Source organism: Curtobacterium guangdongense (assembly GCF_049341845.1).
Classification (GTDB): Bacteria; Actinomycetota; Actinomycetes; order Actinomycetales; family Microbacteriaceae; genus Curtobacterium; species Curtobacterium guangdongense.
This window is the reverse complement of the sequence record NZ_JBMPIT010000002.1, coordinates 112,910-170,580: the sequence shown is the minus strand read 5'-3', so window position 1 is coordinate 170,580 and position 57,671 is coordinate 112,910. Positions and strand designations below refer to the sequence as shown.

Sequence of the window (57,671 nt, the reverse complement as noted above, 5' to 3'; positions counted from 1 at the left end):
CTCGCGACGCTGACGCTCGTGGTGCCGGACACCGCTGCCGTCGAGCCGTTCGTGGACATCCTCCGCGACGAGCTCAACGTCAAGCGGGTCGTCCTCGAGCCGCAGGCGGAGGAGTCCCTCGCGCAGTACGGCATCGAACGGAAGCTCACCGTCAACGCCCGCGCCGCCGGTCCCCGCATCGGCAAGCAGGTGCAGCAGGTCATCCCGGCCGCCAAGAAGGGCGACTGGGTCGCGACCGAGTCCGGCGTCACCGTCGGCGGGATCGACCTGGTCGAGGGCGAGTACACGCTCGACCTCACCGTGGCCGACGAGTCGACCGCGGTGGCGTTCCTCGACGGGGGCGGCTTCGTGGTGCTCGACACCGTGACCACCCCGGAGCTCGAGGCCGAGGGACTGGCCCGCGACGTCGTCCGTGCCGTCCAGCAGGCCCGCCGCGAGGCCGACCTCGACGTCAGTGACCGCATCGTCCTGACGCTCGGTGTCGACGGCGTGGCTGCCGACGCCGTGCGGACCCACCAGGACCTCATCGCGGGGGAGACCCTCGCGACGACGGTCGACCTCGCCGAGACCGCGTTCGCCGAGGGCGAGGGCACCGAGGTCGGCGACGGTGCGAAGGTGTCCGTGGAGGTGGCACGCGCATGAGCGACTACGACGACTTCGAACCAGGCGGCCCCACACCGGACGGCATCGAGATCCCGGTGGGGCCGGCCGGCGACGCCGATCCCACCGAGGTGGTGCCGTACGGGGGTGACGACGACGAGGTCAAGCGCGTCGAGGCCGCCCTGTACGCCCGGATCGGCGAGCAGTCGCCCGAGCACCGACTCACCGCGACCCGTCGTGCCGTCGAGCTCCTCGGTGACCCGCACCTCGCGTACCCGGTCATCCACATCACGGGCACGAACGGCAAGACGTCGACGGCTCGGATGACGGAGAGCATCGTCCGCGCGCACGGACTCCGCACCGGGCTCATGACGAGCCCGCACCTGGTGTCGATCCGGGAGCGCATCGTCATCGACGGCGCCCCGATCGCCGCCGACCGGTTCGTGGAGAACTGGGACGACATCGTGCCCATCCTCGAGATGACCGACAAGGAGCTCACCGACAAGGGCGAACTCCCGCTGACGTTCTTCGAGGCGCTGACCGTGCTCGCGCTGGCGTGCTTCGCCGAGGCGCCGGTCGACGTCGCCGTGATCGAGGTCGGCATGGGCGGCGAGTGGGACTCCACGAACGTCGTGCAGAGCCAGGTCGCGGTGTTCACCCCGATCGCGATCGACCACGCCAAGCAGCTCGGCAACACCGTTGCCGAGATCGCCCGCACGAAGTCGGGGATCGTCAAGCCGTCCTCCGCCGTCGTGTCGAGCGCGCAGGTGCCGGAGGCGCTCGCCGAGCTCGAGCGGGCAGCCGAGCTCACCGAGTCCACGCTCGCCGTCGAAGGAACCGGGTTCAGCGTCGTCGACGTGACCCCGGCGGTCGGCGGCCAGCTCATCACGGTGCAGGGCATCGCCGGGCGCTACGACGACCTGTTCGTCCCGCTCTTCGGCGGGTACCAGGCGCACAACGCCGCCGTGGCGATCGCCGCGGTCGAGTCGTTCATCGGCCGCGGTTCGCAGCCGCTCGACGAGGACGTCCTCTCCGAGGGGCTCGCCGGCGCCACGAGCCCGGGCCGACTCCAGCCGATCGCCCAGGACCCGACCGTCGTCGTCGACGCGGCGCACAACCCGCACGGCGCCAAGGCGCTGGCCGAGGCGCTGCCCGTCGCGTTCCCGTCCGGGCACGTCGTCGGCGTCGTCGGCATCCTCGCCGACAAGGACGCCCGCGGCTTCGTCCGGGCGCTCAAGGACACGATCCAGGCCTTCGTCGTCACGCAGCCGCCGGGGGAGCGGGCGCTCGACGCCGACGAGTTCGCCCGGGTCGTCGTGGACGAGGTCGGCAACGACCGCGTGGTCGTCGAGCCCGCCCTCGCCCAGGCCCTGCAGGAAGCGCGCAACCTGGCGGACGAGGCGGAGGCCGAGGACGCCATGGTGCTCGTCGCCGGCTCCATCGTGATGGTGGGTGCGGTCATGGACCTGGTGCACCAGGAAAGCGAGGCGAAGTGACGGACGCGCCCCGAGCCTCCCGGCCGGCCAGGCGACCGCGTCGCGAACGCGGCGCGCAGGAGAGCCTCACCTCGATCGCATTGATCCTCGAGGCGATCATGTTCTTCTTCCCGATGCTCGTCGTCTTCGGCAAGCACACCCTGCCCGCCGGATGGGCCTTCGGCGGCGGCATCGGCGCGATGATCATCCTGGCGCTCGCGTCGCGGATGACGGGCACCCGTGCCGGTGTATGGTTCGGATGGCTGCTCCAGGCGGCCATCCTCGCCACCGGCTTCATCGAACCGTTCATGTTCGTCGTGGGCCTGGTGTTCCTGGTCCTGTGGGTGTTCTGCTTCGTCAAGGGCGGACAGCTCGACCGGATGAACGCCGCCCGGCGCGCCGCGGCCGAGGACTGACCACATCCACCCCCGAACCCCAGGGAGTACTGCGTGTCCGACTTCGAAGAGACCCTCGTCCTCGTCAAGCCCGACGGCGTCGCCCGCCAGCTCACCGGTGAGATCCTCCGCCGGATCGAGGCCAAGGGCTACGAGATCGTCGACCTGAAGATGCTGACGGCGCCGCGTGACCTGCTCGACGCGCACTACGAGGAGCACCAGGGCAAGCCGTTCTTCGAGCCGCTCGTGGAGTTCATGCAGTCCGGGCCCGTCGTCGCCGTGCGCGTCGCCGGCAACGGTGCGATCGCGGGCTTCCGCTCGCTCGCCGGCACCACCGACCCGACCTCGGCTGCGCCGGGCACCATCCGTGGCGACCTCGGTCGTGACTGGGGACTCAAGGTGCAGCAGAACCTCGTGCACGGCTCGGACAGCCCCGAGTCCGCCGCGCGCGAGCTCGGCCTCTGGTTCGCCTGAGCCTTCCGCGCATGCGCGCGCCCTCCTTCGAGGGAACAGAAAACGTCGGGTTGCCCCTGGGCACCCGACGTTTTCTGTTCCCTCGATCGCCCCATGAGCGGGCAGCCGGAGCCCCGCACATGCAGAACGGCCCCGCACTCCGGGAGTGCGGGGCCGTTCTGCATGGTGCCGCCTAGTTCTTGACGGCGCCGCCGTTCTGCTCGACGAACGCGGCGAAGGCGTCGGCGTCGGTCCAGGCGTTCGTACCGGTCGCGTTGTACTGCTTGCCGTTGACGATCACCGTCGGGGTGCCGGTGAGCTTGTCGAGGCTCGAGTTCGCGAGCGGCTGGGTCAGGGCACGGTTGGTGGCGTCGGCGACCCACCCGGCGAACTTCTGGTCGGTGATGCAGGAGGCGACGTTCTTGTTCGTCGCGCCGGCCTTCTTCGCGATGTCGGCGAGCTTGGCGTTCGTCAGGCCGCGGGTGCCCTCGGACGGCTGGTTCTCGTAGAACGCGGTGTTCACGTCGAGGAAGGCGTCGGGGTCGTAGTTCGCGACACACGCCGCCGCTGCAGCCGAGCGCGTGGAGTACTTGGAGCCGAGCGAGGACCGGTCGAGCAGGTTGAACGGGTGCACCTCGAGGGTGGCGGAACCGCTCTTCACCCACTGCTTGATCTGGCTCATGTTGCCGGTCTCGAACTGGTTGCAGATCGGGCACATGTAGTCCTCGTACACGGTGATGTTCGCGACCGAGTCGTCCTGCTTGGTGGCCGTCGGCTTGCCGCCCTCGGGGATGCCCTTGGTGGTGACCGGGACGATCTTGCCGTTCTGCCCCTGCAGCACGATGCCGTCGCTCGCCATGTTCTTGGGCCCGGGGCCCGCCGGCTGGATCGAGTTGGCGATGACCAGCACGACGACGGCGATGACGGCGAGGGAGCCGACGATGATGCCGCTGATCGTCAGCGTCTTGTTGCGGCGCTTGCGGGCCTTCTCCTTCGCGCGCTGGGCGGCGGCGCGCTCCCGGGCCGCGTTCCTGCGAGCCTTCTTGCTCTCGTTGTCGCTCATCGAGAACGAGCGTAACGGCTGCCGACGCGCCCGAGGGTCGCCCTGGCTGAGAAGAGTCCAGGAATCAGGTGACGTGTCACCGAGTGCGATGGGATCAGAAGATCGACAGCACCGTCGGGAACTTGATGATGATCACGACGACGATGAGCAGGTAGTTCGCCAGTGGGAACGCCCAGCAGAAGGGCAGCAGCGCCTTGCCGACGCGGCGTGCTCCGGGACCGAACGTGCCGCGGGACATGTTCCAGATCGTGAAGACCCAGAACATCGGGATGGTCATCGACCACACGAGCATGCACCACGGGCAGAGCGCGCCGATGAACCACACCGTCTGCGTGAAGAGCCAGGTGACGAAGACCCAGGCCAGGAACACCCCGGCGTTGAACGCGACCCAGAACCACCGCGAGCCGCGGAACCCGGCGAGCATCACCACGGCCACCGCGATCGGTGCGACGAAGCCCATCAGCCCGAGCAGGGGGTTCGGGAACCCGAGGAGGTGCCCCTGCCAGCTCGCCATCACGTCGGAGCAGCTGATGAACGGGTTCACGTCACACGACAGGACCGTGTCCGGGTTCGCGTACTTCTTGAACTCGTCGATCGTGAGCGCGAAGGCCCCGTACAGCCCCACCGCCCCCGTGACGAGCAGCAGGATCGCCATCGCGACCGGACGACGGGTGGTGGGTGCAGTCGTGCTCACGCCGACATCATGACATGGCGGTCTGCGCCTTCCCGGGCCTCGCGTGCGATGATGGGGAGGTCACGCGGCCGATCCGCGTGACGACGAGAGCTTTCCGGGCGCATGCCCGGACGATCAGGCACGGTGAGAGCGTGCCGTGACCGGACGACGCGTCACTCCGACGCCGAGCCGTGCGAAGCCGGGTGCTCCGCACGGATCGTGCGCGGACCGCATGAAGATGTCGGCGCCGGACGGTCACGAACCCAGCGAGTGCGGGTGGCGTGGTCGCCGCCCGCCACAACTACAGAATTCCCGCCGCCCCTCGGGGTGAGGGCGGGGTCGAGGAGTGCACCAGCACATGGTGGAGCAGAACGAGAACAACACGAACAACGACGAGAGCGCACCGAAGCGACGGGGCCGCCTGTTCGGCGGCCGCCGCGCACGGTCGGCCGGCAGCCTGGAGGCCCGTGGTGGCGCCCAGCCGTCGACCGACGCGGTCGAGACGGTCGCCGTCTCGGGCACCGAACCAGTCGCGCAGACCGGCACCGGTCCCGGGACGGACGCCGCGGCGGACGCGACGCCCGTGACGGAGGCGAGCACCGCCTCCCGTCCCGAGGTGACCGACGCTGCGACGGACGCCACCAGCGAGGTGTCGGTCGAGGTCTCGGTCGTCACCGGTACGACGGACGCGCACGACGTCAGCACGCTCACCGGCGACCTGCCGGTGGTCGCGGCGGAGGCCGAGGCGGCTGCGGTCGCGGAGTCCGGCGCCGACGACACGGACGCGTCCGCGGTCGTCGCCGAGCAGCCGGAGGAACCGGTGGCCGAGCAGGCCGCGGAGCCGGTCGTGCCGAAGGCGACGTCGACGCTCAGCCTGATCTTCCACGCCCCGGTCCTGCCGGAGCTCCCGCAGCGAGCGGCGCGCCCCGAGCGGGACGACCGCTGGGACGACGAGGACGACCGCGACGAGCAGGGCGGTGGCAGCCGCCGCCGCACCCGTCGTCGTGGCTCGAGCGCCGACCGTGAGCCGCGCGAGCCGCGCGACCACCAGGAGCCCCGCCGCCGCGAGGTCGAGTACATCACCGAGCCGCAGAAGGTGAAGGGCTCCACCCGTCTCGAGGCGAAGAAGCAGCGCCGCCGCGACGGCCGTGATGCCGGACGTCGTCGTCAGGTCGTGACCGAGGACGAGTTCCTCGCCCGCCGTGAGAGCGTCGACCGGCAGATGATCGTGCGCTCCTCCGCGCAGAAGATCGAGATCGGCGTCATCGAGGACAACGTCCTCGCCGAGCACTACGTCACCAAGTCGCACAACGTGTCGCTCATCGGCAACGTGTACCTCGGCAAGGTCCAGAACGTGCTGCCCTCGATGGAGGCCGCGTTCGTCGACATCGGCCGTGGACGCAACGCCGTGCTCTACGCCGGCGAGGTGGACTGGAACTCCGTCGAGACCGGCAACCACGGCCGGCGCATCGAAGCCGCGCTCAAGCCGGGCGACAAGGTCCTCGTGCAGGTCACGAAGGACCCCGTCGGCCACAAGGGCGCCCGTCTGACGAGCCAGGTCTCGCTGCCCGGCCGCTACCTCGTGTACGTGCCGAACGGCTCGATGAACGGCATCTCGCGGAAGCTCCCGGACACCGAGCGTGCGCGCCTCAAGAAGATCCTCAAGGAGGTGCTGCCGGAGCACGCGGGCGTCATCGTCCGGACCGCTGCCGAGGGCGCCACCGAGGAGCAGCTCACCCGCGACGTGCAGCGCCTCACCGCGCAGTGGGAGGCCATCCAGAAGAAGGTGGCGAACGGGCACGCCCCGGTCATGCTGCACTCGGAGCCGGACCTGCTCGTCAAGATCGTGCGTGACGTCTTCAACGAGGACTTCACGAAGCTGATCATCGACGGCGACTCGGCGCGCGAGACCATCGAGGAGTACCTCGACGCCGTGGCGCCGGACCTCAAGGACCGCGTCGAGCTCTACGACGGCCCCGACTCCTTCGAGGAGCACCGTCTCAACGAGCAGATCGAGAAGGCGCTCGACCGCAAGGTCTGGCTGCCGTCCGGTGGGTCGCTCGTCATCGACCGGACCGAGGCCATGACGGTCGTCGACGTCAACACGGGCAAGTTCGTCGGCTCGGGGGGCAACCTCGAGGAGACCGTCACGAAGAACAACCTCGAGGCCGCCGAGGAGATCGTCCGCCAGCTCCGCCTGCGCGACATCGGCGGCATCATCGTCGTCGACTTCATCGACATGGTGCTCGAGTCGAACCGCGACCTCGTGCTGCGTCGACTCATCGAGTGCCTGAGCCGCGACCGCACGAAGCACCAGGTCGCCGAGGTCACCTCGCTGGGCCTCGTGCAGATGACCCGCAAGAAGATCGGCGTCGGGCTCCGCGAGTCCCTCGCCGAGGTCAACGCGCAGGTGAACGACAACAACGCCGACCCCGGTCCCTCGAAGGGTCGTCGCAAGGGCCGGAGCGGCTCGGGTGGCACCTCGGGCAACGGCGGCAACGGCGGCAACGGCGGGTCGGGCAACGGGTCGAACGGCAACGGGTCGCACGACCAGAAGTCGTCGCAGGCGCACCAGATCACCGACGACGTCAAGAACGCGCTGTCCCGGATCGCCGCGTCGACCATCCCGCACGACGAGCCCGCCGTCACCGGCGTGGCCTCGCCCACGTCGCCGGCCTCGGCTCCCTCCGAGTCACCGGTGTCGCCCGTCGTCGCTCCCGCAGCCGAGTCGACCGAGGGTGAGTCCTCGGGTGGCCCGAAGCGTCGTCGCCGTCGTGGTGGCCGCGCGAGTTCCGAGCAGACCGCCCCGGCGTCCACCGACGGCGTGCTGACGATCCCGGCCGCCGGGTCGACCGCTCCGGCCGATCCGTCCGCCTCCGTCGCTGATGCGCCGGCTGCTCCCGTGGCGCCCGTCGTCGAGGCGCCGAAGGAGAGCGCGCCGACCCGTCGGCGGGTGTCGTCCTCGGCGCCCGTGACGCCGGCGGACACCACCGTCGCGATCCTCGACATCCCCGTCGCGGTCACCAAGCGCGAGCCGCGCAAGGCCCCCGACGCCGACTCCCTGCTCGATTCGGTGCTGCAGGCGCTGCCCGAGCCGAAGCAGCCGGGTCAGGGGCGCGCTCGCTCGCGTCGGGTGTCGTCGGGCAGCATCAGCGCGCCGGCCACCGCCGACGAGGGCACGACCGACGACGGCACCGTGATCCTGGGGAACTGACGGTGACGAACCCCGAGCAGCGTCCGCAGAACGATCGCGGGTACTACGGCGCCGGGTGGCAGCAGCACCAGCCGCCGCTGCCACCCCAGCAGCCCGCTGGTGGCCATCTCCACGGTGCGGGGCCCTCCGCACCGCCGCGTCCGCCGCGGCGTGCGGGGGACCCGACCAGGGCCTTCGCGCCCGGTGCCTCGGCGGCCACGGTCGCCGGTGCGGCGATCGCGGTGGTCGGGCTCATCGCGATCCAGGCGATCTCGGGACTCATCGGCCTGATCGGCACGAGCATCACCGTCAGCCCGTTCCAGTCGTACGGCGGGCAGAGCGTCATCCTGAGCTTCGCGACGGGGGTGTTCCTCAGTCCGTTCCCGTTCTACGCGGGGGCGTTCCTCGGGCTCGCGTTCCTCACCCCGATCACCCGTCGGAGTCCGCTGCCCGTGGTGCTCCTCCGTGCCGTGCTCGGCGGGGCGGCCGGCACCGTGGCGCTCGCGCTCGTCGGCGTCTTCACGGGCGCGTACGGGACGATCGCCGCCGGTCCCGGACGTCTGGTCGTCGACGTCGTCACGGCGCCGCTGCAGCGCGGTGTGCCGCTCACGGCGATGCTCCTCGCGACGGCGACCGTGGCGTGGCTCTGGCTCGGGCGTCCGCGTGGCGCGCGGCCTGGGCCGCACGCGGGCATGCCGGGCACCGTGCGCCCTGCGGACGCGGTCCCGCCCGCGACGGTGCAGCCCCCGCAGCCGTCGTCGTTCGCTCCGCGGCCCCCGCAGCAGGCGGCCCCGCAGCCCCCGCAGCAGGCGGCCCCGCAGCAGGGCCAGCCGTACCCGCAAGCGCAGCCGTACGGCCAGCAGCCGCCGTCGAACCCGTGGGCCCCACCGCCCGCACGCTGACCGCTGCCGACGCGACCACGGGACAGGCGCGACCGAGCCGCCGGACGCGACCGAGCCGCCGGACGCGCACCGAGCCTCCAGGCCGGCGCGCCAGCGCGGTCTAGAAGACGCGCTTGTCCCGCTGCGCGACCCGCAGCCCGCTCTTGATGAGCCGCAGCACCAGCTCGCGGCCGGTGACGGGCGTCGCTCCGAGCGCCACGAGTTCGTCGTACCGCGCGAGCGGCACGTCGTAGTGGTCGTGGTCGAACGCACGCCGCGGAACACCTGCCCGTGCAGCGAACTCGTGGAGTTCCGCGTACGATAGGTCACTGACGAGGTGCGACCACACGGTTTCGTGTGCGGGCCACGTCGGTGGGTCGATCAACACGGTCACTCCGACAGACTACGTGTGTCGCCGTTTGACCGGACCCATGGCCATCGAGTATTCTCGATCCCTGGTGTCAACGGGCGGTTCTGCCTGTGTCGTCGATCCCCAGTCCGACTGGGCAGATCGCGCCTGGGCACCCGAGACTTCCCTCAAGCAGAGTTACGTAAGGATTTCCACGTGGTTTACGCAGTAGTGCGCGCCGGCGGCCGTCAGGAGAAGGTCGAGGTCGGCACGATCCTCACCATCGATCGCGCCAAGGCCGATGACAAGGGCAACATCGAGCTCGCGCCCGTGCTCCTCGTGGACGGTGACAACATCACCTCCGCCGCGACCGACCTGGCCAAGGTGACCGTGACCGCCGAGGTGCTCGAGGACCTCCGCGGCAAGAAGGTCGTCATCCAGAAGTTCAAGAACAAGACCGGGTACAAGAAGCGCCAGGGTTTCCGCGCTGAGCTGACCCGCGTCAAGATCACCAAGATCGCGTAAGGGAGTCTCCTCATGGCACACAAGAAGGGTGCGAGTTCCACTCGCAACGGTCGCGACTCGAACGCACAGCGCCTCGGCGTGAAGCGCTTCGGTGGCGAGGTCGTCAACGCCGGCGAGATCATCGTCCGCCAGCGCGGCACGCACTTCCACCCGGGCGCCAACGTCGGCCGCGGTGGCGACGACACGCTGTTCGCCCTGGCCGCCGGCTCGGTCGAGTTCGGCACCAAGGGTGGCCGCAAGGTCATCAACATCGTCAACGCGTAGTACCCACTACAAGCGCTGCTGACGACATCGTCCCCGCGTGAGCGGACGACGACGCAAGTCTCAGGAGGAGGGGCAGGCCGAGTGCCTGCCCCTCCTTCCCATTTCTACGAAAGTGTGAACAACCGATGGCGACGTTCGTCGACGACGTGATCCTGCACCTCAGCGCGGGGAACGGCGGCAACGGCTGCGTGTCCGTTCGTCGCGAGAAGTTCAAGCCGCTGGCCGGGCCCGACGGTGGGAACGGCGGCGACGGCGGCGACATCGTCCTCGTGGCCGACCCGCAGGTGACGACGCTGCTCGGGTACCACCGCTCACCGCATCGCTCCAGCCGCAACGGGCAGCCGGGCATGGGCGACATGCGCAGCGGCATCTCCGGCGAGGTCCTCGAGCTGCCCGTGCCCGTCGGCACCGTCGTCTTCGAGGAGAACGGCGACCTGCTCGCCGACATGACCGAGCCCGGGATGCGCGTCGTCGTGGCCCAGGGCGGTCAGGGTGGCCTCGGCAACGCCGCACTCGCGACGACGAAGCGCAAGGCGCCGGGGTTCGCGCTCCTCGGGACCGAGGGGGAGTCCTGCGACGTCCGGCTCGAGCTCAAGACGATCGCCGACGTCGCACTCGTCGGGTACCCGAGTGCCGGCAAGTCCTCGCTCATCGCCGCGGTGTCCGCCGCGAAGCCGAAGATCGCGGACTACCCGTTCACGACCCTCACCCCGAACCTCGGGGTCGTCGAGTCCGGTGAGGTCCGCTTCACCGTCGCCGACGTCCCCGGCCTGATCGAAGGCGCGTCGGAGGGCAAGGGCCTCGGCCTGGAGTTCCTCCGCCACGTGGAGCGCTGCGAGGTGCTCCTGCACGTCATCGACTGTGCCACGCTCGACCCCGGTCGCGACCCGATCAGCGACCTCGACGTGCTCCTCGGCGAGCTCGAGCGCTACCCGGTGCCCGAGGGACAGGTCCCGCTCGCCGAACGCCCCCAGCTCGTCGCGCTCAACAAGGTCGACGTGCCCGACGCCGCGGAGCTCGCTGCATTCGTCACGCCCGAACTCGAAGCGCGCGGCTACCGCGTCTTCTCGATCTCGACCGCGTCGCACCAGGGTCTCCGCGAGCTGACGTTCGCCCTCGCCGACATCGTCGAGCAGGCCAGGGCCACCGCCTCGGCCGAGCCGGTCCAGGAGCGCATCGTCATCCGCCCGAGGGCCGTCGACGCCAAGGGTGGCTTCACCGTCCGGGCCGAGGGCGGCGAGGAGCACCGCTTCTACCGCGTCCGCGGCACGAAGCCGGAGCGCTGGATCCAGCAGACCGACTTCACCAACGAAGAGGCGATCGGCTACCTGGCCGACCGGCTCGCGAAGCTCGGTGTCGAAGACGGCCTCTTCAAGGCCGGAGCCGTCGCCGGGTCCACCGTCGTCATCGGTGGCGAGGGCGGGATGATCTTCGACTGGGAGCCGACGCTCACGTCGACCGCCGAGCTCATCACGAGCGCCCGTGGAACGGATGCCCGTGTCGACATGAACATGCGTCCGACCCGCAACCAGCGCCGCGAGGAGTACTTCGAGCGCATGGACGCCAAGGCCGCCGCCCGCGCCGAGCTCGAGTCGGAGCGCAAGTCCGGGCTGTGGGCGGACGAGGACCCTGCGGACGAGGACTGACCAGCACATGACCGACACGACCGACCAGACCGCCTTCGGCCCCGTCACGTCGCGCGAGGACATCCCGCGCGCTCGACGGATCGTGGTCAAGGTCGGGTCGTCGTCGGTCAGCGGTCCGAACACCGGGCAGATCGGTGCGCTCGTCGACGCCCTCGCCGCGGCGTACGGACGGGGCACCGAGGTGGTGCTCGTGTCATCGGGTGCGATCGCGACGGGCTTCCCGTTCCTCGGGCTCGAGGGGCGTCCCGAGGACCTCGCCACCCAGCAGGCAGCTGCGGCGACCGGGCAGAACGTGCTCATGTTCCGGTACCAGCAGCAGCTCGACCGGCACGGTGTCGTCGCGGCGCAGATCCTCCTCACCGCGGGTGACCTGCAGAACCCGACCCACCGTGTGAACGCGCAGCGGGCCATCGACCGGTTGCTGGCGCTCCGGGTGCTGCCGATCGTCAACGAGAACGACACCGTGGCCACCCACGAGATCCGCTTCGGCGACAACGACCGTCTCGCAGCCCTCGTCGCACGGCTGCTCGGCGCGGACGCCCTCGTGCTGCTCTCCGACATCGAGGCGCTGTACACGCGGCCCCCCGAGCAGCCCGGTGCCGAGCGGATCGACGAGGTCCCCTTCGGCGACGAGCTCGCCGGGGTCACGTTCGGGTCCGTCGGCGCGGCGGGCGTCGGCACCGGGGGAGCGGGGACGAAGGTCGCCGCCGCCCGGCTCGCAGCGGAGGCCGGGACGAGTGTCCTGGTCACCGACACCGCGCTGGTCGCGCAGGCGCTGGCCGGCGAGCACGTGGGCACCTGGTTCCACGCGGCGCCGCGTCCCTGAGTCGGTCCGGACACCCGGACTGGAGGCTCGGCTCGACCGGTCCCGTCGGCTCGCGTCCGCCGTCATCGCGGCCGGCGTCCGCCGTCATCCCGTCCGCCGTCATCGGGCGCGGGCCCGACCTACAATCGAGCCATGTCGTTGACCGCACCCGCACCGACCCTCTCGGACAAGCTCGTCGCGTCCCGCGCAGCGGCGGCGTCGCTGGCGACCGCCACCACTGCGGTGAAGGACGCGGCGCTCCGCGCGATCGCCGTCGCGGTCCGTGCCGCGACCGACGAGATCGTCGCGGCGAACCACGGAGACCTGGTCGCCGGTGAGGAATCCGGCCTGACCGGCGGGCTGCTCGACCGGCTGCGACTCGACCCGGCCCGCATCGAGGCCCTCGCGGCGGCGGTCGAACACGTCGTCGGACTCACCGACCCGGTCGGGCAGTCGGTCCGGGGCTCGGTGCTGCCGAACGGGCTGCAGCTGACGCAGGTGCGCGTGCCGTTCGGCGTCGTCGGCGCGATCTACGAAGCGCGTCCCAACGTCACCGTGGACATCGCGAGCCTGGCGTTGAAGAGCGGCAACGCCGTCGTCCTGCGGGGCGGATCCGCGGCGCAGCGCACCAACGCCGTGCTCGTCGCGCGCATCCAGGACGCCGTGGAGTCGGTCGGGTTGCCGCGCGACCTCGTGCAGACCATCGACGAGTTCGGGCGGCAGGGTGCCACGGAGCTGATGCGCGCCCGTGGGCTCGTCGACGTCCTCATCCCGCGGGGGAGCGCCTCGCTCATCCAGACGGTCGTGACCGAATCGCAGGTGCCGGTGATCGAGACCGGTGCCGGTGTCGTGCACGTCTACCTGGACGAGTCCGCACCGCTCGAACGGTCGGTGGACATCGTCCTCAACAGCAAGGTGCAGCGTCCGAGCGTGTGCAACGCGCTCGAGACCCTGCTCGTCCACCGAGGTGCGGCGGAACGCCTCCTGCCGACCCTCGCGGGCCGGCTGCGCGCGGCGGGGGTGACCCTGCGCGGCGACGAGGAGACCCGTGCGATCGTTCCCGGTGTGCTCCGGGCGACGGACGTCGACTGGGCGACGGAGTCGATGGACCTCGACCTCTCGATCCGGGTCGTGCCCGACGTCGACGGCGCGATGGCGCACATCGCGAAGTGGTCGACGCACCACACCGAGTCGATCGTGACGAACGACGTCGACACCGCCGAGCGGTTCATCGCGGCCGTCGACTCCGCCGTGGTGATGGTGAACGCGTCGACACGGTTCACCGACGGCGGGGAGTTCGGCTTCGGCGCCGAGGTGGGCATCTCGACGCAGAAGCTGCACGCCCGCGGGCCGATGGGGCTGCCGGAACTGACGAGCACGAAGTGGGTCGTGCGCGGACAGGGTCAGATCCGCGGCTAGACTGGTCCGCAGTCTTCCTCGACCGATCGGAGCACCGCAGCATGACCCTCCTCGCAGAAGCCGCCGAGCACGCCTCGTCGGTCCCAGCGTTCATCTTCCCGGTCGTGGCCGCAGCGTTCTTCACGCTCCTCGGGTTCGTCACGTGGTCCTTCCGTGACGTCGCGTACCGTCACTCGAACAAGTTCGAGGCCACCCGCACGCACGAGACCGGTGTGGACGAGTTCGGCCACACCAAGATCTGACGCGCTGCTCGATGCTCGAGAGCTCGGGGCGGCCCCGCATCGGTGTGATGGGTGGCACGTTCGACCCCATCCACCACGGCCACCTCGTGGCCGCGTCCGAGGTCGCCAAGTCGTTCGACCTCGACGAGGTCGTCTTCGTCCCCACGGGACAGCCCTACATGAAGTCGGGCGTGACCGACGCCGAACACCGGTACCTGATGACGGTCATCGCGACCGCGTCCAACCCGATGTTCACGGTGAGCCGCGTGGACATCGACCGACCGGGCCCGACCTACACGGTCGACACGCTCCGCGACCTGCACGACCAGCGGCCCGATGCACAGCTCGTCTTCATCTCCGGCGCAGACGCCGTCCAGCAGATTGTCGACTGGAAAGACCATGATGGCCTCTGGGACCTCGCGCACTTCGTCGCCGTGACCCGCCCGGGGCACAACTTGAGCATCACCGGATTGCCCGAACGCGACGTAAGCTTGCTCGAAGTCCCCGCGCTGGCAATATCGTCGACCGACTGCCGCGACCGGGTGAGACGCGGAAACCCCGTGTGGTACTTGGTCCCCGACGGTGTCGTCCAGTACATCACCAAGCACCATCTGTATCGGAGCGTTGCATGAGTCCGTCCGACGCGCAGCCGCCACTGTCGCGGCGCCAGGCGCGCGAGCGTGAGCGCGCGGCGAACGCCGGCGCGCAGCCCGTGACCCCGCCCCCGACCGTGGCTTCGGAGCCCGTCTCCTCGGAGACCGCTCCCGCGGACGCGCCGACGTCCGCCGACGCGGGTCGTCGTCGCCCGGGGTCGCACGTCGCACCCGCGGCCGCCGCACCCGTCCAGGCGCCGTCTTCTTCCTCGATCCCGCCGCAGCCGACAGCCGGGGTCCCGTCGCCACCACCCGCGTCCGCGACGGAGATCGTGCCGGGCACCGGCGGACTGACCCGTCGTCAGATCCGCCAGATGCGTGCGGCCGAGGGGCAGGGCGTCCGTCCCGTCCCGCTGCAGAACCCCACGCCGCAGTCCTCCGACCGCACCGTGCAGGACGTCTTGGGGACCGTCGGTTCCCTGTCGCCCGACGAGCGCGCGGCAGCACCGACCGCTCCGTCCGGGTTCGCCGGGTCGAGCGCGCCGGTCGCACCCGTCCCGAACGACGAGCCCGAGGCCGTCCCGGAGTCGTCCGGTCCGACCCAGCTCGACCCGGCCGCCGTCGAGCAGGCCACCTCCGCCGACGGTTCGCCCGACGACCTCGAACCCCTCGAGGAGGCCGCGGCGCACGCCGAGGAGCCCCGGCGCCACCGCTCGACGTGGGCACCGCAGGCGGACGCCGACGAGGTCCCCGGGGAACAGCCCGTCGATGACGTCGTCGCTCCGGCGGACGGGCAGCCGGCTGCCTCGACCCCCGGCGTCTTCCCGCTCTCGCTCGACGCCGACGACGACGACACCAACGAGGTCCCGATCCAGACGCCCGAGGCGCAGGACGGATCACCCTCGGACGACGTCTCCACGACGGCCGCCGCTGGCTCCGCGTTCCGTCGCCCGGTCGAGCCGAAGCCCGTCACCACCGCGTTCGAGGCGCCGACGGGGCACTGGTCCACCCAGGCGCACGACTCGCACGACGCCGAGGTGCACGACGAGGAGACCGGCACCCGCCGTGTCGCCGAGACCCGCACCAACGCGCTGATCCTGCCGAACTCGGCCCTCGCGGACCCGACCGGTGCGCTGAACGCCACCGGCGAGGTCATCCTCACCGGCTCGATCGACCTGCCGGCGTCCCTGTCCTCGACCGGGTCGCACCGGCCGATCGACGGCGCCGAGGTCGACCGCCTGCTCGACCAGCACGACGAGCAGCCCGAGACCGACGCCAGCCCCGTCCGGGCGAGCCGTGCGGTGTCGAGCCACACGTCGACCCGCCAGGTGGTGCTCGCCGCCGCGAAGCCGAAGGAGTCGCGCACGCCGCTCATCCTCGGCATCACGGTGAGCGCTGTCGGCGTGGCCGCAGCGGCCGTGATCATCGTCGCCCTCGTGACGACGAACTTCTTCGGGTCCTGACGTCCACCGTCGGGTACCCACCCTCGCCGCCGTCGGTGGTGTGACCTATGATCGTGTCCCATCCGGCGGAAGTGTCGGATGACAACCGGAAGGACTCCGTGACCGCCTCTCCTCGCGCACTGGAACTCGTACAGATCGCCGCCGGCGCCGCTGACGCCAAGCAGGCAGACGACCTCGTCGCGCTCGACGTGACCGGCCCCCTGCAGCTCACCGACGTGTTCCTCCTGGCCACCGGGCGCAACGAGCGCAACGTGATGGCCATCGCGGACGAGGTCGAGGACCGGATGCTCCAGTCCGGCGCGAAGACCCTGCGTCGGGAAGGCCGGAGCGAGGGCCGCTGGGTCCTCATCGACTTCGGGGACGTCGTCGTGCACGTCTTCCACGAAGAAGACCGTCAGTACTACTCGCTCGAGCGCCTCTGGTCGGACTGCCCGACCATCCCGCTCGAGATCCCGGCCGAGCACACGGCGTAGTACCCCGACGCGCCCGGGGTCCTGCTCCGATTTCGTGCCCCGGGTCGCGCATGGTGTACGCTTCACTGGTGCCTCCGGGAAGTCGGAGACACGATCTGGGAAGTACACATCTGGGTCTGTGGCGCAGCTGGTAGCGCACCTGCATGGCATGCAGGGGGTCAGGGGTTCGAGTCCCCTCAGATCCACCACCGAAGCCCCGTTCTCCACAGGAGAGCGGGGCTTCTTCGTTGTGTTCTGCGCTCCCACTACGCTGATCGCATGAGCAACGACGCCCCGCTGTCCGGTTCGCAGCTGACCATCTCGGCCGCCGGCTACACCGCCGAGATCGCGACGGTGGGGGCGACCCTCCGCTCGTTCCAGCACCGCGGCCGCGACCTGGTCGTGCCGTTCGCCGCCGACGAGGTCCGTCCGGTCTTCCGTGGCGCCGTGCTCGCGCCGTGGCCGAACCGGGTCGTCGACGGCCGCTACACCTTCGACGGGCAGGAGCACGAGCTGGCCCTGTCCGAGCCCGCACGCGGGCACGCACTGCACGGCCTCGTCGGCTGGACCGACTTCGCCGTCGCACTCCACGAACCGGACCGGGTCGTCCTGATGACGACGATCGCGCCGCAGGCCGGGTACCCGTTCCGCGTCGTGGTCCACGTCGAGTACCGGCTCGACGCCGGGGGACTGCGCACGACGATCACGGGGAAGAACACCGGGGACGACCGCGCACCGTGGGGGACCGGTCCGCACCCGTACCTCCACGCGGGCGAGGGGACCGTGGACGACTGGACGCTGACGCTGCCGGCGGCCGAGGCCCTCGAGGTCACCGAGGACCGGCTGATCCCGACGGCGCTCGTCCCCGTGCACGACGAGTTCGACCTCAGGACCCCGACCGCGATCGGCCCGCGGTTCGTCGACCACGCCTTCACCGGATTCGACCGCGACGCCGACGGCACCGCGACGATCGCGCTGACCGCCGCGGACGGACACGGCGTCCGGGTGACGTTCGGCCGGGAGTGCCCGTGGGTCCAGGTGCACACCGCCGACCACGTCGTCCCCGAGTACCACCGTGCCGGTCTCGCCGTCGAGCCGATGACCGGTGCGCCCGACGCCTTCAACGCGGGCACCGAGCGCGGGCTCGTCGTGCTCGATCCCGGCGCCGCACACTCCGCCGCATGGACGATCGCCGCGATCTGACCCCGGGGGCCGGTTCCCCGCGCATCGAGATCCGGCAGCTCGACGGCGTCGACCCGGTGTCGTTCGTCGGCACGCTCGGGGGAGACGTCGTCTGGCTGGACTCCTCGTTGCCCGCCGGGGCGCCGGACAGCGCGCGGGACCGGGCACGCTGGTCGGTCCTCGCGCCGTGTGACGGTGTGTTCACCGCCCGGTTCCGGCACCAGGACCGGCGCGCGCAGCTCGACGTGTCCATGCCGCTCCTGGCATGGTTCGGCGCGTCCCGGTCCGAGGACCGTCCGGCCTTCGACGTCCTCGCGGACCTGCTCGCGCTGACGCCCCGATTCGCCGAACCGATCCCGGGGCTGGGGTTCGCGCTCGGGTGGGTCGGGTTCCTCGGCTACGAGCTCGGTCGGGAGTCCGGCGGTCCCGACCGCACCGCGGACGGACACGCGGACGCGGACCTGCGGTTCGTCGACCGCGCCGTCGTCGTCCGCGACGACGGTGCCGCATGGGCGCTCGCGCTCGTCGACGACGCGGAGCCGGACGCGTCGGCGGCGAACCGGGCATGGCTCGAGACGGTGGCGGACGGCGGACCGGCGGCCGACCTCGGGGACGCGCCCCCGAGCCTCCCGTCCGGTCCGGCGAGCGGCCGCGTGTCGCGCGCCGCCTACGAGACCGCGGTCGACGCGTGCCGCGCCGAGATCCGCGACGGCAACGCGTTCCAGGTCTGCCTCACCACCGCCTTCTCCGTCCCTGGCACCGGACGGGAGGCCCTGGCTGGGCCCGGTACGGATCTGCACCTGGTCGAGTACCTGCGGATGCGCGCGGCGGACCCCGTCCCGTTCGGTGCGTACCTGCGGCTCGGCCCGCTGCGCGTGGCCAGCAGGTCGCCGGAGCGGTTCCTGCGGATCGGCGCGGACGGCAGGGTGCTCGCCGAGCCGATCAAGGGGACCAGGCGGCGGCTGCCGGCCCCCGAGGCGGACCCTGCGGCAGATCTCGCGGTGCGCGACGAGCTCGCGGCGAGCGTCAAGGACCGCGCGGAGAACGTGATGATCGTCGACTTGCTGCGGAACGACCTGCTCCGGACGGCGGTGCCGGGATCGGTGCACGTCGATCGGCTGTGCGCGGTCGAGACGTACGCGAGCGTCCACCAGATGGTCTCGACGATCGGTGCCGTGTTGCCGGAGGGCGTGTCGCGGGCGGACGTGGTCCGTGCGGCCTTCCCGCCCGGCTCGATGACCGGTGCGCCGAAGACCAGCGCGATGGCGATCGCATCGCGGCTCGAAGGCGGGCCGCGCGGGGTGTACTCCGGGGCGATCGGGTACTTCTCGGCGAGCGGGTCGGTGGATCTGTCGGTGGTGATCCGCACACTGGTGACGGTGGTCGAGCGCGGGGGTGCGGTTCGGTCGCGGACGCTCGGTGCCGGGGGAGCGGTGACGTGGTCCTCGGTCGCCGGTGACGAGGCGGACGAGGTCGAGACGAAGACCCGGTCGGTGCTCGGCAGCATGGGGGTCGTCGCCGACTGGTGACCACCCCCCGCAGCGTTCGAATGCGTGTTCGAATCGTTGTCCACAGAATGTCGGTCCCGATTGACATCATCGAACACGTGTTCGAACATGATGGGATGCAGACGGCGACGGCACTCCGGTCGCCCGGGGCTCGTACAGCGCGTCCCGGGCGGGACGGTGCTGCGCGGGACGGTGCTGTGCGTGGGGCTGACCACATCGCTGATGCGCGGGCGGCGCTCGACCGGATCACGTCCCTGCGGTCGCGGGTCGCCGACATGGAAGCCACGCGTGTCGACACCGCTGGGCTCCCCACCGCCCCGGCGCTCGAGCCGCTGCTGCCCGGCGGGGCGATCCGGGTGGGCGGGACGTACGCGGTCCCGGAGTCCGTCCTGCTCGCGATGACCATGCTGCAGGCGGCGTCGGCCGCGGGGGCGTGGTGCGCCGTCGTGGGCGTGCCGTCCTTCGGTGTCGAGGCCGCAGCTGCCGCCGGCATCGATCTCGAACGACTCGTGCTCGTCCCCGACCCCGGCGACCAGTGGCTCGCGGTGACCTCCGCGATGGCCGACGTCGCGCAGATCGTGCTCACCCGCCCGCTCGGACGGGTGGTCCCGGGTGACGTCGCACGGCTCTCCGCGCGGCTGCGGCAGCGCGGCGCGGCACTGGTCGCGCTCGGCTCCTGGCCGGGGGCCGACGTCACGCTCCGGGTGACCTCGTCGTCGTGGAGCGGCATCGGGCAGGGGCACGGGCACCTGACGGAGCGGCGTGCCACCGTGACCGCGACCGGTCGTGCCGGTGCGGTGCGCCCGGTCAGCGCCGAGCTGCTGCTCCCGGCGGCGGACGGCGTCGTGCGGGCAGCGGTCCCGGCACCGGTGGCGCTCCCCGGCGACACGCGTGGCTTCCGCCCCGTGGCGGTGGCGTCGTGATCGGGCGCGGTCGGGTCCGTGCCGACGCGCTCGTCCGGGGCGCCGCGATGCCGGAGCCCCCACCCACCAGGACGATCGTGCTCTGGTGCCCGGACTGGCCGGTCATCGCCGCGGCCCGTGCAGCAGGGGTGCCGCCGGAACAGCCCTTCGCCGTGGTGTCGAAGGGGCAGGTCTTCGCGAGTTCTGCATCGGCCAGGCAGTCCGGCGTCGTGCGCGGACTCCGCGTGCGCGAAGCACAGGCGCGCTGCCCGGAACTCGTCGTGCAGCCCTACGACGAGGGCCTCGACCACCGTGCGTTCGAGCCGGTCATCCGTGCGGTCGAAGCGGCGGTCCCCGGGGTCGAGGTCCTGCGGCCGGGCACCGTCGCGCTGCGCTCCCGTGGCCCGGCGCGCTACTACGGCGGCGAGCGGGCGGCCGCGGCGACGCTCGCGGGCATCGCGGCGGACCACGGTGCCCCCGCGGTGCGTGCCGGGGTGGCGGACACACCGTTCGCGGCGGACCAGGCGGCACGTGCCCGGCCGGTCCGCCCGGGGGAGCGCGTCCGGATCGTGCCCGTCGGCGGCTCGGCCGAGTTCCTCGCCGACTTGCCGCTCGGTGTCCTCGGCGACGCCGACCTCGCGATGGTGCTCGGGCGGCTCGGCATCGCCACCCTCGGGGAGTTCGCCGCGTTCACCGACGAGCAGGTCCGCGACCGGTTCGGCGTCGCCGGCGCGTTCCTGCACCGGCTCGCGGGCGGACGCGACCCGCGGGAGATCTCGTCGCGGCCGGTCCCGCCCGAACTCCGGGTGGAAGCCGCGTTCGAGCCGCCGCTCGACCGTGCCGACCAGATCGCGTTCGCGTTCCGGCGGACGGCGGACGACTTCGCCGCCCGGCTCCGTGCCGCGGGACTCGTCGCGACGACCATCCGTGTCGGCATCGTCGACGAGCGGGACATCCTGCTCGACCGCACGTGGGCGCACCCGCGCTGGTTCGACGCCGCCGACGTGGTCGACCGGGTGCGCTGGCAGCTCGCCGGCGGGGTCGACCCGACCGGGCTCGAAGCCCCCGTGACCTCGGTCGTGCTCGAGCCGGTCGCGGTCGACGACATGGCGAACCACGAGCGCGGGCTGTGGGGATCGGGGCCGGACGAACGCGTGCACCACGGCCTCGCCCGTGTGCAGGGCATGGTCGGTCACGACGGTGTGGTGACGCCGCGGGTCGGTGGGGGCCGCACCCTGTCCGAGCGGGTCGTGCTCGTGCCGTGGGGCGATGCTCCCGCAGCCGACCTCGCGTCCGTCGCCGACCGTCCCTGGCCGGGCAAGCTGCCGGGGCCGCCGCCGGCGACGGTGCTCGAACGGCCGCGTCCGGTGGACGTGGTGGCGTCGGACGGCGGCAGCGTCGACGTCGACGACCGCGGGGTGCTCTCCGGAGCGCCGGAGCGGTTCCGCGCCGAGGCGGACCGCGGTGGCCGGTTCGCCCCGGTCACAGCGTGGGCGGGGCCATGGCCGCTCGTCGTGCGCTGGTGGGACGCCGGCGGACGGCGACTGCACCGGCTGCAGCTCGTCGACGCCGAGGGGCGCGCCTGGTATCTCGTGCTGGCGGACCACCGGTGGTGGGCGGAAGCGGTGGCGACGTGAGCGGGGGTGCCTGATGGGCTACAGCAACCCACCGATCCCGTGGTCGGAGTTCGAGCGTGCCCTGTCCGACAAGCGGAGCCCTGGTTCCACGAACGCCGGCGACGGCGGGGACAGCCCGGCGTGGTCCAGGAAGCGTGCGCCGTACGTGCCCGCGGAGCCGGCGCGGTCCGACGGGCCGCCCGCCGTGCCCTACGCCGAACTGCACGCGCACTCGACCTTCAGCTTCCTCGACGGCGCGAGCCAGCCGGAGCACCTCTTCGAAGAGGCCGCCCGGCTGCGCCTGCACGCCCTCGCGCTCACCGACCACGACGGCTTCTACGGCGCCGCCCGGATGGCAGAGGTGGCGGAGGCGTACCCGGCCGTCGGCACGGTGTACGGCACCGAGCTCTCCCTCGGGCTCACCGAACCGCAGAACGGCGTCCCCGACCCCGAGGGCTCCCACCTGCTGCTGCTCGCCGACGGCCAGGACGGCTACCACCGGCTCGCCGGCGCCGTGACGAGCGCGCACCTCGCTGCCGGCTCCGAGAAGGGGCGCCCACGGTACGACCTCGATGACCTCGCGTCCCGCGCTGACGGACACTGGCGGGTGCTCACCGGCTGCCGGAAGGGGACCGTGCGCCAGGCGCTCGAGCAGGGCGGGGAGTCGTCGGCGGAGACGGCGCTCCGCGTGCTCCTCGACCGCTTCGGGACCGGCAACGTCGTGGTGGAGCTGCTCGACCACGGCGACCCGCTCGACAGTGCCCGCAACGACGTCCTCGCCGCACTCGCCACCCGGTACGCGCTGCCGGTCGTGGCCACCGGCAACGTGCACTACGCCACCCCCGACCGCTTCCCGGTGGCCACCGCCCTCGCCGCGGTCCGGGCCCGGCGCAGTCTCGACGAGATCGACGGCTGGCTGCCGGCAGCCGACTCGGCGCACCTGCGATCCGGCGCCGAGATGGCCAGGCGGTTCGCCCGCTACCCCGGCGCCGTCGAGTACAGCGTGACGCTCGCCGACGAGCTCGGGTTCCGGCTGAAGACCGTCAAACCGGGGCTGCCAGACCTCGACGTGCCGGACGGCCACACGGCGATGTCGTGGTTGCGGGAACTCACCTGGGCCGGGGCTCGACGGCTGTACCCGGGCAGCGCGGACGGGGTCGACCCGCACAAGCGGCAGCGCATCGAACGCGAGCTGTCCGTGATCGAGGACAAGAACTTCCCCGGGTACTTCCTCATCGTCCGCGACATGGTGCAGTACGCCCGCGGACGGGGGATCCTCTGCCAGGGGCGCGGGTCGGCGGCGAACTCGGCGGTCTGCTACCTGCTCGAGATCACCGCGGTCGACTCGATCCGGTACGGGCTGCCGTTCGAGCGGTTCCTGTCGGCGATGCGCGACGAGGAGCCCGACATCGACGTCGACTTCGACTCCGACCGCCGCGAAGAGGTGATCCAGTACGTCTACGAGAAGTACGGCAGGTACAACGCCGCACAGGTGGCGAACGTGATCACCTACCGGCCGAAGGGCGCCGTGCGGGACATGGCGAAGGCACTCGGGCACAGCCCCGGCCAGCAGGACGCCTGGTCGAAGCAGGTCGAGCGGTGGGGATCGGTCACCGAGAGCGAGGACCACGACATCCCCCCGGCGGTCGTCGGGTTGGCGAGCGAGGTCCTGGGGTTCCCGCGGCACCTCGGCATCCACTCGGGCGGGATGGTGCTCACCGACCGTCCCGTGGGCGAGGTGGTGCCGATCGAGCACGCCAGGATGGACGGCCGAACGGTCCTGCAGTGGGACAAGGACGACTGCGCGTACATGGGCCTCGTGAAGTTCGACATGCTCGGGCTCGGCATGCTCGCGGCGCTGCAGTACTCGTTCGACCTGGCTGCCGAGCACTGCGGGGAGCGCTGGGAGATGCACTCCATCCCGAAGGAGGAGCAGGGCGTCTACGACCAGCTCTGCCGCGCGGACACGATCGGGGTGTTCCAGGTGGAGTCCCGCGCGCAGATGGGCACGCTGCCCCGGCTGCTCCCGAGACGGTTCTACGACCTCGTGATCGAGGTCGCGCTGGTCCGACCCGGGCCGATCCAGGGCGGTGCGGTGCACCCCTACATCCGTCGGCGCACCGGCGAGGAACCGATCACCTACCTGCATCCGGCACTCGAACCCGTGCTCGAACGCACCCTCGGCGTGCCGCTGTTCCAGGAGCAGCTCATGCAGATGGCGATCGCGGTCGGCAACTGCTCCGGGGACGACGCCGACCTGCTGCGCCGGGCGATGGGGTCCAAGCGCGGGCACGAGAAGATCGACCGGCTCCGCGACAAGCTCTACGCGGGGATGGCCGACAACGGCATCCACGGCGCCGACGCCGATGCGATCTACGCGAAGATCCAGGCGTTCGCGAACTTCGGGTTCGCGGAGAGCCACTCGATCAGCTTTGCGCTCATCGTCTACGCCAGCGCGTGGATGCGGCTGCACTACCCGGGGGCGTTCCTGGCGGCACTCCTCCGGGCGCAGCCGATGGGGTTCTACTCGCCGCAGACCCTCGTCGCCGACGCCAGGCGGCACGGGGTGACGGTACTCCGGCCGGACATCCTGCGCTCGGGCGTCGACGCGACGCTGGAGCCGACGGGGGAGCCGGCGCCGGAGACCGACGACGCGTGCCTCGATCCGGAGCAGGCACCCGTGCTGCCGTTCGACAAGGCGCTTCCCGACGACACGGCGAGACACCGCCGCGACGGTGCGTTCGCCGTGCGCCTCGGACTCGCCGAGGTCGCGTCGCTCGGACGGAAGAGCGCCGAGCGGATCGTCGCCGAGCGCGATGCACACGGACCGTTCGTCGACATGTCCGACCTCGCCCGCCGGGTCGGGTTGACCACCGCGCAGCTCGAGGCGCTCGCCGCCGCGGACGCGTTCGCACCGTTCGGGGTCGACCGCCGGGGTGGGATGTGGTCGGCGGCGCAGGCCGCTGCCGAGCGTGCCGACCAGCTGCCGGACACGCAGGTCGTCGTGCAACCGCCGCTGTTCGGGCAGATGACCAGCGGGGACGTCCTCATCGCGGACATGTGGTCGACGGGCATGACGACGGACGACCACCCCGTCCGGCACGTCCGCGACCGGCTGCGGGCGAAACGGGTGCTCAGCGTCGGGGACCTCGCCGCTGCGGAGACCGGGCGGCGGATCGAGGTGGGCGGGATCGTCACGCACCGGCAGCGCCCGGCGACGGCGTCCGGCATCACGTTCCTGAACGTCGAGGACGAGACCGGGCTGGTGAACGTGATCTGCAGCGTCGGGGTGTGGGGACGCTACCGACGAGTCGCCCGTGAGTCGCCGGCGGTGATCGTGCGGGGCATCCTCGAGCGGTCGCAGGACGGCGTGGTCAACGTGGTCGCTGACCGTATCGAGCACCTGCCGCTCGCGGTGCGCACCCGCTCCCGGGACTTCCAGTGAGTGGTGGGCCTGCGACGCGGGTGCCGGCGGCGCGAGGTGCCGTCGCGCACCCGACGGGTCAGCGCACCTCGGGGACGCGGATGGTGACCTCGAGACCACCGGAACGGACGTTGCGGAGGGATGCCGTGCCTCCCGCCTGTTCCGCGATCGCGCGCACGATCGCGAGCCCGAGGCCGGAGCCACCGGGCAGCGGGATGCCGCCCGTCGCCGGGTCCGGGTTCGGGCGGGACTTCCTGGCCTCGTCCGGGCGGGTGAAACGGTCGAACGCGACGGCGACGAAGGACTCGGGGACCCCTGGCCCGTCGTCGGTGACCTGGAGCTCGCCGAAGCCCGGTGTGCTCCGCCACGTCACCAGGATGCCGCCGCCGCGGGGCAGCGCCGCGACCGCGTTGCCGGCGATGTTCGTCACGAGCTGCGCCATCGCGCCGGTGTCGAGCCGGTACCGGGGCTCCACCGTGCCGCCGCCGATACCTGGGCCGGAGCCGCCGACGGAGACCGGGGCCTCGAGGTCGAAGTCGACGGTGATGTCCTTGGTGCCCGCGATCAGCCGGACGCGGTCGACGGCGGCCATCACCTCGTCGCCGAGGTCCGACCACGCGGTCAGCGTCTGGCGGTCCCCGTCCTCGGAGCGACGCTCGGACTCCTCGATGCGCGACAGCGTCAGGAGGTCGTTGGCCAGGCGGGACAGCCGTGCGACGTTGTTCTTCGCCCGCTCGATGTGCTCGGCGAGCGCGGGGGCGTCGTCGGCGTCGAGCGAGGCGAGGTCGAGCTGGGTGGTGAGGATCGCGAGGGGTGTCCGGAGTTCGTGGCTGGCGTCGGAGACCATCTGGCGCTCGCGCTCGGTCGCCTGCCTGGTCCGCGCGAGGAACGCGTTCAGGGTCGTCGCGAGCGATGCCAGTTCGTCCTGCGCCGGGCCGACCGGCAGCTCCGCACGTTCGGGGGCGACGGAGAGGCGCTCGGCCTCGCGGCGCATCCGGTTCACCGGGCGGAGAGCCGCCGTGGCGAGCGCCCACGACGCGACACCGAACGCGACGAGGATCGCCAGGCCGGTGATCGACAGGGTGGTGGTGAGGTCGTCGACGACGATCGACTCGGCCTGCGAGTTGCGCGCTGCGACGACGGTCCAGCGTCCGGCCTGGTTCACCGGGTGCTCGACGACGGCGCGGTACTCGGAGCCGCCGACGTCGATGACCGTCGTGCCGGCGCGCGTCGCGGTCAGGCTGCCGAGCGCCCGCTCGACGCGGGTCGGCATCGTGGAGAGCACGATGTCACCGGCGGGGGAGACGACGGCGACCAGCTGGAGGTTGCCCGGTGGGGACAGGTCGGGGCTGCTGTCGACCTCGAGCGTCGCCACGTACGGATCGGCGTCGGCGTCGAGCAACGTCCTGGTCGCCGAGGCGACCACGCTGACGACCTGGAAACGCATGACCAGGACGAGCAGCACGATGACGACCGCGGCGATCGCCGTCGAGCCGATCGTGATCCGCGACCGGAGCGAGAGCAGCCGGAGCGGCCTGACGAAGCGCATCGGTGTGGCGGGCCGGCCCGTCAGGAACCGAGCAGGTCGAGCCGGTAGCCGCGGCCACGCACGGTGGAGATCGCGACCGTCGCCTCGTGCGACGTGAGCTTCTTCCTGAGGTACGAGATGTACTGCTCGACGACGTTCGGGTCGACGTGCTGCGAGCCGTCCCAGACCTCTTCGAGGATCTTCGGGCGGTCGACCACGGTGCCGACGGAACGCGCGAGCAGACGCAGGAGCGCGAACTCGGTCGGGCTGACGGCGACGCGCTGGCCCTGGATGGAGACGCGGCGGGCCTCGGAGTCGATCGAGACGTCGCCGACCTCGATCGTCCGCGGTGCTCCGGTGGCCTCGCGCCGCCCGAGTGCTCGCAGTCGGGCGGTGAGCTCGGCGAAGGCGAACGGCTTCGTGAGGTAGTCGTCGGCACCGGCGTCGAGACCGAACACCCGGTCGTCGACGGCGTCGCGGGCGGTGACGAGCAGGATGCGGACGGGGTCCTCGCGTTCCCGGATCCGTCGAGCGAGCTCGAACCCGGACATGCCGGGCATCATCACGTCGACGACCGCGAGCTCGAATGCCTGCTCACCGAGCGCGATGAGCGCCTCGACACCGTTCTCGACCGCGGTGACGCGGTACCCCTCGGCAGCGAGACCGCGTTCCATGAGGGCGCGCATCTCGTCGTCGTCCTCGACCACCAACAACCGCATAGTGGACCTCCTGGGACCCATCGTGGCATCGAACCGGCGTTCACGGGCGGACCGACGTGCATCCCGACTGAATCTCGTCACAGTGAACACGGGGCATGGCCCACGATCGAGGGACGTGAGGACTGCTTGCGTCCTTGCTAGGCTCCCCGACCGGACGCCTGTACCCGACAGAACGTCCTGTCTCTGGGGGAGCCATGAACGACGAGCCGGACCACCCGGCCATCATCCGCCTGCGCACCGAGCTCGATGCCGCGTGGAAGGGGGTCGGGGCGCTGGGGCAGATGGACGACGGTCGCCGTGAGCGCATCGTCGCCGAGCTGCGCGCCTCCGTGCCCGACGTCGCCAGTCGGGCGGCGCGCGAGGCCGGTCAGGAGGCGGTGTTCGCCGAGATCTGCCGGTTCGCGGACGCCGAGGTGGTGGCGTCCGACCCCTCGGTGCCGACGCGCACGATCTGGGGCCAGATCGTGCACACCGCGGCAGAGGCGGCGATCGCGGCGCGCTGACGCTGACCGCGGGCCGGCCGGGCGGTGGGGCGTTCCGTGCGTAGGAAGCTGAATCGCGCGTAGGAAGTCGGAATTTCCGACCTCCTCCGCGCGAAAAGACCTCCTACGCGCGAATCGCCCCACCCCGGAACGCCCCGCACCCCGGGCGGCGGTCAGTCGTCCTCGCCGAGGAGCTCCTCGCGAACGCGGCGGATGTCCTCGAGCAACGCCCCGATGAGGATCCAGTGCCGGGAATTCGGCCGCACGACCTCGAGCGGCGCCGTCAGCGCGGGTTCGGCGGGGTCGTCGAACCCGTCGGCGCCGGACCCGGAGGCCGACGACGCCGACGACGAGGTCGCCGATGCCACGACGGCCGACTCGACCTGGGCGCCGAGCGCCCGGACGTCGGCCCCGATCCGGGCGACCTCCGTGGCGATCCGCCCCACCATCGGGTCGGCGCGGAGGTCCGGCGCGGTGTTGTCCTGGATCGCGCGGGTCATCCCGGTCACGCGGGTGACGAGCACGCGCAGGTGCTCCGTGACGACGACGTCGCGCTCGAGGATGGTGCGGTGCCGCCCACCGCGCGGGTTCATCGTCAGGGACTCCTGCGCGGAGGTCAGGGCCGCCTCGGCCTTGGCGTGCTGCTGTCGAAGGGACCGGGCACGGAGGAGCGCGTCGTGCCAGCGGTCGCGGTCCCAGTCCTCGGTGAGTCCGATCGCCACCCGCTCGAACGCCACCGCGGTGTCGCGGGCGAGCCGGGCGACGGCCAGGTGCGCGGGGCCGAGCAGGACCGGCGGCACGATGACGGCGTTCACGACGAGCGCGACCGCGGCACCGAGCACGGTCTCGAGGATCCGGTCGGCGGAGTAGTTCGGCGTGACGATCCCGGCGGTGAGCACGAGCATGCCGCTGATCGCGACCTGCGTGGCCGACGTCGGGGTCAGGCGCAGGGCCCAGGCGATGAGGATCGCGAGCACGATGACGAGCAGCACGACCCACACGGAGTCACCGAGTGCGAAGTGCAGCCCCGTGGCGAGCAGCACCCCGAGCACGACGCCGGCGCTCCGCTCGAGACCCTTCACGAAGGACTGGTTGATGCTCGGCTGCACGACGAGGAGTGCCGCGATCGCCGCGAAGGTCGGGAACGGTCCGTTGATGACGACCTGGCACAGCAACACCGCCGCCACGACCGCGACCGCCGTCTTGACGACCTGCAGGAACGGCGTGCGACTCGAGCTGCGGAGGCGCGCGACGGGGTTCACGACGACCACGGTAGCCACGCGCACGACGCCGAGCCGTGCACGAACGCGACGAAACCGTGCGGACCCTGTTGACTGATGTCGTGTGGCCCAATCACGAGCGAGTCATCCCGGAGGCATTCGTCGGCTCCGGGACCACCGTCGTGGCCGCACGCGCCCATTCGGTCGAGCCGTCCGGGAACGGGTACCTCTACGGCTACGAGGTCGACACCGTCGACCGGAACGGCCAGCGCGGGACCGTCCTGACGTACGTGGACACCGGCGGGACGCACGACCAGAACAGCGCGCTCGTCACGGATCCGACGACGGGTGAACCGGTCTCGGTGTGGGCGTACCCGAACGACCCCGGTCTGCCCGTCCTGCCGCAGGTGACCTACCGCGACGCCGTCGCCGAGCTCCTGACCACGCTCGGGATGCCGGTGACCAACCCGACCCTGACGGTGGCTGCCTACCGTCCCGGCAAGCGCGCCGTGGTCCGGGTCGACGCGCCGGAGGGCACGCTCTTCCTCAAGGTCGTCCGGCCGCACCGCGTCGCGCCGATCGTGAAGACCCACGAGCAGTTCGTGGCGGCGGGGCTCCCGGTGCCACGCGTGCTCTCGAGTCGCGGTGACGGCCTGCTCGTGCTCGAGCGGATCCGTGGCGTGCCGGCGGGCAGCAGGATCCTCGACATCGCCGACGACCCGCGCTTCGTCGCGTCGCTCGCCGCGCTCACCGGACGCATCGCGACGGTGCCGATGACCCAGCAGGCCCGTGCCGACGCCATGGACCACGCGGACTGGCACCGCAGGACCCTGGTCGCGGCCCTGCCGCAGGACGCACTGCAGATCGACGAGCTCTACGACGCGATCGGCCGCCGGTCGATCGGGTGGAACAACTCCGACAAGCAGGTCGTGCACGGCGACCTGCACCTCGAGCAGGTGTTCGTCGACGACGCCGAACCGTGGCGGATCTCCGGACTGCTCGACATCGACACGGCGGGGTGGGGTCACCCCGTCCGCGACATCGGCGCCGTGGTGGCGCACCTCGTCGTCACCGGGCTCTGGCACCGCTCCCGCGGCGACGCCGATCGCGGCGCCGCCGCTGAGCGGCTCGCCGACGCGATCGCCCGCGACTGGGCGACCCGCAACCCGGCAGGCGCCCAGCGGCTGGGACCGGCCATCGGTGCCCAGCTGCTGGCCCATGCCGGAGGGCAGGCGACCACGGGCTCCGCGAACGGCATCGCCACCGCGGAACAGCTGCTGGCGGCGACACGTGCCGCGCTCGCGGAACCGGCCCCGATCCTCCCGGCCGATCCAGCGGCTCGCCCGCGGTCCGCACCGCGCGTCTGAGACGCGCGTTCCGACCCATCGCGCCCGCAGTAGGAGGTCGAATCGCGCGTTGGCAGCCGAAAAGAACCGCCACCTATGCGCGATTCGGCCACCGACGTGCGTTTCGTCCCACGGTGGGCGGGGCGGGGCAGACGGGAGGCGCGACTCGCGCGGGGTGCGCCGACTCGCCTCCGTCGGTGGTCCGGGAGTAAACTGAGCGCGCACGCACCGCGTGCCCGCGCGTCGGGTCGATTCCGGACACGACGAGTCGGTCACTTGACCGACGTGGGCACCGGGTCCGCGACCGCCCTGGGACGACCCAGTCCTGCAGCGTCGCGTGCGTGCGACGGCGCCGGATCTCCGCGCAGACCGTCCCATCGACGAGGACTCCCACCCGGGTGTCCTCGACGGGAACGGTCGCACACACGTCGCGGGGATCGGCGGGCCACGGTGGCCCGTTGCCGGCATCGGTGCGACGGACGCACCGAGGAGACTTCCGCCCGCACGGGCGGCTCGCCCCGGTCTCGGGGTGGAACAGGAGGAGCCTTGGCTCGATCAGGCACGCGGCGTGCAGCCGGTGGGACGCGGACCGCGTCGCGCCGGACCCGGCCGCTCGACAACGACGGTGTCATCCCGGTGCTCGCCCGCGCCGTGCGCGAGGTCGAGGCGGCCGCGCAGCGCGGACCGCTGAAGGCGTCGAACCGCACGAAGTTCCAGGCGGTCGCGCTGCTCATGCGCGAGGAACGTGCCCGGGTGAAGGCGGACACGACCCTCACCGACGCGCAGCGCGCCGAGCAGATGAAGCGCCTCGACGGTGTCGCGCAGATCCTCGCGAAGACCGCAGCACGGGACACCAGCGTGATCCAGCTGCTCGCCGAAGAGGCATCGGTGTCGGAAGCGACGCGCACCGTGAAGCGGGACATGATGATCGCCGGCGGCGTCGAGATGCAGCCGGAGGACCTCGTCATCGCGGCGGAGCCCGCCTCGGTCGCCGTCGCGCAGGAACGCGCCGTCGTCCCGCAGGCGGTCGTGCAGCGCCAGCTCGCGAACCCGTTCCTGCCGCCGGACTTCGCCCTCGCCGACCAGCCCGTCGCGCACCCGCGACGTCTGGCGAACTGGGAGCTGTTCGGCCCGCTGTTCAAGTCGTTCGAGTACGGCGCCGGCGGGGGAGCGGCGACGATGCCGCTGCCCGAGCCGCCGACGCAGCACTCCGCATCGGGCACCACGCTCATGAAGCACCAGGCCGAGCTCATCGCCGCGGCAGCCGACGGGCACCGCACGTTCCTGCTCGCCGACGAGCCGGGTCTCGGGAAGACGGCGCAGTCGCTCCTCGCAGCCGAGGCCGCGAACGCGTTCCCGCTGCTCGTCGTGGTGCCGAACGTCGTCAAGACGAACTGGGCCCGCGAAGCAGAGCGCTGGGTGCCGAACCGTCGCGCCACGGTGATCCACGGTGACGGCGACGACCTCGACGGGTTCGCGGACATCGTCATCGTGAACTACGAGATCCTCGACCGGCACGTCGGCTGGCTCGGGGCCTTCGGGTTCAAGGGCATGGTCGTCGACGAGGCGCACTTCATCAAGAACAAGGACTCGCAGCGGTCGAAGTTCGTGCTGCAGCTCGCCGAGAAGATCCGCTCCAGGACCTCGTCGCCGCTCCTCATGGCCCTGACGGGGACGCCGCTCATCAACTCCGTCGAGGACTTCCGGACCATCTGGGAGTACCTCGGCTGGATCGACGACAAGAAGCCCCGCGCGAAGCTCATGAACGATCTCGAGGAGATCGGGCTCACCCCGGCCGACCCCGGCTTCTTCAGCGAGGCCCGTCGCGCCGTGATCGACATGGGCATCGTCCGACGCCGCAAGGTCGACGTCGCGGCGGACATCCCCGCCCGGCGCATCGCGGACATCCCGGTCGAGCTCGACGGCGAAGAGGGTCGGTCGATCCGGGACGCCGAGCGCGAGCTCACCGCGAAGCTCGTCCGCCGGTACCACCAGGCGCTCGACGCCCGCACCGGGCAGGACCCGGTCGTCGGCATCGACCACAAGCTCGTGCGGCAGGTCGCCCGCTGGGAGCTCGAGGACCAGGACGCCTCGTCGACCGGCGAGAACGTGTTCTCGATGGTCCGGCGGATCGGCCGCGCGAAGGCGCAGCTGGCAGCGGACTACGCGGCGCAGCTGGCGTCGAACGTCGGCAAGGTCGTGTTCTTCGCGAAGCACCTCGACGTGATGGACCAGGCGGAAGAGGTCTTCGCACGCCGGGGCCTCCGCACCGCCACCGTCCGCGGCGACCAGACGCCGGCGCAGCGCACGGCGGAGATCGACTCGTTCGTGAACGACCCCGACGTCGCCGTGATCGTCTGCTCGCTCACCGCGGCGGGTGTGGGGCTCAACCTGCAGGTCGCGTCGAACGTCGTCCTCGCCGAGCTCTCGTGGACCTCGGCCGAACAGACCCAGGCGATCGACCGCGTGCACCGCATCGGGCAGGAGGAGCCGGTCACCGCGTGGCGCATCATCGCGGCGCAGACGATCGACACCAAGATCGCGGACCTCATCGACAGCAAGGCGGGCCTGGCGGCGCGGGCGCTCGACGGCTCCGACGAGGAGGTCGTCGACTCCGGCGACATCCAACTCGACGCGATGGCGGCGCTGCTGACCGAGGCGCTCGGCGGCTAGGGCGCCGGGTCTCGCGCGGCGCGATTCGGACCCGCGCGGCGCGATTCGCTCCCGCACAACCGAAAGCCGTCCGCACCGCGTGAACTCGTGGTGCGGACGGCTTTCGGTTGTGCGAACGGCCGCGCGTTGCGGCTCGCCGGGACCGCTCAGATGCGGGACTGCACCTCGGCCAGGGACGGGTTCGTCGCGGTGCTGCCGTCGGGGAACACCAGCGTCGGCACGGTCTGGTTGCCGCCGTTCACCTCGGCGACGAGCTCGGCGGTGCCCGGGGTGGCCTCGATGTCGACCTCGCGGAACGGCACACCCGCCTTCGACATCTGGTTCTTCAGCCGTGCGCAGTAGCCGCACCAGGTCGTGGTGCACATCGTGACCGCGCCGGCTTCGGGCACGAACGCGTCGCGGGTGATCATCTCGCTCATGTCCACAGGCTAACCCGCGTGGTCCTCCGCACCCTGGACGGGCTGGTAGACAGGAGCGTGTGACGGACACGCACCTCGAGATCGAGCGCACGTACGACCTGCCAGACGGAGCCGAGCTCCCCGACCTCATCGGGGCAGGAGGGATCCTGCAGGTCGACCACCAGGACCCGTTCGAACTCGACGCCACGTACTGGGACACCGAGCGCTACGACCTCGTCGCCTCACGCGTGACGGTCCGCCGTCGCACCGGGGGGCCCGACGCCGGCTGGCACATCAAGCGGGCCGAGTCCGACACCGTGCGACACGAGCAGCACTTCCCCCTCACCGACGACGCCGACACCGTCCCCGAAGCCGTGCTCGCGGCGCTCTTCACCGAACGCCGGGGCCGTGGACTGCACCCCGTCGTGCGCATCACCACCACCCGGACCGTCACCCGTCTGCTCGACGAGGACGGTGACCAGGTCGCCGAACTCGCCGACGACCGGGTCAGCGCCCAGCGCCTCGACGCGGACGCACCCGCGGACCCGCGCACCTGGCGCGAGGTCGAGGTGGAGACCGTCGAGGGCGTCGACCCGCAGATCGCCCACGAGTTCCTCGGTTCGCTCGACGGCCGCTTCGCCGCCGTCGGGGCCGGCCCCGCCGCCGTCGCGTCCAAGCTGGCACGTGGGCTCGCAGGTGCACCGGCACCGCGCCTCCAGTCCGCGGACAAGCCGGAGAAGGGCACGACCGCACGCATCCTCACCAAGCGCCTGCGCAAGCTGCGTTCCGCACTGCTCAGCCAGGAGGCCCGGCTCCGCTCCGGCGACACGGCCGACCTCCGCCACGCGGCCGGGACGGCACTCGAGATCGCCGCGATCCTGGAGACGTACCGTTCCGCGTTCGCGCCGGGCGACGCGGGTGACCGCGCCGCCTCGGCGGCCGACGGCCTGGCGAACGTGACGGCGCGTGCGGCGCTCGCGGAGTACCTCATCGACCGGCTGCCCAGGGCGTCGACGCCGGCACAGGACGACCTCGTCGACGCGATGACGCGCGAGCGGATCCTCGCGTCGACGCGGGAACGGCGCGACCACGCGGTTCGCGACGTCGTGACGTTCCTGCACGGTGAGCCGTTCCTCGAGCTCCTCGACGCCCTCGACGACGCCGTGGAGCGTCCGGCGCCGACGCCGTGGGCGCTTCGTTCCCCGAAGCACGTCGCGCAGGACGTCACCGCCGTGGTGAAGCCCGAGGTCCGGGAGCTCGTGCGCGCGGCGGTCGCCGACGACGAGTCCGAGACCGCCGCCGAGCGTGAAGCAGCCGACCGGGCGACCACCGAGCGGGCGTGGCAGGGCACGATGCGCGCGCGGATGGCGATGGACGTGCTCGGGGACGACGCGTTCCCGCACGCACTCTGGAAGCGCATCGGTACCGCGGCGGACGTCCTCACGGAGCGCGTGCGGTCACTGCACGCCCTCGACGCGCTGCGGACGAACGCGGGCATCGCCGAGCGCGGTGGCGAGGGGACGTTCGGGTACGGCGTGCTCGCTGGAGACCGGGTCCGCCTTGCGGAGGAGTCCTACGACGAGGCGGTGCACGCGCTCAATCGCGTGTGAGCGCTGCGCGGGGCCGGTGTTGTTCGCCGGCACAATCGAGTGCGCAGAAGTGATGCCCTGGGGTGCCCCGGTGTCACCGTTTCTGCTCACTCGATCCCTTGCCGCGCTGCGGCCGACCGGCGCCCGACCGACCAGCCGCACGCCCGACCGACCGTCGGCGCGGCGATCGGCCGGCCGGCCGTCAGGCGGACGCGACCGGTGCTGCCGTCGCTGCCGCGGGCGAGACCTCGGCGAGACCGAGCGTGTCGAGGAGCCATGCGAGCTCGAACGCGCGCTCCTTCCACGATGCGTACCGCCCGCTCACGCCACCGTGGCCCGCCGCCATCTCGGTCTTGAGGAGCACCGGAGCGCCGACCTCCCGCAGCCTGGCCGTCCACTTCGCCGGCTCGACGTAGAGCACGCGGGTGTCGTTGATCGACGTCACCGCGAGGATCGCCGGGTACTGCACGTCGTCGCGGACGTTCTCGTACGGGGTGTACTCGCTCATGTAGCGGTAGACCTCGGCGTCGTGCAGCGGGTCGCCCCACTCGTCCCACTCGATCACGGTGAGCGGCAGGTCGGGGTCGAGGATGCTGGTCAGGGCATCGACGAACGGCACCGCGGCGAGGATGCCGGCGAAGCGATCGGGGGCGATGTTCGCGACGGCGCCCATCAGGAGCCCGCCCGCGCTGCCACCCTCGGCGACGAGCTGCCCCGCCGTGGTGCGACCGGTCTCGATGAGGTGGTCGGCGACCGCGACGAAGTCCGTGAAGGTGTTCTTCTTCGTGAGGGTCTTGCCGTTCTCGTACCAGTGGCGTCCCATCTCGCCACCGCCGCGCACGTGCGCCACCGCGAACACGACGCCCCGGTCGAGCATCGACAGCCGCATCACACTGAACCCGGGGTCGATGGAGTGCTCGTACGAGCCGTACCCGTAGAGGTGCAGCGGGTTCGGCGTCCCCGCGTCGACGGCGTCACGACGCCACACGAGCGAGATCGGCACGCGCGTGCCGTCGGCGGCCGTCGCCCAGTCGCGCTCTTGCATGTAGTCGGCGGGGTCGTAGCCGCCGAGGACCGGCTGGCGCTTCAGCACCGTCACCTGCCCGGTCGCCAGGTCGAGGTCGCTCACCTCTGACGGGGTGACGAACGACATGAACCCGATGCGCAGCGTCGGCTGGTCCCACTCCGGGTTGCCGCCGAGCCCGGCGGAGAAGAGCGCCTCGTCGAAGGGGACCTCGTGCGCGTCGCCGAACCCGTCGCCCTCGATCGGGATGATCGCGACACGCGGCAGCGCTTCGGCGCGGTACTCGAGCGCGAGGTGCCCGGCGAAGGCGTCGACGGACTCGATGCGGCGTTCGGCGTGGTGTGCCACGACGACACGACGGTCGGTCTCGGAGGTGGGGTCGTCGGCGGGGACGTCCACGAGCTCAAAGTTCTCGGCGCCGTCGTTGTGCAGGACGAGGAGCCGGTCGCTGCCGCCGACGATGGCGTGCTCGATCTCGTACTCCACGCCGTCCCGACGCGGCCACACCACGTGGAAGTCGCCCGTCGGGTCGGCGGCGTCGAGGATCCAGGCTTCCGAGGTGATCTTCGACCCGAGCTCGATGACGATGTACTGCGAGGACCGGGTGACCCCGACACCCACCCAGTACCGGTCGTCCGGCTCTTCGAAGACCACGACGTCGTCCGTCGCGGCGGTGCCGACGGTGTGGCGCCAGATCCGGTCGGGACGCCAGGACTCGTCAACCGTGGGGTAGAAGACGTAGCGACCCGACGGGTCGAACGTCGCACCGGACCCGGTGTTCTCGACGACGTCGTCGAGGTCCTGACCGGTCGTCAGGTCGCGCACGTGCAGCGTGTAGCGCTCGTCGCCCTCGACGTCGACGCCGTACACCAGCCGGGAGCCGTCGTCGGAGATGTCGTACGAGCCGAGCGAGAAGAAGTCGTGGCCGTCCGCGAGGAGGTTGCCGTCGAGGACGACCTCTTCGCCGGGGAGGGCATCGGCGCCACCGTCGAGTGACGGCGGCGTCCAGTCGTCCTGATCGCTGATCGGCGCTCGGCAGTGCACGCCGTACTGGCTGCCCTCGCTCGTGCGGGTGAAGTACCACCATCCGCCCATGCGCACCGGCACCGAGAGGTCGGTCTCCTGCACTCGGCCCTTGACCTCGTCGAAGATCCGGTCGCGCAGCGGGGCCAGGTGGTCCGTCGCGGCAGCGGTGTACGCGTTCTCGGCTTCGAGGTACGCGACGGTGTCCGGGGACTCCTTGTCGCGCAGCCACTCGTAGTCGTCGACGAAGTCGATGCCGTGGTGCGACCGGGTGACCGGGCGCTTGTCGGCGGTGGGCGGGGTGGTCGCTCCGTGCTCGCTGCTCACCCGACCCAGCCTAGGCCGCAGCGGCGTCGAGACGCCTGCGCAGGCGGTCCCGGTCGACGGTCGATCGAACGCGCTCGGCGAACGCGTCGATCTCGTTCGCGACGTCCGTCACGAGCCAGGCCCGTCGTCGGCGACGGGACGTCACGGACCGGATGAGGCCGGCCCGGTCGAGATCGTCCGCCAGGTCGTCCGGCGACCTGCCCGAGTCCGGTGCGAGGGCGGCGAGGTCGTCCTCGGTCAGGACGGGGTCGTGGAAGAGCGCGCCGACGTCCCACGGCAGTCGCCGTGCCGCATCCGCAGCGTGCTCGTCGAGCACCAGTGCCGTCAGCGCCGCTTCGTCGCAGGCGGTCCCGATCGCGATCGCGAGGTCGGCGACGAAGTCGTGGACGGACCCGAACCGGTAGCGCACCAGGTGGTCGAAGTACCGGGAACGGTCGGCGACGAGCGCGGTCGCGATCGGCACGGTGGTGGTGCTGACACCCCGGCGTCGCAGGACCGCGCCGATCAGCGCCCGCCCGATGCGCCCGTTGCCGTCGGTGAACGGGTGGATCGACTCGAACTGGGCGTGGGCGATCGCGGCCTGGGCGACGGGGTGCAGATCGTCGCGCGCGAGGAACGACAGGAGGTCCGCCATCGCTTCCGGAACCAGGTCGGGTGGCGGCGGGACGTACGTCGCGAGCCGCGGGCTGCTGCCGCCGCCGATCCAGTTCTGGACGGTCCGGTACCGACCGGCATCGCGTCCGTCCAGCGGATCGTCCCGCATCAGGTCGAGGTGCGCGGCAAGGACGGAGTCCGCCGTGATCGTGCCGGACGCCGCGTCCGTGACCAGGCGGTCCAACGCCCGGGTCGCGGCCACCATCACCGTCGCGCTGTCGTTCGCACGGACCCCCACGACGGCGCGGGCGTAGTCGTCGAGGCCGGCGTGCTCGTCCTCGATGCGGGAGGACGCCACTGCCTCGGTCCGGGCGAGGACACCGCCGAGCGCGCCGATCCGCGTGCCGTGCTCGCGATCGAGTCGTCGGAGCGCGCCGACCGCCCGGTCCAGCAGTGCATCGTCGCCGGGCGCCGGACGGTACCGGGCGGTCGCGATGCGTGGTGGGATCCACGTCGTCACCGCGGTGCAGAGCCGATCGGCCCGCGGTCCGCGCACCCCGCTCCGCCACGGCCGCTCGGCTCGTTCGTGGCGCGGCCACCCGCTGATGCGTGTCGTCGTGTCCTGGTGCACAGTGGTCTCCGTCCGTCCCGTCGACCGTAGGCACGCTCGTCCCGCGAGCGCCAGCAATCGGTATGTCGTACTTCGCCGGTCGTGTCGGCGGCGACGGCTACCGTGGACTGCATGACCAACGCCTTCGCCATCACCGGTGCCCACGTCGTCCCCGTCACGGCGGACGAGTTCGACGGGGGAGCGGTCGTCGTCGAGGACGGGCGCATCACGGCACTCGGTCCCGACGTCACACCTCCGCCGGGGATGCCCGTCGTCGATGCTGCCGGTGCCTGGCTCGTCCCGGGGTTCGTCGAGGCGCACGGCCACGTCGGCATCCACGAAGAGGCGAACGGCCCGGCGGGCAACGACACGAACGAGCTGACCGGCCCGAACATGGCCGCCGTCCGCGCGATCGACGCCGTCGACATCGACGACGAGGGCTTCCGCGACGCCCTGTCCGGAGGCATCACCTCGATCGTCGTCAAGCCCGGCTCCGGCAACCCGATCGGCGGTCAGTCCGTCGCCATCAAGACCTGGGGTGGCCGGACCATCGACGAGCAGCTCATCTCCGACGCCGTGAGCGTGAAGAGCGCCCTCGGCGAGAACCCGAAGCGCGTGTACGGCGACAAGGGCCAGACCCCGTCCACCCGACTCGGGGTCGCCAAGGTCATCAGGGAGGCGTTCGTCGCGGCACAGGACTACCGCGCCGCCCGGGACGCCGCTGCCGCGAAGGACGAGCCCTTCACGCGCGACCTCACGAAGGAGACCCTCGTCCGGGTGCTCGACGGCGAGCTCGCCTGGGACCAGCACACCCACCGCCACGACGACATCGCGACCGCCGTCCGACTCGCCGAGGAGTTCGGGTACCGACTCGTCGTGAACCACGGCACCGAGGCGCACAAGATCGCCGACGTCCTCGCGGAGAAGGACATCCCGGTCATCTACGGCCCGCTCTTCACGAGCCGGTCGAAGGTCGAGCTCCGCGACCGCGGCATCCCGCACCTGGCGGCGCTCGCCGCGGCGGGTGTCCGCGTCGCGATCACGACCGACGCCCCCGTGGTGCCGATCAACATGCTCGTCACGCAGGCGACGATGGCCGTCCGGGACGGACTTCCGCGCCAGACGGCGCTGGAGGCACTGACCACGAACCCGGCGACGTTCCTCGGTTTCGGCGACCGCGTCGGGCGGCTCGAGCCCGGCTACGACGCCGACCTCGTGCTCTGGTCGGGCGATCCGCTCGATGCGACCAGCCGCGCGACGCGCGTCTGGATCGAGGGCCGCCAGGTCTTCGAGTGGGCGGACGGCGTCGGCGTCACCACACCGCGCTGGTAGCGCTCTGGACGGACGGGAGGCCCGGATCGCGACGTGCGCGCACGTCGCGATCCGAGCCTCCCGTCCGACCGCCGGCGGTGCGGCGTCAGGACTCGCGCGCCAGCAGGAAGTCGTTGATGCGGGTCGTGAGCTCGGCGTCCACGGGGACCTCGTCCCCGTTCACCAGCCGGATCGGCGCCGCCTGCCGGACGCTCGACACGAGCCAGAGCGCATCGGCCGCGCGCAGGTCGTCCATGGTGACGAGCTCGTAGGCGGTCTCGATCCCGGCCTGCTCGGCGAAGCGGAAGACATCCGCCTGCGTCGTGCCGGCGAGGATCCCGATGTCGGTGCGCGGTGTCACGAGCCGACCACCCACGGACATGATCAGGTTCGCGCGCGTGCCCTCGAGCACGTAGCCGTCCGTCGACACGAACAGCGCGTCGTCGGCCCCGCGGCGGGCGGCCTCGCGGAGCGCGGCCATGTTCACCGCGTAGGACAGCGTCTTCGCGCCCTGCAGCAGCCACGGCGAGGTCCGCTCCACGTCGTGCCGGTACCCGCGGTCGAGCGTGACGACCGAGATGCCCTCGGTCCGGTCGGCCGTCGAGTCCGGCGACGCGGCGGCGTACACCCACCCGGTCGGACGGCCGGAGCCCTCGACGCCGCGGGTGAGGACGGTCTTCGCGAACGCCTCGTGCACGGGGTCGAGCTCGGCGCAGACGGCCTCGATCGCGCGGCGCCATGCGTCGAGGTCCGGCAGCGGCAGGTCGAGCATGCGGGCGGACCGCTCGAAGCGGGCGAGGTGCGGCTCGAGGGCCTGCGGGCGACCGTCGACGACGGTGATCGTCTCGAAGACGCCGTCGCCACGGATGATGCCGAGGTCCTGCACCTGGATGTGTTCCTCGAGCGGAGCCGCGAACGTGAAGGCGTCGGCGGACGGATCGTGCGGCGCGGCGTCGCGGGAGGGCTGGTTGAGGACGGCGAGCACGGTGGCGGTCATGCAGCCATCCAACCCCACGTCAGCGCTGCTCCGGTAGGGCGCCCATCAGCTTCCAGACCGCCTCGGTCAGTTCGGGGTGCTGCAGCGCGATGCGACGCAGGCGGTGGTACTCCTCGCCGAGCTGGGTGCCCTGGCCGGACGCGGGGTGCATCGACCACTGTGCACTCCGCTGCCCGATCGCGGCGTCGAGCTCGAGCGCCTCCTCGCGGAGGATGAGCACGACCTGCTCGTCCACGGTGGGCAGCATCGGCATGAACTCCCACGGGTCGTCGCCCTGCCGGGAGCGGTGCTCGACGATCATCGAGATCTCTTCCGCCGCCTCGGCACGCAGCACTTCGAGGCTGCGCCCGAATCTCCGGTGCTCAGCCATGGTGCCCCCGCAGCACACCTGCCATGGAACGAGCGTACGCCAGATCATCGGCCACACTGGACACGTGACCGAGCGCGACGAGACGAAGAACCAGCACCCCCGCGTCGTCGTCGTGTACCTGCTCCGTGACGACGGTTCCGGGCGGTCGGTGCTGCTCGGTGAGAAGCGCCGCGGGCTCGGGAGCGGCCGCGTGGTCGGGCCCGGCGGCAAGCGCGAGCCGGGGGAGACGGCGGTCGAGACCGCCGTCCGCGAGGTCGCCGAGGAGGTCGGCCTGCGGCTCGACCCGGCCGATCTGGAGGCTCGTGGCACGTTGGACTACCGGTTCCCGTTCCGGCCGTCCTGGTCCCAGCTCTCCGACGTGTTCGTCTGTCGGGTCTGGTCCGGCACGCCGGTCGCGAGCGACGAGCTCGAACCGCGGTGGATCCCGCTCGAGGACGTTCCCTACGACGCGATGTGGGACGACGCGAAGTACTGGCTCCCCGAGGTGCTGCGTGGAGGCACCGTCGCAGCGCGGTTCACGTTCGCCGAGGACAACGCCACGGTCGCCGGGTTCACCGGGGTCGGCGTCGACGCGCCGAACGCCTAGCGCTGCGTGCGGGTGCTGCCGGTCCGGGCTTCCTCGGCGGCGGCCATCACGTCGGCGTCACCGCTGCGGCCACCGAGCGGCCGCACGAAGAAGTCGATGATCCCGAACACGATCGCCCCGACCATCGAGAACATCGCCCAGCCGACGAAGAGCCCAGCGGTGTTCCGGCCGTCAGCGGGCGCGAGGATGACGCTCGCTGCGTAGAACACCACGGTCAGCGCCAGGAAGACGACGACGAGCGTGATGAGGGAACGGTGCCAGGCGTTACGGGTCATGATCCGCCCAGGATACCGCTCAGCGCGCGGCGTGCCGGCTGTGCTGCCGCTCGCCCGCGTCGTCCCGGACCTGCTGCCGCACGACGGGGATGCTCCTGGTCGTCGCGGGCTCGTTCTCGAGACCGTCGCGCCCGCCGGTGAAGACGTCCCCTCCGGCTCGTTCGTCTTCCCACACGTCCTCGTCGCGGAGCGCGGTGAGGGTGCCGGTCTCGGTCGAGGCGAGGCCGTGGCGCTCGAGTTCGGCGTCACGCTGCTTGCCGAGGAACTCGCGGTTGGCGGTCTGGGCGTCCATGAACATCGTCGTGCGCCCGGTGACGATGGCACGGATCCGACGGTGCTCCCACCACTTCTTCCCGAAGTACATGAGCACGAGGCCAGCCGCGGCGTAGCAGGCCATCGTGATGAGGCCGCGGGCGGGACCCGGGCCGACCCCGTAGATCTGGTGCTTGATCATGTCGACCATGCTCGAGCCGACGACGACGTTGTTGAGCCAGGCGAAGGGCTCCGGCATGAACCACTTCGGGTACGCGCCACCGGAGGAGGGCATCGACAGGAAGACGAAGCAGATCATCGCCGGTGCCGCGATGAACCGGCCGACGAAGTAGCTGAGCCCGTTCACCGCGAGGCCGATCGCCACGATCCATCCCCACGCGATGAGCACGAGCTCGATCCAGTGGCCGTGGATCGCGCCGACGACCGGGCCGGCGAGGGTGTTCGTGATCAGGGAGATGACCAGGCCACCGATGACGATGACGCCCATCCGCGTGCGGTGGCGCAGCGGGCCGCCCATGATGCCGATGAACATCGCGACCATGTAGCCGCCGATGCACCACGCGAGCATGACGTACATCGAGACGGTGCCGTACTCGTCGTACGCGGGGAGCGCGGCGAGCTCGGTGATCTTCGGCGTCGCCACACCGATCGCGGTGAGTACGGCCGAGAGCGTCCCCGGCACCAGGCTCGCGACCTGGAACTGGTGGGCGCTCGCCTTGAAGAACTCGTTCGTCGAAGGGTCGTACGCCACGGCCATCGACCCGGCGATCACGTCCCGCTTGGCGGCGACGAGGGAGTCGTACGTGTGGAAGGCGTACTCGCCCGGGAGTGCCTTCTGCACCGCGGCGACGAAGCCGGGGTCGCTGCCGACGAGGGCGATCGGCACGTCGTGCGGGTGCGGCGCGTGGAACGCGAAGACGTAGCAGAGGCAGAAGCCGACGATGAAGAACAGCGGCATCCAGAGCTGCAGGCCGATGAGCTGGAGCGACGGGTGCAGCGTGCCGTACCAGCGGCGGTAGGCGCTGATCTTCTGCGGTGCCGGGACCGGGGCCTGACGACGCTGCTTCGGACGCGAGGAGCCGGCGACCTTCGAACCCCGACGCGGCTTCGTGCCTCGGGCGGAGGGGCGGGTGGTCCGCTGCTTCGGAACGGGCTTGGGCTGCGCCCCGCCGGAACGGTCCGGGGTGTCGGTGTTCTTCGGGACGTCGTTCCGCGGCGTGCTCACTCGGCTCTGTGCTCCTGGTTCTCGTGTCGGGTCGAACCAGGATACGCCGCACGGCTGACCGCGGCCCGGGCAGGATTCCTTCCGTCCGGGGTGGGTCGAGTGCGCGGACGTGGCGGCCTGGGCGCGCCTGGAGCGCCGTTGCTGCGCACTCGGTGCCGCCGGTGGGGCGGCGGACGGGAGGCTCGTGGCGGGGCCGCGCCGTGCCTCCAGTCCGAGGCGAAGCGAGTGCGCGGACGTGGCGGCTTGGGCGCGTGTGGAGCGCCGTTGCTGCGCACTCGGTGCTGCCGTCGGGCCAGCGGCCGCCGGCCGCCGGCCGCCGGCCGCCGGCCGCCGGCCGCCGGCCGCCGGCCGCTGGGCGCCGGCATGCGGCTGGCGGGATGGTGGGGTGGCGGGCGGGAGGCCGTGGCGGGGCCGCGCCGTGCCTCCAGTCCGGGGTGGGTCGAGTGCGCGGATATGGCGGTTCGTGGCGGGGCCGCGTCGTGCCTCCAGTCCGGGGTGGGTCGAGTGCGCGGACGTGGCGGCTTGGGCGCGTGTGGATCGCCGTTGCTGCGCACTCGATCGGCCGGGCGCCGGACGCCGGGCGTCGGCCGCCGGCATGCGGCTGGCGGGTTGACGGACGGGAGGCTGGTGGCGGCGTCGCGTCGTGCCTCCGGTCCGGGGTGGGTCGAGTGCGCGGACGTGGCGGCCTGGGCACGCCTGGAGCGCCGTTGCTGCGCACTCGGTGCGGCCGGCCGCCGCTGCCTGGCCGCCTAGGACCGGCTGCGGGACGCCTGGGCCGAGTCCATCGCGAGCTCCTCCGCGTCGAGCGTCACGAGCACCCGGCGCATCACCTCTTCGTCGAGGTTGCCGCGCTCGCGTTCCTCGAGCACGATCTCGCGACGCCGGTCGAGCAGCTCGCGGCGGATGTCCTGGATCTGCGCGCCGCTGAGCCGCACGGGGGCGTTCCGTTCCTCGGACTCCTCTTCCTCGGCGTCGCGACGGAAGGTCTCCGCCTGCCGCTCGAGACGGGCCTTGAGTCGGGAGACCACTGCCTCGACGGCATCGGCGCCGAACTGCGCGGACCACTCGGGCTTCCGGTCGTCGAGGAGCTGGATCGCCGCCTCGGTCGTGCGCTGGTTAAGGCGCATCTCGCTGCGGATGTCCTCCTCGCCCTCCGCCGGGTCCTGCACCTTGAGGCGACGGATCACGAACGGCAGCGACAGCCCCTGCAACAGGAGGGTGCCGACCGTGACGAAGAACGCGATCACGAAAATGGTGTCCTGGGCCTTGATCGCGACCGGGCTCGCCACCACCGAGACGGCTGCGGCGAGCGTCACCACGCCCCGCATGCCGGTCCACGAGATGACGGTGAGCTCCCGCCAGTTCAGCTTCGGTTCGGCCGAGCCGCGGATCCATCGCAGTGACGGATGCCCGCGCGACAGCCGGATCCGAAGAGGCCGCAGCCACCGGCCGTTGAAGCGGTTCCGGACGTAGGACTCGAAGACGAAGAGCGGTCTGACGACGATCACGACGGCGAGGACCACGGCGGCCGCGGTGATCGTCTGCCCGAGACTCCGCTCGCTCTTGATGAGGTCCTGCACGACCGTGTTGAGCTGCAGCCCGATGAGCGCGAACACGAAGCCCTCGAGGATGACGTCGATGCTCGTCCACAGCGGACGCTCCTGCAGGCGGGTGGCGTACCCCTCCTTCGGCGAGTTGTAGCCGATGTAGAGACCGGCGGTGACGACCGCGATGACGCCGGACCCGGAGAGGTCCTCGGCCAGGATGTAGGCGACGAACGGCAGCAGGATGCTCATGATCGTCTCGACCACCGGGTCGTTGATGCGCTGCCGGATCCAGTGCACGAGCACGCCGAGGACCCCACCGACGGCGAGTCCCACGCCGATGGCGAGCCCGAAGATGCCGAGGTCCTGCCAGATCGTGAGCGACGTCCCCGCGGCGATGAGGGTGAACACCCGCACCAGGGTGAGCGACGCCGCGTCGTTGATGAGGCTCTCGCCGGACAGCACCGTCATCACGCGACGGGGGAGTCCGAGCTTCCGGCCGATCGCCGCCGCGGACACCGCGTCCGGCGGCGCCACGATCGCCCCGAGCAGGATGGCCGCCGGCCAGTCCATGTCCGGGATGATGATGTACGCCGCCAGGCCGACGGCCAGCGCCGTGACGATGACCAGGAAGATGCCGAGACGACGGATCTGCTTGATCGACGACCGGAAGCTCTGCCACGAGACGTCGAGCGCCGCCGAGTAGAGCAGCGGCGGCAGGATGAGCGTGAGGATGACCTCGGAGTCGATCTCGATCGGGGGCAGCCCTGGGAGGAACGACGCCGCGAGCGCCACCGCGGTGACGAGCAGAGGAGCGGGGAGCCCCTTCGCCCGTGCGAAGCCGGTCACCGCGAGCGATCCGACCAGCAGGATGAGGAGCTCGACGGTGTCCATGGACCCATTCTCCCATCGGAATGCTTCCGAACCTGAACGAGTCTGCAGTCGACATGAACGGCGGGTTACCGATCGGGGTTTGCTCGGAACGCCCGGGACTGGGACACTTGCCCGCGGTGGACATCACACTCATAGTCGTCCTGGTCATCGCGTTGGCCCTCTTCTTCGACTTCACAAACGGTTTTCACGACACCGCCAACGCGATGGCGACACCGATCGCCACCGGGGCCATGAAGCCCAAGGTGGCGGTCACGGTCGCTGCGGTGCTCAACCTCGTCGGTGCGTTCCTGAGCACCGCCGTCGCCACGTCGATCTCGCACGGCCTCATCAACGAGGGTCCCGGCGGCGTCGCGATCTCGCCGGAGATGATCTTCGCCGGGCTCATCGGCGCGGTGGTCTGGAACATGATCACGTGGCTGCGCGGCCTGCCGTCGTCGTCCTCGCACGCGCTGTTCGGCGGGCTCATCGGCGCTGCGATCGTCGGCGCCGGGTTCCAGTCGGTCAACTACCTCGCGCTGATGACCGTCGTCATCATCCCCGCGTTCCTGTCGCCGGTGATCGCCGCGCTGGTCTCGTACCTGTCGACGCGCATCGCCTACCGGATCACCCGGCGCCCGGTCTTCCCGAACGAGCGCGGCGGCTTCCGGATCGGGCAGATCTTCACCTCGTCGATGGTGTCGCTCGCGCACGGGACGAACGACGCGCAGAAGACCATGGGTGTCATCACGCTCACGCTCATCGCGTCCGGCGCGCAGTCGTCGGACAGCGGCGTGCAGCTCTGGGTGGTCGTCGCCTGCGCCCTCGCGATCGCCCTCGGCACCTACACCGGCGGCTGGCGGATCATCCGCACGCTCGGCTCCGGCATCACGGAGATCCGGGCGACGCAGGGCTTCGCCGCAGAGGCCTCGACCGCTGCGACGATCCTCGCCTCCAGCCACCTCGGCTTCGCGCTGTCGACGACGCAGGTGTCCTCCGGCTCGATCATCGGTGCCGGGCTCGGCCGTCGCGGCTCGAAGATCCAGTGGTCCACCGCCGGCAAGATCGTGATCGCCTGGTTCATCACGCTGCCCGCGTCGGCAGCGGTCGGCGCGGTCGCGTCCGGGATCGCCCGGTTCGGCGTCGTCGGGCTCGTCATCGACGCGCTGGTCGGTGCCGCGGTCATCCTCGGCCTGTACCTGTGGTCGCTCCGGAAGCCGCACGGTTCCGCTGCCGCGATCGAGGTCGACGTCGCCGCCAACGCCGTCTTCACCCGCAAGGAGCTCCGCGACCTGCAGCGCAAGAAGCGCGCGGAGACCGTGGCGGCTCGTCGCGAGGAACTGAGCCGTGAGCGCACGCTCCGCCGCATGGCCGCACGCAAGGGGGGTCGCCGCTGATGGGCATCGACTGGTTTGCATTCCTGACCGTGGCGCTCGTCGCCGTCGTGTCCTCCTGCTTCGTCGTCGCCGTGTACTCGGTCGGCCTCCGCTTCTGGAGCGCCGCTGACACCCGCGAGGGCAAGTTCACCGTGAAGGACGACGGGACGATCGGTCCCGCGACCGCCGGGTTCCCGAACCCGCAGGGCGCCACCGCCGCCGTGCGAGGGTTGCGCGCAGCGGCCATCGCCTGCTTCGTCGTCTGCGGAGCCGTGGTGCTCTACGGCATCTACCTGATCGTCCCGCAGTTCCACTGACGGACGGGAGGCTCGTGGCGGGGCCGCCACGAGCCTCCCGTCCGTCTCCTGGTCGCCGCGCGCCCCACCGGACCGGCTGGACGGGACGGACTACCCTCGTGACGTGATCCACGACGAGGAGGCGCACGTGAGCGTTGGTACCCGCACCGAGAACGATTCCCTGGGCTCGAGGGAGGTGCCGGCCGATGCGTACTGGGGTGTCAACACGCTGCGGGCGCTGGAGAACTTCCCGATCACGAGCGTGCCCATCGCGGTGTACCCGGACCTCATCGAGGCGCTCGCGACGGTGAAGCAGGCTGCGGCCCGTGCGAACAAGGCGATCGGCGTGCTCGACGACGAGCGTGCTGACGCGATCGACCGTGCCGCCCAGGAGGTCCGCGACGGAGCCCTCCGCGACCAGTTCGTCGTCGACGTCGTGCAGGGCGGTGCCGGCACGTCGACGAACATGAACACGAACGAGGTGCTCGCGAACCGGGCGCTCGAACTCCTCGGGCGCGAGAAGGGCGACTACGCCTACCTCCACCCGATCGACCACGTGAACCGCAGCCAGTCGACGAACGACACCTACCCGACGAGCGTGAAGATCGCGATGATCTTCGGCGTGCGGCGGCTCGTCGAGCAGCTCGAGCAGCTCTCCGAGGCCTTCGCCGAACGCGGAGCGGCCTTCGCGGACGTGCTCAAGGTCGGACGGACGCAGCTGCAGGACGCGGTGCCGATGACCCTCGGCCAGGAGTTCACCGGCTTCTCGCACACCATCCAGGAGGACGTCCTCCTGCTCCGCCGGGTCACGCCGTTGCTCGCGGAGATGAACCTCGGCGCGACCGCGATCGGCACCGGGATCACCGCCGACCCGCTGTACCGCGACGAGGTGCGTCGTCAGCTGCAGGACGCGAGCGGCATCGACGTGGTGACCGCTCCCGACCTCATCGAGGCGACGAGCGACGCCGGCGCGTTCATGACCCTCTCCGGCACGGTGAAGCGGAGCGCGATCAAGCTCTCGAAGATCTGCAACGACCTGCGGCTGCTGGCGTCGGGACCCCAGGCCGGGTTCGGGGAGATCACGCTGCCGGCTCGACAGGCGGGTTCGTCGATCATGCCCGGCAAGGTGAACCCCGTGATCCCCGAGGTCGTCAACCAGATCGCGTTCGCGGTCGCCGGAGCGGACGCCACGGTCACGATGGCGGCGGAGGGCGGGCAGCTCCAGCTCAACGCCTTCGAGCCGATCATCGCGCACTCGATCATGCAGTCGCTGCAGTGGATGACCCGCGGGTGCGCGACGCTCCGCGAGCACTGCGTCACGGGCATCGAGGCGAACGAGGCGAAGCTCGCGGCCCAGGTGGACACGAACGTCGGCGTCGTCACGGCCCTCACGCCGTACATCGGCTACGCGGCGGCGGCGTCGATCGCACACACCGCACTGACCACCTCGACGCCGATCTCCACCCTCGTCGTCGCGGCGGGCCTCATGGAGCCGGACCAGGTGCAGCGTGTGCTCAGTCCGGCGCGGCTGTCCGGCATCGAGCTCGCCACCGGTGCGATCCCGGTCATCACCGAGGAGATGTTGGACGCAGAAGCCGCCCGCAAGCAGTAGCGACTAGGGCGTGGGCATCGGCGGCTCGCCGACCCTGACCTGGTCGGAGACCGTGCGGAGGCGCTCCTGCTCCTCGTCGTGGGGTTCGGCCTGGGGGAGGCGTGCCGCCGCGGTCCTGACCTCGTGCGCCGCAGCGATGTCGGCGTCCCGCCACCGTGCGAGCGTGAAGTTGCGCGTGACGTCACGGAGCGGGAGCCGGATGGCCTCGTCGGCCTCGATCCCGGCGAGGAGCTGCCGCATCCGGATCACCTCGGAGTCGAGTTCGCCGCCGACGACGAGCACGAAGTTCGAGATGTACAGGTAGACGAGCAGCAGGATCGCGCCGCCGAGCCAGCCGTACGCCCGGTTGCCGCCGCCGACGGTCTCCACGTAGAGGGAGAACCCGAACGTGGCGATCGCCCACGCCACGATGGCGAACGCGGCGCCGGCGGACACCCACCGGAGCTGCGGCGTCTTCACGTTCGGGGTCGCGTAGTAGAGCACCGCGACCATCACGACGAGGTCCACCGCCAGGACCGGCCACTTCACGACGTTCCAGAGGTCGTCGATCCACGTCGCCCAGCCCAGCTGGTGGACGATCGCGGCCGAGATGGTCGGGGTCCCGAGCAGGATGACGATGGCGATCGCGCCGCCGACCATGACGAGCAGCGTGACGAGGAGCATCATGCTGCGGAACTTCCAGATCCGGCGGCCCTCCTCGACCTCGTACGCGGTGTTCATGGCGCGGCCGAACGCGGTCGCGTACCCGGACAGCGACCACAGCGTCAGCACGACGCCGGTCGAGAACCCGAGCCACGGGTTGTCGAGCGTCAGGAGCTGGCGCAGTGGCTCTTCGAGGTGCTCGGCGGTCTCCGGCCGCACGATGAAGCCGATGATCTCGATGATGTCGGAGAGGCTGTCGCCGGTGCGGTCCACGATCGCGAGTGCCGAGACGACCGTGAGGGTCGCCGGGAAGACGGTGAGCAGCGCGAAGAACGTCAGGGAGGCCGCTGCGTCGACGACACGGTGCCGGATCACCGAGTGGTAGGTGCGGCGCACGACGGCGCGGACCCCGGTCCGCTGGAGTTCGCGCGCAGTCGGGTCCGGCATGTGCACGAATCTACCCGGCCACGCGCCCTGGTCCGGTGCTCCGCCGGACGGGAGGCTCGTGGCGGGGCCGCCACGAGCCTCCCGTCCGCCTGCTGGTCGCGTCGGGTCCGGTCCGGTCCGGGCGACCGGACCTCAGTTGGCGTGGGGGTGCAGGGCGTCGTAGCGGCGGAACGAGGGGACGAGGCGCAGGAGCAGCGCGACGAGACCGATGATCGCGACGCCGCCGAGGATCGGCGGGACGGCGATGCCGGCGGCGACGACCAGGCCGGCGTACAGGTCGCCGAGCCGCGGGCCGCCGGTGACGACGACGATGAAGATGCCCTGCAGCCGGCCGCGCATGCCGTCGGGCGACGCTGCCTGCAGGATCGTGTTCCGGAACACCGAGCTGACGTTGTCCGCGCCTCCGGCCAGGGCGAGGAAGAGCGCGGCGAACCCGAGCGCCGGCAGGATCCCGGTGCTGAACGAGTCGCCGGCGCGGCCTCCGAGCGCGTGCGCGAGGGCGACGACCACGCCGAACGCGGCGATCGCGGCGCCGTAGGCCGTGATCGCCCACCCGACGGCCTCGCCCTGGCGGCGGACGTGGCCGAGCGGGCCGGAGAACACGCTCGAGAGCAACGCACCGACGGCGTAGGCGGCGGTGAGCGTCCCGACCGTGACGGCGCCGCCGCCGATCACGAGGGCGCCGATCGCGGGGAAGAGCACGCGGGGCTGCCCGAAGGTCATCGCGACGACGTCCAGGACGAACGTCATGGTGATGTTGCGGGACTTCCGGAGGAACCTGGCACCCTCGACGAGCGAGCCGAGCCCGGGCTTCAGGGCGCCGTGGTCGGCGGCCATCCTCGGCAGCGTGAACACCCCGGCGAACGCGAACGTGAACAACACGACGTCGATCGTGTAGGTCGGCGCGAACCCGACCGACGCGATGAGGACCCCGGCGATCGCGGGGCCCACCGTGACCTGGAAGCCCGACGCGATGCCGCCGAGGGCGCTCGCCGCCGGGAGCAGGTCGGTTCCGACGAGCCTCGGCACGATCGCGGAGCGGGAGGCGTTGCTGACGGTCGCCGCGACGGCGTTCACGGTGGCGAGGACGTAGAGCAGCGCGACGCTGTGCAGGCCGAGCCACGCGTGCGTCGCGATGAGCGCGACCGCGGCCCAGGCCACGATGCTCGACACCAGTGCCACGGTGCGCCGATCGAACGCGTCGGCGAGCATCCCGCCGTAGAGACCGGCGACGATCATCGGCAGGAGCGCGATCACGCCGACGAGCGCGACGGCGAAGGTCGAGTGCGTGATGTCGTACACCTCGAGCCCGACGGCGACGGTCGTCATCTGCGTGCCGATGCCGGCGATCGCGGTGCCCGCCCAGAGTCGGGCGAACGCGGGGGAGCGGCGGAGCGGGGTGAGGTCGGCGAAGACGCGGCGGCGCGGCGGTGCTGGAGTGGGTTGTGTCACGGTGGAACCATTCTGGGGGCTGTCCGTCGTCTCTGGTTGACTGGATCGCATGACTGACCTGAACAGCAAGCCCGAGTTCGACGCCCCCGAGGGCCCGGCCCCCACCGACCTCGTCATCACCGACATCGTCGAGGGCACCGGGGACGAAGCGTCCGCCGGCTCGACCGTGAAGGTGCACTACGCCGGCGTCGAGTACGAGTCCGGCGAGGAGTTCGACAGCTCGTGGAACCGTGGCGAGCCGATCGACTTCCCGCTCGCGGCGCTCGTCCGTGGCTGGCAGGAGGGCATCCCCGGCATGAAGGTCGGCGGGCGTCGCAAGCTCGTCGTCCCGCCGGAGCTCGCCTACGGCCCGGCCGGCGGCGGACACTTCCTGTCCGGCAAGACCCTGATCTTCGTGATCGACCTGCTCGGGGTGCGCTGATGGCGGGGACCGTCCCGCTCGCCCCGACGGTCGAGCTCAACGACGGGCACCAGATGCCCGTGCTGGGCCTCGGCACGTACTCGCTGGACGGCGACGAGGGCGCTGCCGCGATCGGCACCGGCATCGCGAGCGGGTACCGCCTGCTCGACACCGCGCTCAACTACGGCAACGAGGACGCCGTCGGTCGTGCGGTGCGCGAGTCGGACGTCCCGCGCGACGAGCTCTTCGTCACGTCGAAGCTCCCCGGGCGTCACCACGGCTGGGGCGAAGCGCACAAGTCGATCGACGAGACCCTGGGGAACCTCGGCCTCGACTACGTCGACCTCTACCTGATCCACTGGCCGAACCCGTCGGTGGACAAGTTCGTGGACACGTGGAAGGCGTTCGTCGACCTCCGCGACAGCGGCAAGGTCCGCTCGATCGGCGTCTCGAACTTCACGCCGGCGCACCTGGCACGCATCATCGACGCGACCGGTGTCGCCCCCGCGGTGAACCAGGTCGAGCTGCACCCGTACTTCCCCCAGGCGGACCTCCGGGCGGTGCACGCGGACCTCGGGATCGTCACCGAGAGCTGGAGCCCGCTCGCCAAGCGGTCCGAGCTCCTCACCGAGGAACCGATCACCGCCGCGGCTGCCGCACACGGGGTCACCCCCGGGCAGGTCGTGCTGCGCTGGCACACCCAGCTCGGTGCGATCCCGGTGCCGAAGTCCGGCGACGCCGACCGGCAGCGCGAGAACCTCGACGTGTTCGGGTTCACGCTCTCCGACGACGAGGTCTCGGCGATCTCCGGTCTCGAGCGCGGCCGGCTCTGGGACGGCGACCCGGACACCCACGAAGAGATGTAGCGCGCCCGCCATCCGGGACGAGCCGAACAGCGCGACGGAGCGGCTCGGCCCATCGGGACAGGGGGACTACACTGGATACCCCTGTCCCGAAGGGTGGCGTGTGTCCGAACCGACCGAGATCGACCGTGAGAGTACGTACGTCGACGGGCTCTTCGCCCGACTCGACGAACTGACCGCCGAGGCCGAACAGCGCCTCACCGAGACCCGTCGTCAGGCGGTCGGTGGGAACCACCAGAGCCGCAGCGAGCGCGACGCGTTCGCCAAGCTCTACGAGGACACCATCGCCACGCTCGAGCGCGTCGGGGACCGGCTCGTCTTCGGTCGGCTCGAGGTCGCCGATCCTCCCGCGGGCGAGGACGCGTTCCGGTACATCGGCCGCGTCGGGCTCCGCGATCGGGACCACCGCCCGCTCCTGCTCGACTGGCGCGTCCCCGGTGCGAGCGCCTTCTACCAGGCCACCGCCGCGCACCCGATGGGCATGCGTGCCCGTCGGCACCTCTCGCTCGAGGGCCGATCGGTCGTCGGCGTCGAGGACGAGGTGTTCGACGCCACGCTCTACGACGACGAGCGCACGCACCTGCAGGGCGAGGGTGCCCTGCTCGCCGCCGTCACCGCCGAGCGCACCGGCCGGATGACCGACATCGTCGCGACCATCCAGGGCGAGCAGGACCGCATCATCCGCTCCCCGCTCGAGGGGGTCCTCATCGTGCAGGGCGGCCCCGGCACGGGCAAGACCGCCGTGGCACTGCACCGCGCCGCGTACCTGCTGTACTCCTACCGCGAGCGGCTCCGGGGCTCCGGTGTGCTCGTCGTCGGACCGTCCCCGGCGTTCCTGACCTACATCGAGCAGGTGCTGCCGTCCCTCGGCGAGACCGGCGTCGTGATGGCCTCGCTCGGGTCGCTCTACCCCGGTGTGCACGCGACGACGCACGACCGCCGGGAGACCGCCGCGGTCAAGGGCTCGGCCGAGATCGCCGACCTGCTCCGCCGCGCGGTCCGCTCGCGGCAGGTCGTACCCACGGAGTCGGTGACCCTCGACGTCGAGGGTGAACGGCTCGTCGTCCCGCCGCAGCTCGTCGCGGACGCGATGCGCCGGGCCCAGGACCGTGGGAAGCCCCACAACGTCGCCAGGGTCACGTTCAACAAGATCGCCCTCGACGCCATGACGAAGCTCCTGGCCGACCAACTCCGCGACCGCGGCACGACCGTCGACGACGCGGACATCAAGGTCCTGCGCGAGGACATCCGCTCGTCGTACGACGCCCGCGTGCTGCTGAACACCGCGTGGCTGCCGCTGCCGGCGGAGAAGCTGCTCGAGGACCTCTACGCCCGACCGAACTGGCTCGCGTCCCTCACCCCGAACTGGACTCCGGAGCGTCGTGCCCTGCTGGCGCGGGAGCGTGGGGCGACGTTCACGGTCGAGGACGTCCCGCTCCTCGACGAGGCCGCCGAACTCCTCGGCACGTTCGACCCGACGGGCGGTGCCGCGAAGCGCCAGGCGAAGGCGAGTCGCAACCGGGACATCGAGAACGCCCGGCAGGCCATCGAGAACATGGGCGTCGAGGGCATCGTCACGGCCGAGCAGGTCGCCGGAGCCTTCGCCGAGGGCGGCGACCCGCGGAGCACCGCGGAGCGCGCGGCCGAGGACCGGGAGTGGACGTACGGCCACATCGTCGTCGACGAGGCGCAGGAGCTCTCGCCGATGCAGTGGCGCGTGCTCGCCCGCCGCAACCCGTTGCGCTCGTTCACGATCGTCGGCGACATGGCGCAGGGGTCCTCGCCCGGAGCCGCCCGCACCTGGGACGACGTCGTCGGCGCGCTCGCTCGACGCCGTCGCGGTCGTGCCCCGCAGGTCCCGCTCGACCACCGCGTCGAGGAACTCACGGTCAACTACCGCACGCCGCGGTCCATCGTCGAGGCAGCGGGAGCGTTCGCCGCGTCCGCCGGGCTCACGGTCACCGCGAACCAGGCGGTTCGCGACGGCGATCCCGTCGTGCGGCTCCGAGCATCCCGCGCCGAGGTCCTCGACACCATCGGCACGACGGTGGCGTCCGAGCGCGAGCACATCGGCTCGGGGACGATGGGCGTGATCGTGCCGGACGCCCAGGTCGACGCCGTGCGGCAGCGTCTCGCGCAGTCCGACCTCGACGTCCGGAGCCTCGGGTCACCGCGTCCGGGATCGGTCACGGTCCTCACCGGCGCCGACGCCAAGGGGCTGGAGTTCGACGGCGTGCTGCTCGTGGACCCGGACGGCGTCGGGGACGACGCGGCCCGCGCGGCCGCAGCGGTCTACGTCGCGATGACCCGTCCGACGCGTCGTCTGACGGTCATCGACGTCGGCTGACCCGTCCACGGTCGGGCGCCGGCGCGTGGTCGTTCGCAGATCGCGCCCCGTTACGAACATCGCGCCCCGTCACGGCGGGGCGCGATGTTCGTAACGGGGCGCGGACGGGCTGAAGGGTGCGGGGCGGCGGACGCCGGACGGGAGGCCCTGGCCGGGTGCGTCAGGTCGGGTCGCCCTCGGCACGCACCCGGTCCACGAGCGCGGCCCACTGGCCGTCGAGCTGGCTGCCCGGCATCCGCACGGTGGTCCTGGCGACGGTGATCGTCCACTCGAAGTCGTCCGGTACCCGTCCCCGGCGTCGGACCGGCGGCTCGCGGGGGAGGGCGTCGACGAGGTCGTACCAGCCGTCCGGGTCGTCGCAGGACTCCGTGTCCACGCGCCACCCACGCGTGAGGCCGGCGACCCCACCACTCCGGCGGACGACGATGTGCATGTCCCGAAAATACCCCCGCGCGGCGCGGTCCGGCCGGGCGATCAGGCGAGCACGCCGACCGTGCGCCATGCCTCGGCGAGGGCGGACGACTCGCGGGAGCCTGCCCCGAACCGGGCGTCGGCCGCGGACACCGTGACCCGGGCGAAGCCGGCGAAGTCGATCGAGGCCGTCACCTCCGCCGAGGTGAGCGCGTCCCACCACACCGCGCCGGCGCCTTCCCACGCACGACCACCGATCGCCGTCGCCGCGAGGTAGAACGCGTGGTTCGGGATGCCCGAGTTCGTGTGGACGCCGCCCGAGTCGTCCTCGGTGTCGACGTACCCGGCCATGGTCGCCGGCTGCGGGTCCTTGCCGAGCACAGGATCGTCGTACGCGGTGCCCGGTGCCTTCATGGACCGGAGCGCCACCCCGTGCACGGCCGGCGTGAAGAGGCCCTCCCCGATGAGCCAGCTCGCCTGGTCCGCGGTCTGTCCAGCGGCGTACTGCGCGACGAGGGAGCCGAACACGTCGCTCACCGACTCGTTGAGTGCCCCGGACTGCCCCTGGTAGGTCAGGTCGGCCGTGTACTGGGTGACCCCGTGTGCGAGCTCGTGCCCGATGACGTCGAGGGCGATCGTGAAGCGCTCGAAGACCTCGCCGTCCCCGTCGCCGAACACCATCTGCGTGCCGTCCCAGTAGGCGTTGTCGTAGTCGGTGCCGTAGTGCACGCTCGCGTCGAGGGGGAGCCCGGCACCGTCGATCGACACGCGCCCGAACACGTCGAGCCAGAACGCGTGGGTCGCACCGAGGCCCGCGTACGCCTCGTCCACGGCCGGGTCACCGGCGTCCGGGGCTCCTTCGCTGCGGACGAGGGTGCCGGGGAGCGCGGTCGATCCGTGCGCGTCGAAGATGCTCCGCTGCGGCGAACGGTCGGGAGCCGCGGCGGCGTGCCGGATGCCGAGTCGTGCTTCGCGCTTGGGCGCCTCGACGACGGCGAGCGAGGCCAAGGCCGTGCGCGCGGCAGGGGTCGCGCGGGGGAAGGCGTCCGACGGTGCGTCCGCGATGGCGCGCAGCAGGTACGGCGGGACGACGGATCGGCGGCCGTCGGATCGGGGCTGGGCGGAGGTCATGGTGACCATGGAACCCCCGACGGCCGACAATCGGAGCCGAGCCGGGCCTCCCGTCAGTCGCCCTTGCGGTTCTCGACCAGGGCGAGCGCGTACGACTCCCACCACTGGCCGGCTGCCGGGCCACCGTTGCAGGTGCCGTCGCTCAGCCCCGGCGTCTTCACCCAGAGCAGCGCGTCCAGCCGGCTCGACCCGGCGGTCACGTGCGGGTCCTGCCCGAGCCCTGCGCCCTTCGGGTTGCACCAGTCGCCACGCCAGCCCTGACCGTTCCGGGAGACGTCGATGACGAAGTGCGGATCACCACCGACGGCATCGGCGAGTCGGTCGGCGTACGCGCGCTCCTGGTCGACGCGGTAGAAGTTCGACACGTTCGTGAAGAACCCCTGCGTCTCGTCGATCCCGGCCTCGCGGAGCCACTTCGCCATCGACGCCGTCGGCACGCGGTTCTCGTTGCCGCCGTCGAGGTAGACCGTCAGCCCGTGGCCGGTGAGTGCGTCCACCGCCTTCCTGAGCAGGGGGAGGCGGGAGTCCTGCAGCCGCTTGCACACCTGGATCTGCGCGATCGCGTCGGGTTCGACCAGCACGACGGCCTTCGACCCGGCCATCGCCCG

General features: G+C 71.5%; 51 protein-coding genes and 1 tRNA gene (2 of these 52 running past the window's edge). 33 read left to right on the top strand and 19 right to left on the bottom strand.

Annotated features, from left to right (window positions below):
• The 4 genes in view from ileS to ndk are tightly spaced (at most 33 nt apart) and all read left to right on the top strand, a layout consistent with a single transcriptional unit that may run on beyond the window.
• Positions 1-642: the 3' portion of an isoleucine--tRNA ligase gene (gene ileS, locus ACO0E1_RS03235; protein ID WP_422872872.1), read on the top strand. It extends 2,622 nt beyond the left edge of the window; 642 of the gene's 3,264 nt are visible here — the last part of the coding sequence; its start codon lies beyond the left edge, outside the window; its stop codon occupies positions 640-642.
• Positions 639-2,096: a bifunctional folylpolyglutamate synthase/dihydrofolate synthase gene (locus ACO0E1_RS03230; protein ID WP_422872871.1), complete on the top strand. Its 1,458-nt coding sequence runs from the start codon at positions 639-641 to the stop codon at positions 2,094-2,096. Before ileS ends, ACO0E1_RS03230 begins: the two co-directional genes overlap by 4 nt.
• Positions 2,093-2,491: a DUF4233 domain-containing protein gene (locus ACO0E1_RS03225; RefSeq protein ID WP_422872870.1), complete on the top strand. Its 399-nt coding sequence runs from the start codon at positions 2,093-2,095 to the stop codon at positions 2,489-2,491. Before ACO0E1_RS03230 ends, ACO0E1_RS03225 begins: the two co-directional genes overlap by 4 nt.
• Positions 2,492-2,524: 33 nt before the next feature.
• The gene (ndk, locus tag ACO0E1_RS03220) at positions 2,525-2,944 is read left to right on the top strand and encodes a nucleoside-diphosphate kinase (RefSeq protein WP_243564392.1); all 420 of its coding nucleotides are present in this window, start codon (positions 2,525-2,527) and stop codon (positions 2,942-2,944) included.
• Between the two features lie 172 nt (positions 2,945-3,116).
• Here the strand turns inward: ndk and ACO0E1_RS03215 are convergent, their stop codons facing one another.
• A complete protein-coding gene (locus ACO0E1_RS03215; RefSeq protein ID WP_422872869.1) occupies positions 3,117-3,986 on the bottom strand; it encodes a DsbA family protein in 870 nt (289 codons plus the stop codon).
• A 94-nt stretch (positions 3,987-4,080) separates the two neighbouring features.
• Positions 4,081-4,680: a vitamin K epoxide reductase family protein gene (locus ACO0E1_RS03210; protein ID WP_422872868.1), complete on the bottom strand. Its 600-nt coding sequence runs from the start codon at positions 4,678-4,680 to the stop codon at positions 4,081-4,083.
• A 337-nt stretch (positions 4,681-5,017) separates the two neighbouring features.
• On the opposite strand from ACO0E1_RS03210, the gene ACO0E1_RS03205 reads away from it, so the two are divergent.
• Entirely contained in the window at positions 5,018-7,873 is a 2,856-nt protein-coding gene (locus tag ACO0E1_RS03205) for an Rne/Rng family ribonuclease (RefSeq protein ID WP_422872867.1), read from the top strand.
• A 2-nt stretch (positions 7,874-7,875) separates the two neighbouring features.
• Positions 7,876-8,754 (top strand): hypothetical protein, encoded by an 879-nt coding sequence (locus ACO0E1_RS03200; protein ID WP_422872866.1) that lies wholly within the window; start codon positions 7,876-7,878, stop codon positions 8,752-8,754.
• Positions 8,755-8,854: 100 nt separating this feature from the next.
• Here the strand turns inward: ACO0E1_RS03200 and ACO0E1_RS03195 are convergent, their stop codons facing one another.
• The gene (locus ACO0E1_RS03195) at positions 8,855-9,127 is read right to left on the bottom strand and encodes a DUF4031 domain-containing protein (protein ID WP_422872865.1); all 273 of its coding nucleotides are present in this window, start codon (positions 9,125-9,127) and stop codon (positions 8,855-8,857) included.
• A gap of 171 nt (positions 9,128-9,298) precedes the next feature.
• Between ACO0E1_RS03195 and rplU the strand changes: the two genes are divergently transcribed.
• The 15 genes from rplU to ACO0E1_RS03120 all read left to right on the top strand — a co-directional run bounded on the left by rplU (position 9,299) and on the right by ACO0E1_RS03120 (position 25,123).
• Complete coding sequence (rplU, locus tag ACO0E1_RS03190) at positions 9,299-9,607, top strand: 50S ribosomal protein L21 (protein WP_281267383.1); 309 nt, start codon at positions 9,299-9,301, stop codon at positions 9,605-9,607.
• A gap of 12 nt (positions 9,608-9,619) precedes the next feature.
• Entirely contained in the window at positions 9,620-9,871 is a 252-nt protein-coding gene (rpmA, locus tag ACO0E1_RS03185; protein WP_071298800.1) for a 50S ribosomal protein L27, read from the top strand.
• A 125-nt stretch (positions 9,872-9,996) separates the two neighbouring features.
• Positions 9,997-11,517 carry a GTPase ObgE gene (gene obgE / locus ACO0E1_RS03180; RefSeq protein ID WP_422872864.1) on the top strand — a complete coding sequence of 507 codons (1,521 nt, stop codon included), beginning with the start codon at positions 9,997-9,999 and terminating at the stop codon, positions 11,515-11,517.
• Between the two features lie 7 nt (positions 11,518-11,524).
• Complete coding sequence (proB, locus tag ACO0E1_RS03175; protein ID WP_422872863.1) at positions 11,525-12,343, top strand: glutamate 5-kinase; 819 nt, start codon at positions 11,525-11,527, stop codon at positions 12,341-12,343.
• Between the two features lie 132 nt (positions 12,344-12,475).
• Positions 12,476-13,741 (top strand): glutamate-5-semialdehyde dehydrogenase, encoded by a 1,266-nt coding sequence (locus ACO0E1_RS03170; RefSeq protein ID WP_422872862.1) that lies wholly within the window; start codon positions 12,476-12,478, stop codon positions 13,739-13,741.
• A gap of 41 nt (positions 13,742-13,782) precedes the next feature.
• Entirely contained in the window at positions 13,783-13,983 is a 201-nt protein-coding gene (locus ACO0E1_RS03165; RefSeq protein WP_422872861.1) for a hypothetical protein, read from the top strand.
• 11 nt (positions 13,984-13,994) lie between these two features.
• Positions 13,995-14,594 carry a nicotinate-nucleotide adenylyltransferase gene (gene nadD, locus ACO0E1_RS03160; protein WP_281267388.1) on the top strand — a complete coding sequence of 200 codons (600 nt, stop codon included), beginning with the start codon at positions 13,995-13,997 and terminating at the stop codon, positions 14,592-14,594.
• A complete protein-coding gene (locus ACO0E1_RS03155) occupies positions 14,591-16,018 on the top strand; it encodes a hypothetical protein (protein ID WP_422872860.1) in 1,428 nt (475 codons plus the stop codon). Before nadD ends, ACO0E1_RS03155 begins: the two co-directional genes overlap by 4 nt.
• A 98-nt stretch (positions 16,019-16,116) precedes the next feature.
• On the top strand, positions 16,117-16,491 hold the full coding sequence (gene rsfS, locus ACO0E1_RS03150) for a ribosome silencing factor (protein WP_422872859.1): 375 nt from the start codon (positions 16,117-16,119) through the stop codon (positions 16,489-16,491).
• Between the two features lie 112 nt (positions 16,492-16,603).
• Positions 16,604-16,679: transfer RNA gene (locus tag ACO0E1_RS03145), tRNA-Ala, on the top strand.
• A 70-nt stretch (positions 16,680-16,749) separates the two neighbouring features.
• Positions 16,750-17,673, top strand: a complete 924-nt coding sequence (locus ACO0E1_RS03140) for an aldose 1-epimerase family protein (protein WP_422872858.1) — start codon at positions 16,750-16,752, stop codon at positions 17,671-17,673.
• A complete protein-coding gene (locus tag ACO0E1_RS03135) occupies positions 17,652-19,181 on the top strand; it encodes an anthranilate synthase component I family protein (protein WP_422872857.1) in 1,530 nt (509 codons plus the stop codon). Before ACO0E1_RS03140 ends, ACO0E1_RS03135 begins: the two co-directional genes overlap by 22 nt.
• Before the next feature lie 254 nt (positions 19,182-19,435).
• Positions 19,436-20,083: a hypothetical protein gene (locus ACO0E1_RS03130; RefSeq protein ID WP_422872856.1), complete on the top strand. Its 648-nt coding sequence runs from the start codon at positions 19,436-19,438 to the stop codon at positions 20,081-20,083.
• Entirely contained in the window at positions 20,080-21,699 is a 1,620-nt protein-coding gene (locus tag ACO0E1_RS03125; protein ID WP_479723421.1) for a DNA polymerase Y family protein, read from the top strand. The genes ACO0E1_RS03130 and ACO0E1_RS03125 overlap by 4 nt, the downstream gene beginning before the upstream one ends.
• 13 nt (positions 21,700-21,712) lie before the next feature.
• Positions 21,713-25,123 carry an error-prone DNA polymerase gene (locus ACO0E1_RS03120; RefSeq protein WP_422872855.1) on the top strand — a complete coding sequence of 1,137 codons (3,411 nt, stop codon included), beginning with the start codon at positions 21,713-21,715 and terminating at the stop codon, positions 25,121-25,123.
• Between the two features lie 58 nt (positions 25,124-25,181).
• On the opposite strand, the gene ACO0E1_RS03115 is transcribed toward ACO0E1_RS03120, so the two are convergent.
• Positions 25,182-26,651: a sensor histidine kinase gene (locus ACO0E1_RS03115; RefSeq protein WP_422872854.1), complete on the bottom strand. Its 1,470-nt coding sequence runs from the start codon at positions 26,649-26,651 to the stop codon at positions 25,182-25,184.
• A gap of 20 nt (positions 26,652-26,671) precedes the next feature.
• Positions 26,672-27,349, bottom strand: a complete 678-nt coding sequence (locus ACO0E1_RS03110) for a response regulator transcription factor (RefSeq protein ID WP_402729252.1) — start codon at positions 27,347-27,349, stop codon at positions 26,672-26,674.
• A 194-nt stretch (positions 27,350-27,543) separates the two neighbouring features.
• Between ACO0E1_RS03110 and ACO0E1_RS03105 the strand changes: the two genes are divergently transcribed.
• Complete coding sequence (locus tag ACO0E1_RS03105; protein WP_422872853.1) at positions 27,544-27,852, top strand: hypothetical protein; 309 nt, start codon at positions 27,544-27,546, stop codon at positions 27,850-27,852.
• Between the two features lie 152 nt (positions 27,853-28,004).
• Here the strand turns inward: ACO0E1_RS03105 and ACO0E1_RS03100 are convergent, their stop codons facing one another.
• Complete coding sequence (locus ACO0E1_RS03100) at positions 28,005-29,093, bottom strand: FUSC family protein (protein ID WP_422872852.1); 1,089 nt, start codon at positions 29,091-29,093, stop codon at positions 28,005-28,007.
• 68 nt (positions 29,094-29,161) lie between these two features.
• Between ACO0E1_RS03100 and ACO0E1_RS03095 the strand changes: the two genes are divergently transcribed.
• Positions 29,162-30,418: an aminoglycoside phosphotransferase family protein gene (locus ACO0E1_RS03095; protein WP_422872851.1), complete on the top strand. Its 1,257-nt coding sequence runs from the start codon at positions 29,162-29,164 to the stop codon at positions 30,416-30,418.
• A gap of 525 nt (positions 30,419-30,943) precedes the next feature.
• A complete protein-coding gene (locus tag ACO0E1_RS03090; protein WP_422872850.1) occupies positions 30,944-33,070 on the top strand; it encodes a DEAD/DEAH box helicase in 2,127 nt (708 codons plus the stop codon).
• Between the two features lie 146 nt (positions 33,071-33,216).
• Here the strand turns inward: ACO0E1_RS03090 and ACO0E1_RS03085 are convergent, their stop codons facing one another.
• Positions 33,217-33,489: a glutaredoxin domain-containing protein gene (locus ACO0E1_RS03085; protein ID WP_422872849.1), complete on the bottom strand. Its 273-nt coding sequence runs from the start codon at positions 33,487-33,489 to the stop codon at positions 33,217-33,219.
• Positions 33,490-33,548: 59 nt separating this feature from the next.
• On the opposite strand from ACO0E1_RS03085, the gene ACO0E1_RS03080 reads away from it, so the two are divergent.
• The gene (locus ACO0E1_RS03080; RefSeq protein ID WP_422872848.1) at positions 33,549-35,078 is read left to right on the top strand and encodes a CYTH domain-containing protein; all 1,530 of its coding nucleotides are present in this window, start codon (positions 33,549-33,551) and stop codon (positions 35,076-35,078) included.
• Positions 35,079-35,259: 181 nt separating this feature from the next.
• Here the strand turns inward: ACO0E1_RS03080 and ACO0E1_RS03075 are convergent, their stop codons facing one another.
• Positions 35,260-37,431 (bottom strand): S9 family peptidase, encoded by a 2,172-nt coding sequence (locus ACO0E1_RS03075; protein ID WP_422872847.1) that lies wholly within the window; start codon positions 37,429-37,431, stop codon positions 35,260-35,262.
• A gap of 10 nt (positions 37,432-37,441) precedes the next feature.
• Positions 37,442-38,656 (bottom strand): Fic family protein, encoded by a 1,215-nt coding sequence (locus ACO0E1_RS03070; RefSeq protein WP_422872846.1) that lies wholly within the window; start codon positions 38,654-38,656, stop codon positions 37,442-37,444.
• A 111-nt stretch (positions 38,657-38,767) separates the two neighbouring features.
• Between ACO0E1_RS03070 and ACO0E1_RS03065 the strand changes: the two genes are divergently transcribed.
• Positions 38,768-39,967, top strand: a complete 1,200-nt coding sequence (locus ACO0E1_RS03065; protein WP_422872845.1) for an amidohydrolase — start codon at positions 38,768-38,770, stop codon at positions 39,965-39,967.
• A gap of 85 nt (positions 39,968-40,052) precedes the next feature.
• On the opposite strand, the gene ACO0E1_RS03060 is transcribed toward ACO0E1_RS03065, so the two are convergent.
• Positions 40,053-40,943 carry an aminodeoxychorismate lyase gene (locus ACO0E1_RS03060; protein ID WP_422872844.1) on the bottom strand — a complete coding sequence of 297 codons (891 nt, stop codon included), beginning with the start codon at positions 40,941-40,943 and terminating at the stop codon, positions 40,053-40,055.
• A 19-nt stretch (positions 40,944-40,962) separates the two neighbouring features.
• On the bottom strand, positions 40,963-41,313 hold the full coding sequence (locus ACO0E1_RS03055) for a tryptophan synthase subunit alpha (RefSeq protein ID WP_422872843.1): 351 nt from the start codon (positions 41,311-41,313) through the stop codon (positions 40,963-40,965).
• A gap of 64 nt (positions 41,314-41,377) precedes the next feature.
• Here ACO0E1_RS03055 and ACO0E1_RS03050 point away from each other — a divergent pair, with 64 nt between their 5' ends.
• On the top strand, positions 41,378-41,899 hold the full coding sequence (locus ACO0E1_RS03050) for an 8-oxo-dGTP diphosphatase (RefSeq protein WP_422872842.1): 522 nt from the start codon (positions 41,378-41,380) through the stop codon (positions 41,897-41,899).
• On the opposite strand, the gene ACO0E1_RS03045 is transcribed toward ACO0E1_RS03050, so the two are convergent.
• The 3 genes from ACO0E1_RS03045 to ACO0E1_RS03035 all read right to left on the bottom strand — a co-directional run bounded on the left by ACO0E1_RS03045 (position 41,896) and on the right by ACO0E1_RS03035 (position 46,110).
• On the bottom strand, positions 41,896-42,174 hold the full coding sequence (locus ACO0E1_RS03045) for a hypothetical protein (RefSeq protein ID WP_422872841.1): 279 nt from the start codon (positions 42,172-42,174) through the stop codon (positions 41,896-41,898). The genes ACO0E1_RS03050 and ACO0E1_RS03045 overlap by 4 nt on opposite strands.
• 19 nt (positions 42,175-42,193) lie before the next feature.
• The gene (locus ACO0E1_RS03040; RefSeq protein ID WP_422872840.1) at positions 42,194-43,672 is read right to left on the bottom strand and encodes an ABC transporter permease; all 1,479 of its coding nucleotides are present in this window, start codon (positions 43,670-43,672) and stop codon (positions 42,194-42,196) included.
• 749 nt (positions 43,673-44,421) lie between these two features.
• Positions 44,422-46,110 carry a cation:proton antiporter gene (locus ACO0E1_RS03035; RefSeq protein ID WP_422872839.1) on the bottom strand — a complete coding sequence of 563 codons (1,689 nt, stop codon included), beginning with the start codon at positions 46,108-46,110 and terminating at the stop codon, positions 44,422-44,424.
• A 116-nt stretch (positions 46,111-46,226) separates the two neighbouring features.
• Here ACO0E1_RS03035 and ACO0E1_RS03030 point away from each other — a divergent pair, with 116 nt between their 5' ends.
• The 3 genes from ACO0E1_RS03030 to ACO0E1_RS03020 all read left to right on the top strand — a co-directional run bounded on the left by ACO0E1_RS03030 (position 46,227) and on the right by ACO0E1_RS03020 (position 49,370).
• Positions 46,227-47,483 carry an inorganic phosphate transporter gene (locus ACO0E1_RS03030; protein ID WP_422872838.1) on the top strand — a complete coding sequence of 419 codons (1,257 nt, stop codon included), beginning with the start codon at positions 46,227-46,229 and terminating at the stop codon, positions 47,481-47,483.
• Positions 47,483-47,779, top strand: coding sequence for a hypothetical protein (locus ACO0E1_RS03025; protein ID WP_281267413.1), 297 nt, complete (start codon positions 47,483-47,485; stop codon positions 47,777-47,779). Before ACO0E1_RS03030 ends, ACO0E1_RS03025 begins: the two co-directional genes overlap by 1 nt.
• A 103-nt stretch (positions 47,780-47,882) precedes the next feature.
• Entirely contained in the window at positions 47,883-49,370 is a 1,488-nt protein-coding gene (locus ACO0E1_RS03020; protein WP_422872837.1) for an aspartate ammonia-lyase, read from the top strand.
• Positions 49,371-49,373: 3 nt separating this feature from the next.
• On the opposite strand, the gene ACO0E1_RS03015 is transcribed toward ACO0E1_RS03020, so the two are convergent.
• Entirely contained in the window at positions 49,374-50,459 is a 1,086-nt protein-coding gene (locus ACO0E1_RS03015) for a YihY/virulence factor BrkB family protein (RefSeq protein ID WP_422872836.1), read from the bottom strand.
• Positions 50,460-50,591: 132 nt separating this feature from the next.
• Positions 50,592-51,911 (bottom strand): MFS transporter, encoded by a 1,320-nt coding sequence (locus ACO0E1_RS03010; RefSeq protein ID WP_422872835.1) that lies wholly within the window; start codon positions 51,909-51,911, stop codon positions 50,592-50,594.
• Between the two features lie 49 nt (positions 51,912-51,960).
• Between ACO0E1_RS03010 and ACO0E1_RS03005 the strand changes: the two genes are divergently transcribed.
• The 3 genes from ACO0E1_RS03005 (at position 51,961) to ACO0E1_RS02995 (ending at position 55,521) form a co-directional block, all read left to right on the top strand.
• Positions 51,961-52,332 carry an FKBP-type peptidyl-prolyl cis-trans isomerase gene (locus ACO0E1_RS03005; RefSeq protein WP_281267417.1) on the top strand — a complete coding sequence of 124 codons (372 nt, stop codon included), beginning with the start codon at positions 51,961-51,963 and terminating at the stop codon, positions 52,330-52,332.
• Positions 52,332-53,177, top strand: coding sequence for an aldo/keto reductase (locus ACO0E1_RS03000; protein ID WP_422872834.1), 846 nt, complete (start codon positions 52,332-52,334; stop codon positions 53,175-53,177). The genes ACO0E1_RS03005 and ACO0E1_RS03000 overlap by 1 nt, the downstream gene beginning before the upstream one ends.
• Before the next feature lie 100 nt (positions 53,178-53,277).
• Positions 53,278-55,521 (top strand): HelD family protein, encoded by a 2,244-nt coding sequence (locus ACO0E1_RS02995; RefSeq protein ID WP_422872833.1) that lies wholly within the window; start codon positions 53,278-53,280, stop codon positions 55,519-55,521.
• A 160-nt stretch (positions 55,522-55,681) separates the two neighbouring features.
• Here the strand turns inward: ACO0E1_RS02995 and ACO0E1_RS02990 are convergent, their stop codons facing one another.
• The 3 genes in view from ACO0E1_RS02990 to ACO0E1_RS02980 are tightly spaced (at most 53 nt apart) and all read right to left on the bottom strand, a layout consistent with a single transcriptional unit that may run on beyond the window.
• Positions 55,682-55,954, bottom strand: a complete 273-nt coding sequence (locus tag ACO0E1_RS02990) for a protealysin inhibitor emfourin (protein ID WP_281267420.1) — start codon at positions 55,952-55,954, stop codon at positions 55,682-55,684.
• Between the two features lie 41 nt (positions 55,955-55,995).
• Positions 55,996-57,063, bottom strand: a complete 1,068-nt coding sequence (locus ACO0E1_RS02985) for a M4 family metallopeptidase (protein ID WP_422872832.1) — start codon at positions 57,061-57,063, stop codon at positions 55,996-55,998.
• A gap of 53 nt (positions 57,064-57,116) precedes the next feature.
• Positions 57,117-57,671, bottom strand: the 3' portion of a protein-coding gene (locus ACO0E1_RS02980) for a glycoside hydrolase family 6 protein (protein WP_422872831.1). The gene runs 504 nt beyond the window's last position; only the last 555 of its 1,059 coding nucleotides appear in the window; its start codon lies off the right edge, out of view — the gene reads right to left on this strand; it ends in the stop codon at positions 57,117-57,119.

Excerpts from the sequence above, each read along its gene's own strand:
- ACO0E1_RS03230 (WP_422872871.1), top strand. The coding sequence starts at position 639 with ATGAGCGACTACGACGACTTCGAACCAGGCGGCCCCACACCGGACGGC.
- ACO0E1_RS03215 (WP_422872869.1), bottom strand. The coding sequence starts at position 3,986 with ATGAGCGACAACGAGAGCAAGAAGGCTCGCAGGAACGCGGCCCGGGAG.
- ACO0E1_RS03205 (WP_422872867.1), top strand. The coding sequence starts at position 5,018 with ATGGTGGAGCAGAACGAGAACAACACGAACAACGACGAGAGCGCACCG.
- rpmA (WP_071298800.1), top strand. The coding sequence starts at position 9,620 with ATGGCACACAAGAAGGGTGCGAGTTCCACTCGCAACGGTCGCGACTCG.
- obgE (WP_422872864.1), top strand. The coding sequence starts at position 9,997 with ATGGCGACGTTCGTCGACGACGTGATCCTGCACCTCAGCGCGGGGAAC.
- proB (WP_422872863.1), top strand. The coding sequence starts at position 11,525 with ATGACCGACACGACCGACCAGACCGCCTTCGGCCCCGTCACGTCGCGC.
- ACO0E1_RS03170 (WP_422872862.1), top strand. The coding sequence starts at position 12,476 with ATGTCGTTGACCGCACCCGCACCGACCCTCTCGGACAAGCTCGTCGCG.
- ACO0E1_RS03165 (WP_422872861.1), top strand. The coding sequence starts at position 13,783 with ATGACCCTCCTCGCAGAAGCCGCCGAGCACGCCTCGTCGGTCCCAGCG.
- nadD (WP_281267388.1), top strand. The coding sequence starts at position 13,995 with ATGCTCGAGAGCTCGGGGCGGCCCCGCATCGGTGTGATGGGTGGCACG.
- ACO0E1_RS03155 (WP_422872860.1), top strand. The coding sequence starts at position 14,591 with ATGAGTCCGTCCGACGCGCAGCCGCCACTGTCGCGGCGCCAGGCGCGC.
- ACO0E1_RS03140 (WP_422872858.1), top strand. The coding sequence starts at position 16,750 with ATGAGCAACGACGCCCCGCTGTCCGGTTCGCAGCTGACCATCTCGGCC.
- ACO0E1_RS03135 (WP_422872857.1), top strand. The coding sequence starts at position 17,652 with ATGGACGATCGCCGCGATCTGACCCCGGGGGCCGGTTCCCCGCGCATC.
- ACO0E1_RS03130 (WP_422872856.1), top strand. The coding sequence starts at position 19,436 with ATGGAAGCCACGCGTGTCGACACCGCTGGGCTCCCCACCGCCCCGGCG.
- ACO0E1_RS03120 (WP_422872855.1), top strand. The coding sequence starts at position 21,713 with ATGGGCTACAGCAACCCACCGATCCCGTGGTCGGAGTTCGAGCGTGCC.
- ACO0E1_RS03115 (WP_422872854.1), bottom strand. The coding sequence starts at position 26,651 with ATGCGCTTCGTCAGGCCGCTCCGGCTGCTCTCGCTCCGGTCGCGGATC.
- ACO0E1_RS03110 (WP_402729252.1), bottom strand. The coding sequence starts at position 27,349 with ATGCGGTTGTTGGTGGTCGAGGACGACGACGAGATGCGCGCCCTCATG.
- ACO0E1_RS03105 (WP_422872853.1), top strand. The coding sequence starts at position 27,544 with ATGAACGACGAGCCGGACCACCCGGCCATCATCCGCCTGCGCACCGAG.
- ACO0E1_RS03085 (WP_422872849.1), bottom strand. The coding sequence starts at position 33,489 with ATGAGCGAGATGATCACCCGCGACGCGTTCGTGCCCGAAGCCGGCGCG.
- ACO0E1_RS03065 (WP_422872845.1), top strand. The coding sequence starts at position 38,768 with ATGACCAACGCCTTCGCCATCACCGGTGCCCACGTCGTCCCCGTCACG.
- ACO0E1_RS03060 (WP_422872844.1), bottom strand. The coding sequence starts at position 40,943 with ATGACCGCCACCGTGCTCGCCGTCCTCAACCAGCCCTCCCGCGACGCC.
- ACO0E1_RS03055 (WP_422872843.1), bottom strand. The coding sequence starts at position 41,313 with ATGGCTGAGCACCGGAGATTCGGGCGCAGCCTCGAAGTGCTGCGTGCC.
- ACO0E1_RS03045 (WP_422872841.1), bottom strand. The coding sequence starts at position 42,174 with ATGACCCGTAACGCCTGGCACCGTTCCCTCATCACGCTCGTCGTCGTC.
- ACO0E1_RS03035 (WP_422872839.1), bottom strand. The coding sequence starts at position 46,110 with ATGGACACCGTCGAGCTCCTCATCCTGCTGGTCGGATCGCTCGCGGTG.
- ACO0E1_RS03025 (WP_281267413.1), top strand. The coding sequence starts at position 47,483 with ATGGGCATCGACTGGTTTGCATTCCTGACCGTGGCGCTCGTCGCCGTC.
- ACO0E1_RS03015 (WP_422872836.1), bottom strand. The coding sequence starts at position 50,459 with ATGCCGGACCCGACTGCGCGCGAACTCCAGCGGACCGGGGTCCGCGCC.
- ACO0E1_RS03005 (WP_281267417.1), top strand. The coding sequence starts at position 51,961 with ATGACTGACCTGAACAGCAAGCCCGAGTTCGACGCCCCCGAGGGCCCG.
- ACO0E1_RS03000 (WP_422872834.1), top strand. The coding sequence starts at position 52,332 with ATGGCGGGGACCGTCCCGCTCGCCCCGACGGTCGAGCTCAACGACGGG.
- ACO0E1_RS02990 (WP_281267420.1), bottom strand. The coding sequence starts at position 55,954 with ATGCACATCGTCGTCCGCCGGAGTGGTGGGGTCGCCGGCCTCACGCGT.
- ACO0E1_RS02985 (WP_422872832.1), bottom strand. The coding sequence starts at position 57,063 with ATGACCTCCGCCCAGCCCCGATCCGACGGCCGCCGATCCGTCGTCCCG.